Source organism: Rahnella sp. GSA61A (assembly GCF_019969905.1).
Taxonomy (GTDB): Bacteria; Pseudomonadota; Gammaproteobacteria; order Enterobacterales; family Enterobacteriaceae; genus Rahnella; species Rahnella aceris.
This window is the reverse complement of the sequence record NZ_JAHXYO010000010.1, coordinates 1-57,671: the sequence shown is the minus strand read 5'-3', so window position 1 is coordinate 57,671 and position 57,671 is coordinate 1. Positions and strand designations below refer to the sequence as shown.

Annotated in this window: 51 protein-coding genes and 5 pseudogenes (1 of these 56 running past the window's edge); 27 read left to right on the top strand and 29 right to left on the bottom strand. The window is 51.1% G+C overall.

From position 1 onward, the window contains the following. A protein-coding gene (locus tag LC431_RS14125) for a LysR family transcriptional regulator (protein WP_370633844.1) crosses the window boundary here: on the top strand, positions 1-366 show its end. 606 nt of this gene lie to the left of the window's left edge; 366 of the gene's 972 nt are visible here — the last part of the coding sequence; its start codon lies off the left edge, out of view; the stop codon is at positions 364-366. Positions 367-384: 18 nt separating this feature from the next. Here the strand turns inward: LC431_RS14125 and LC431_RS14120 are convergent, their stop codons facing one another. From LC431_RS14120 to LC431_RS26405, 11 genes and pseudogenes are all read right to left on the bottom strand, one after another. Then, on the bottom strand, positions 385-1,350 hold the full coding sequence (locus LC431_RS14120; protein WP_166860944.1) for an ABC transporter ATP-binding protein: 966 nt from the start codon (positions 1,348-1,350) through the stop codon (positions 385-387). After that, positions 1,347-2,351, bottom strand: coding sequence for an ABC transporter ATP-binding protein (locus LC431_RS14115; RefSeq protein WP_223510006.1), 1,005 nt, complete (start codon positions 2,349-2,351; stop codon positions 1,347-1,349). Before LC431_RS14115 ends, LC431_RS14120 begins: the two co-directional genes overlap by 4 nt. After that, positions 2,348-3,295, bottom strand: coding sequence for an oligopeptide ABC transporter permease (gene opp4C, locus LC431_RS14110; protein ID WP_013577989.1), 948 nt, complete (start codon positions 3,293-3,295; stop codon positions 2,348-2,350). The genes LC431_RS14115 and opp4C overlap by 4 nt, the downstream gene beginning before the upstream one ends. Continuing rightward, the gene (locus tag LC431_RS14105; RefSeq protein ID WP_014416615.1) at positions 3,295-4,254 is read right to left on the bottom strand and encodes an ABC transporter permease; all 960 of its coding nucleotides are present in this window, start codon (positions 4,252-4,254) and stop codon (positions 3,295-3,297) included. Before LC431_RS14105 ends, opp4C begins: the two co-directional genes overlap by 1 nt. A gap of 51 nt (positions 4,255-4,305) precedes the next feature. Continuing rightward, positions 4,306-5,925: an ABC transporter substrate-binding protein gene (locus LC431_RS14100; RefSeq protein WP_223510035.1), complete on the bottom strand. Its 1,620-nt coding sequence runs from the start codon at positions 5,923-5,925 to the stop codon at positions 4,306-4,308. A gap of 423 nt (positions 5,926-6,348) precedes the next feature. Then, positions 6,349-6,570, bottom strand: a complete 222-nt coding sequence (locus tag LC431_RS14095) for a DNA-binding transcriptional regulator (protein ID WP_014341711.1) — start codon at positions 6,568-6,570, stop codon at positions 6,349-6,351. 94 nt (positions 6,571-6,664) lie between these two features. Further along, positions 6,665-6,881 (bottom strand): annotated as a pseudogene (locus LC431_RS14090) (phage late control D family protein); the annotation flags it as partial. A 183-nt stretch (positions 6,882-7,064) separates the two neighbouring features. Beyond that, entirely contained in the window at positions 7,065-7,556 is a 492-nt protein-coding gene (locus LC431_RS14085; RefSeq protein WP_121019854.1) for a type VI secretion system tube protein TssD, read from the bottom strand. 248 nt (positions 7,557-7,804) lie between these two features. After that, positions 7,805-8,326, bottom strand: a complete 522-nt coding sequence (locus LC431_RS14080; RefSeq protein WP_153376840.1) for a DUF2778 domain-containing protein — start codon at positions 8,324-8,326, stop codon at positions 7,805-7,807. 171 nt (positions 8,327-8,497) lie between these two features. After that, positions 8,498-9,601: pseudogene (locus LC431_RS14075) on the bottom strand (IS3 family transposase). 389 nt (positions 9,602-9,990) lie between these two features. After that, complete coding sequence (locus tag LC431_RS26405) at positions 9,991-10,212, bottom strand: replication endonuclease (protein ID WP_309247398.1); 222 nt, start codon at positions 10,210-10,212, stop codon at positions 9,991-9,993. Between the two features lie 139 nt (positions 10,213-10,351). Between LC431_RS26405 and LC431_RS14065 the strand changes: the two are divergent. Further along, positions 10,352-10,614, top strand: a pseudogene (locus tag LC431_RS14065) (tyrosine-type recombinase/integrase); the annotation flags it as partial. 323 nt (positions 10,615-10,937) lie between these two features. Here LC431_RS14065 and LC431_RS14060 read toward each other — a convergent pair. From LC431_RS14060 to LC431_RS14035, 6 genes are all read right to left on the bottom strand, one after another. Next, the gene (locus tag LC431_RS14060) at positions 10,938-11,924 is read right to left on the bottom strand and encodes a replication initiation protein (protein ID WP_013577992.1); all 987 of its coding nucleotides are present in this window, start codon (positions 11,922-11,924) and stop codon (positions 10,938-10,940) included. A 565-nt stretch (positions 11,925-12,489) separates the two neighbouring features. Further along, positions 12,490-12,699 (bottom strand): hypothetical protein, encoded by a 210-nt coding sequence (locus LC431_RS14055; RefSeq protein ID WP_157962090.1) that lies wholly within the window; start codon positions 12,697-12,699, stop codon positions 12,490-12,492. A 600-nt stretch (positions 12,700-13,299) separates the two neighbouring features. Continuing rightward, positions 13,300-13,509 (bottom strand): plasmid partition protein ParG, encoded by a 210-nt coding sequence (locus tag LC431_RS14050; RefSeq protein ID WP_013577993.1) that lies wholly within the window; start codon positions 13,507-13,509, stop codon positions 13,300-13,302. Beyond that, on the bottom strand, positions 13,506-14,132 hold the full coding sequence (gene parA / locus LC431_RS14045) for a ParA family partition ATPase (protein WP_013577994.1): 627 nt from the start codon (positions 14,130-14,132) through the stop codon (positions 13,506-13,508). The genes LC431_RS14050 and parA overlap by 4 nt, the downstream gene beginning before the upstream one ends. A gap of 1,394 nt (positions 14,133-15,526) precedes the next feature. Next, positions 15,527-16,612 carry an ABC transporter ATP-binding protein gene (locus LC431_RS14040; protein WP_121019855.1) on the bottom strand — a complete coding sequence of 362 codons (1,086 nt, stop codon included), beginning with the start codon at positions 16,610-16,612 and terminating at the stop codon, positions 15,527-15,529. Between the two features lie 250 nt (positions 16,613-16,862). Next, positions 16,863-18,419, bottom strand: coding sequence for a PLP-dependent aminotransferase family protein (locus LC431_RS14035; protein ID WP_013577996.1), 1,557 nt, complete (start codon positions 18,417-18,419; stop codon positions 16,863-16,865). Positions 18,420-18,565: 146 nt separating this feature from the next. Between LC431_RS14035 and LC431_RS14030 the strand changes: the two genes are divergently transcribed. From LC431_RS14030 to LC431_RS13995, 8 genes are all read left to right on the top strand, one after another. Continuing rightward, the gene (locus LC431_RS14030; RefSeq protein WP_119262366.1) at positions 18,566-19,834 is read left to right on the top strand and encodes a 4-aminobutyrate--2-oxoglutarate transaminase; all 1,269 of its coding nucleotides are present in this window, start codon (positions 18,566-18,568) and stop codon (positions 19,832-19,834) included. Between the two features lie 277 nt (positions 19,835-20,111). Further along, complete coding sequence (locus tag LC431_RS14025) at positions 20,112-21,140, top strand: ABC transporter substrate-binding protein (protein WP_223510005.1); 1,029 nt, start codon at positions 20,112-20,114, stop codon at positions 21,138-21,140. A gap of 170 nt (positions 21,141-21,310) precedes the next feature. After that, positions 21,311-22,576, top strand: a complete 1,266-nt coding sequence (locus LC431_RS14020; protein ID WP_166860949.1) for an ABC transporter permease — start codon at positions 21,311-21,313, stop codon at positions 22,574-22,576. 23 nt (positions 22,577-22,599) lie between these two features. Next, the gene (locus LC431_RS14015) at positions 22,600-23,427 is read left to right on the top strand and encodes an ABC transporter permease (protein ID WP_131637575.1); all 828 of its coding nucleotides are present in this window, start codon (positions 22,600-22,602) and stop codon (positions 23,425-23,427) included. Positions 23,428-23,515: 88 nt separating this feature from the next. Further along, positions 23,516-24,259: an SDR family NAD(P)-dependent oxidoreductase gene (locus LC431_RS14010; protein ID WP_014416620.1), complete on the top strand. Its 744-nt coding sequence runs from the start codon at positions 23,516-23,518 to the stop codon at positions 24,257-24,259. Then, positions 24,252-25,301 (top strand): phosphotransferase, encoded by a 1,050-nt coding sequence (locus LC431_RS14005; RefSeq protein WP_119262365.1) that lies wholly within the window; start codon positions 24,252-24,254, stop codon positions 25,299-25,301. Before LC431_RS14010 ends, LC431_RS14005 begins: the two co-directional genes overlap by 8 nt. Before the next feature lie 11 nt (positions 25,302-25,312). Then, positions 25,313-26,572 (top strand): aspartate aminotransferase family protein, encoded by a 1,260-nt coding sequence (locus LC431_RS14000; protein WP_013578003.1) that lies wholly within the window; start codon positions 25,313-25,315, stop codon positions 26,570-26,572. Between the two features lie 272 nt (positions 26,573-26,844). Next, complete coding sequence (locus tag LC431_RS13995) at positions 26,845-27,969, top strand: GGDEF domain-containing protein (RefSeq protein ID WP_013578004.1); 1,125 nt, start codon at positions 26,845-26,847, stop codon at positions 27,967-27,969. A gap of 155 nt (positions 27,970-28,124) precedes the next feature. On the opposite strand, the gene LC431_RS13990 is transcribed toward LC431_RS13995, so the two are convergent. Next, on the bottom strand, positions 28,125-28,799 hold the full coding sequence (locus tag LC431_RS13990) for a GntR family transcriptional regulator (RefSeq protein ID WP_153375148.1): 675 nt from the start codon (positions 28,797-28,799) through the stop codon (positions 28,125-28,127). A gap of 175 nt (positions 28,800-28,974) precedes the next feature. Beyond that, a complete protein-coding gene (locus LC431_RS13985; RefSeq protein WP_037032721.1) occupies positions 28,975-30,432 on the bottom strand; it encodes a sugar porter family MFS transporter in 1,458 nt (485 codons plus the stop codon). Between the two features lie 348 nt (positions 30,433-30,780). On the opposite strand from LC431_RS13985, the gene LC431_RS13980 reads away from it, so the two are divergent. From LC431_RS13980 to fabV, 5 genes are all read left to right on the top strand, one after another. After that, the gene (locus LC431_RS13980; RefSeq protein ID WP_223510004.1) at positions 30,781-33,156 is read left to right on the top strand and encodes a DMSO/selenate family reductase complex A subunit; all 2,376 of its coding nucleotides are present in this window, start codon (positions 30,781-30,783) and stop codon (positions 33,154-33,156) included. Further along, positions 33,153-33,773 carry a DMSO/selenate family reductase complex B subunit gene (locus LC431_RS13975; RefSeq protein WP_223510003.1) on the top strand — a complete coding sequence of 207 codons (621 nt, stop codon included), beginning with the start codon at positions 33,153-33,155 and terminating at the stop codon, positions 33,771-33,773. Before LC431_RS13980 ends, LC431_RS13975 begins: the two co-directional genes overlap by 4 nt. 2 nt (positions 33,774-33,775) lie before the next feature. Next, on the top strand, positions 33,776-34,621 hold the full coding sequence (locus LC431_RS13970; RefSeq protein ID WP_014416627.1) for a DmsC/YnfH family molybdoenzyme membrane anchor subunit: 846 nt from the start codon (positions 33,776-33,778) through the stop codon (positions 34,619-34,621). After that, complete coding sequence (locus LC431_RS13965; protein ID WP_131637397.1) at positions 34,621-35,502, top strand: 4Fe-4S binding protein; 882 nt, start codon at positions 34,621-34,623, stop codon at positions 35,500-35,502. Before LC431_RS13970 ends, LC431_RS13965 begins: the two co-directional genes overlap by 1 nt. A 197-nt stretch (positions 35,503-35,699) precedes the next feature. Then, the gene (gene fabV, locus LC431_RS13960; RefSeq protein ID WP_013578012.1) at positions 35,700-36,896 is read left to right on the top strand and encodes an enoyl-ACP reductase FabV; all 1,197 of its coding nucleotides are present in this window, start codon (positions 35,700-35,702) and stop codon (positions 36,894-36,896) included. A 124-nt stretch (positions 36,897-37,020) separates the two neighbouring features. Here the strand turns inward: fabV and LC431_RS13955 are convergent, their stop codons facing one another. The 3 genes from LC431_RS13955 to LC431_RS13945 all read right to left on the bottom strand — a co-directional run bounded on the left by LC431_RS13955 (position 37,021) and on the right by LC431_RS13945 (position 38,207). Further along, the gene (locus LC431_RS13955; RefSeq protein WP_013578013.1) at positions 37,021-37,323 is read right to left on the bottom strand and encodes a TM2 domain-containing protein; all 303 of its coding nucleotides are present in this window, start codon (positions 37,321-37,323) and stop codon (positions 37,021-37,023) included. A gap of 213 nt (positions 37,324-37,536) precedes the next feature. Beyond that, complete coding sequence (locus tag LC431_RS13950) at positions 37,537-37,842, bottom strand: DUF1471 domain-containing protein (RefSeq protein ID WP_014416631.1); 306 nt, start codon at positions 37,840-37,842, stop codon at positions 37,537-37,539. A 143-nt stretch (positions 37,843-37,985) separates the two neighbouring features. Continuing rightward, complete coding sequence (locus LC431_RS13945; protein ID WP_121019859.1) at positions 37,986-38,207, bottom strand: helix-turn-helix domain-containing protein; 222 nt, start codon at positions 38,205-38,207, stop codon at positions 37,986-37,988. Between the two features lie 263 nt (positions 38,208-38,470). On the opposite strand from LC431_RS13945, the gene LC431_RS13940 reads away from it, so the two are divergent. Beyond that, a complete protein-coding gene (locus LC431_RS13940; protein WP_314521912.1) occupies positions 38,471-39,763 on the top strand; it encodes a PTS transporter subunit IIC in 1,293 nt (430 codons plus the stop codon). A 131-nt stretch (positions 39,764-39,894) separates the two neighbouring features. On the opposite strand, the gene LC431_RS13935 is transcribed toward LC431_RS13940, so the two are convergent. Then, the gene (locus tag LC431_RS13935; RefSeq protein WP_223510002.1) at positions 39,895-41,280 is read right to left on the bottom strand and encodes an aldehyde dehydrogenase family protein; all 1,386 of its coding nucleotides are present in this window, start codon (positions 41,278-41,280) and stop codon (positions 39,895-39,897) included. A gap of 100 nt (positions 41,281-41,380) precedes the next feature. Here LC431_RS13935 and LC431_RS13930 point away from each other — a divergent pair, with 100 nt between their 5' ends. The 5 genes from LC431_RS13930 to LC431_RS13910 all read left to right on the top strand — a co-directional run bounded on the left by LC431_RS13930 (position 41,381) and on the right by LC431_RS13910 (position 44,920). Continuing rightward, complete coding sequence (locus LC431_RS13930) at positions 41,381-42,265, top strand: LysR family transcriptional regulator (protein ID WP_013578018.1); 885 nt, start codon at positions 41,381-41,383, stop codon at positions 42,263-42,265. A gap of 545 nt (positions 42,266-42,810) precedes the next feature. Then, positions 42,811-43,218: an H-NS family nucleoid-associated regulatory protein gene (locus LC431_RS13925; protein WP_013578019.1), complete on the top strand. Its 408-nt coding sequence runs from the start codon at positions 42,811-42,813 to the stop codon at positions 43,216-43,218. A gap of 212 nt (positions 43,219-43,430) precedes the next feature. Continuing rightward, a complete protein-coding gene (locus LC431_RS13920; protein ID WP_013578020.1) occupies positions 43,431-43,964 on the top strand; it encodes a cytochrome b in 534 nt (177 codons plus the stop codon). A gap of 162 nt (positions 43,965-44,126) precedes the next feature. After that, positions 44,127-44,591 (top strand): STM2901 family protein, encoded by a 465-nt coding sequence (locus tag LC431_RS13915; protein ID WP_013578021.1) that lies wholly within the window; start codon positions 44,127-44,129, stop codon positions 44,589-44,591. After that, positions 44,576-44,920 (top strand): DUF1493 family protein, encoded by a 345-nt coding sequence (locus tag LC431_RS13910; protein ID WP_037032727.1) that lies wholly within the window; start codon positions 44,576-44,578, stop codon positions 44,918-44,920. Before LC431_RS13915 ends, LC431_RS13910 begins: the two co-directional genes overlap by 16 nt. 22 nt (positions 44,921-44,942) lie before the next feature. Here the strand turns inward: LC431_RS13910 and LC431_RS13905 are convergent, their stop codons facing one another. Together LC431_RS13905 and panE are read right to left on the bottom strand one after the other, a co-directional pair. After that, positions 44,943-45,425, bottom strand: a complete 483-nt coding sequence (locus LC431_RS13905) for an Hcp family type VI secretion system effector (protein WP_013578023.1) — start codon at positions 45,423-45,425, stop codon at positions 44,943-44,945. 181 nt (positions 45,426-45,606) lie between these two features. After that, positions 45,607-46,530, bottom strand: a complete 924-nt coding sequence (panE, locus tag LC431_RS13900) for a 2-dehydropantoate 2-reductase (protein ID WP_223510001.1) — start codon at positions 46,528-46,530, stop codon at positions 45,607-45,609. Between the two features lie 156 nt (positions 46,531-46,686). Here panE and LC431_RS13895 point away from each other — a divergent pair. After that, a pseudogene (locus LC431_RS13895) lies at positions 46,687-47,457 on the top strand (Fic family protein); the annotation flags it as partial. 55 nt (positions 47,458-47,512) lie between these two features. On the opposite strand, the gene LC431_RS13890 reads toward LC431_RS13895, so the two are convergent. The 4 genes from LC431_RS13890 to rhaS (LC431_RS13875) form a co-directional block, all read right to left on the bottom strand. Beyond that, a complete protein-coding gene (locus LC431_RS13890; RefSeq protein WP_099049221.1) occupies positions 47,513-48,475 on the bottom strand; it encodes an ABC transporter permease in 963 nt (320 codons plus the stop codon). 56 nt (positions 48,476-48,531) lie between these two features. Beyond that, a complete protein-coding gene (locus tag LC431_RS13885; protein WP_013578027.1) occupies positions 48,532-49,545 on the bottom strand; it encodes an ABC transporter permease in 1,014 nt (337 codons plus the stop codon). Next, positions 49,542-51,056, bottom strand: coding sequence for a sugar ABC transporter ATP-binding protein (locus LC431_RS13880; protein ID WP_134705309.1), 1,515 nt, complete (start codon positions 51,054-51,056; stop codon positions 49,542-49,544). Before LC431_RS13880 ends, LC431_RS13885 begins: the two co-directional genes overlap by 4 nt. 68 nt (positions 51,057-51,124) lie before the next feature. Further along, on the bottom strand, positions 51,125-52,117 hold the full coding sequence (gene rhaS, locus LC431_RS13875; RefSeq protein WP_112197654.1) for a rhamnose ABC transporter substrate-binding protein: 993 nt from the start codon (positions 52,115-52,117) through the stop codon (positions 51,125-51,127). A gap of 401 nt (positions 52,118-52,518) precedes the next feature. Between rhaS (LC431_RS13875) and rhaS (LC431_RS13870) the strand changes: the two genes are divergently transcribed. The 5 genes and pseudogenes from rhaS (LC431_RS13870) to LC431_RS13850 all read left to right on the top strand — a co-directional run. After that, the gene (rhaS, locus tag LC431_RS13870) at positions 52,519-53,343 is read left to right on the top strand and encodes an HTH-type transcriptional activator RhaS (RefSeq protein WP_013578030.1); all 825 of its coding nucleotides are present in this window, start codon (positions 52,519-52,521) and stop codon (positions 53,341-53,343) included. Between the two features lie 195 nt (positions 53,344-53,538). Beyond that, positions 53,539-54,978 (top strand): aldehyde dehydrogenase, encoded by a 1,440-nt coding sequence (aldA, locus tag LC431_RS13865; RefSeq protein WP_223510000.1) that lies wholly within the window; start codon positions 53,539-53,541, stop codon positions 54,976-54,978. A 71-nt stretch (positions 54,979-55,049) separates the two neighbouring features. After that, positions 55,050-55,631 carry an LUD domain-containing protein gene (locus LC431_RS13860; protein ID WP_013578032.1) on the top strand — a complete coding sequence of 194 codons (582 nt, stop codon included), beginning with the start codon at positions 55,050-55,052 and terminating at the stop codon, positions 55,629-55,631. 394 nt (positions 55,632-56,025) lie between these two features. Further along, on the top strand, positions 56,026-57,003 hold the full coding sequence (locus LC431_RS13855) for a hypothetical protein (protein WP_223509999.1): 978 nt from the start codon (positions 56,026-56,028) through the stop codon (positions 57,001-57,003). Positions 57,004-57,204: 201 nt separating this feature from the next. Continuing rightward, a pseudogene (locus LC431_RS13850) lies at positions 57,205-57,477 on the top strand (contractile injection system protein, VgrG/Pvc8 family); the annotation flags it as partial. Positions 57,478-57,671 lie beyond the last annotated feature (194 nt).

Below are 57,671 nucleotides of genomic sequence, written 5' to 3'. Positions count from 1 at the left end.
AGCCGTTATGGCTGGATTTTACCGGCGAAAACCGTGTCGATGCGCCAGTGGCTGGATAAAATGTTCTATGAAAATCATTGCTCACCGCCAGACGTGAAAGTGGAAATCAGCTCACTGGCGTCGGTGCCGGGGCTGATTGCGAAAAGCGGATTGCTGAGCTTTTTGTCGGAGAATATTCTGGTCGAAGAAGAATTCCTTTCGCGGCTGATCCGTATTGATAACGACCAGTTAGTGATGGAACGCCGGGTCGGGATCACCTGGCTGGAAGGTGCGTTTCTTTCACCGGCCACACAGAAAGTGATCGACGTGACCAAAAGCGTTGGGCAAAAAATGCAGATGGAGGCCCGCCGGATCATGGAAGACTGAAATCCGGCGGGCTTGTTTTTACACCAGATGGCAGGCCACGTAATGACCGCTTTCTACCTCACGCAGTAACGGAATTTCTTTATGACAACGGTCGGTTGCACACGGGCAGCGGGTATGGAAACGACAACCGGCAGGCGGTTTTGACGGATCCGGAATTTCACCACTGACCATCGCCACCGGCTCACTGTCCGGATCCAGCGTCGGCACCGCCGCCAGCAGCGCCTGCGTATACGGATGCAGGGGCTGACAGAACAACGCATCACGGCTGGCCGTTTCCACTAACTGGCCGAGATACATCACCGCCACGTCATCACACAGATGTTCCACCACGCCGAGATCGTGCGAGATAAACAGAAACGTCACGCCGTGATCGTCACGTAAATCCGCGAACAAATTAATGATCTGTGCCTGAATCGACACGTCCAGCGCCGAAATGGGTTCATCGGCAATAATGAAATCGGGTTGCAGGATCAGTGCGCGGGCGATGCCGATACGCTGGCGCTGACCGCCGGAAAACTCATGCGGGAAACGGTTGTAATGCAGCGGCGACAGCCCGCAGATCTTCATCACCTCCACCACTTTCCCGTGCAGTTGCGCCCGCGTACACAGCTTGTGTTCCAGCATCGCTTCACCGATAGCATCACCAATGCGGATGCGCGGGTTCAGCGAACTGTAAGGATCCTGAAAGACCAGCTGGATTTTCGGGCGTAACGCTTTCAGTTGCTTAGGTTTCAGTCCGTGCAGGTCTTCGCCACGAAATTTTACGCTGCCCGCCGTTTTGTCATACAGCCCCAGCAACGTGCGTCCGACGGTGGTTTTACCGCTGCCGGATTCACCGACCAGCCCAAAAATCGTGCCCTTGCGGATGTTAAAACTGACGCCATCCACGGCGCGCAACTGCCCGGTTTCCTGCCCGAATACGCCATCACGGATCGGGAAATACTTTTTCAGGCCATCCACTTCAATCAGATATTCAGCACTCATGGCTGTAACCCCCTGTTTTCCTTCTCACTGACCGCGTTCAGTCCGCTATAAAAACATGCGGCCTGCCGGAACTGACCTTCCAGCGGCGGAATGCCCTGGCGACATCTTTCCGTGGCGCGGGAACAGCGTTCGGTGAATGCGCAGTAAGGCGGCAGCGCGGCCAGATCCGGTACCTGACCGGGAATGGAATACAAGCGGCGGCGGCGTTCGCCCGGTGTCGGCCTCGAGGCAATAAGTCCCTGGGTATACGGATGTAGCGGATTGCGCAGCACATCGGCGGTCGCCCCCTGCTCGACAATTTTACCGGCGTACATCACGACCACGTGGTCGGCCATCTGCGCGATCACGCCCAAATCATGAGTGATCAGCATCAGTGCCATATGATTTTGCTGCGCCTGTTCACGTAATAAACGCAGGATCTGCGCCTGTACGGTGACGTCCAGTGCAGTGGTGGGCTCGTCAGCAATCAGCAACTGCGGCTTACAGCTCAGCGCCATCGCAATCATGATGCGCTGTAACATACCGCCCGAAAGCTGATGCGGATAACTGCTCATCAGGCTTTCCGCACGCGCCAGCCCGACGTTGGTGATCATCTCCGTCGCATGTGCCCACGCCAGTTTCGGCGATTCACGGCGGTGGCGGATCAGCGGCTCGACAAGTTGCTCACCGAGGGTCAGCACCGGATTCAGCGCGGTCATGGGTTCCTGAAAGATCATCGCCAGCTGGTTACCGCGCAAATCCGCCATTTGTGACGGCCGCAGTTTAAGCAGGTCACGCCCCTGAAACAGAATTTCACCGCCATCAATACGTGCGGCCTGTGGCGGTAACAGCCCCATCAGCGACATCGCCGTGACACTTTTCCCGCAGCCGGATTCCCCGACAATACCGACAGTTTGACCTGCCTGAACGTCAAAGGTGACATCCTGTACCGCGCGCACACGGCCCTGATCGCTGGAGAACGACAGCGAAAGCTGATTAAAACGGATCAACGGTTGTGTCATTTTTTGCTCCGTTTCAGTTTTGGATCGAGCGCGTCACGCAGGCCATCACCCAGCACGTTAATCGCAATCACCGTAATAAAGATCGCCACGCCAGGCGGCATCCACAACCACGGGCGACGCTGGAAGTCGATCAGACTGTTCGCCGCATCCATCATATTTCCCCAAGACGGCGTCGGCGGCACCACGCCTAATCCCAGATAGCTGAGTGCAGATTCGCTGAGAATGGCGTTCGCCACGGCCATCGTGGCCATCACCACCAGAATTGGCACCGTGTTTGGCAGTAAATGACCGAACAGCCGACGGCGTGAAGACAAGCCGAGCACCTGTGTCGCCAGCATGAAATCACGTTCACGCAGGGAGAGAATTTGCCCGCGCACCAGACGTGCCAGCTTCGGCCATTCCAGCAAACTGAGCATCACGATCACCATGTACACACGGGAATCCGGCGAAAAATCCAGTTCAGAAAGCATCGCGCCCATCACGATCAGCAGCGGCAGGCTCGGAATAGTCATCACCAGATCAGCAAAACGCATGATGATTTTATCAGTCACACCACCGAGATAGCCGGACACCGCGCCCATGAGATACCCGAGTGTCACAGACAGCAACATGGTCAGCATGCCGATAATCAGCGAGATGCGCCCCGCCAGCAGCAGCCGCGTATAGACATCACGCCCGAGAAAATCGGTACCCAGCCAGTGTTCTGCATTCGGCGCTTTGTTGATCATCAGCGCATCAGTGGCATCATCGCGCCAGGGAGAATAGTAAGGACCCGCTATGCACCAGACGGCCATAACCAGCAGCAGAACTAAGCAAAACATTGCCAGCCGGTTTTGGCGCAACGCCCGCCAGGCCTGTCGCCAGGGTGACGGTGTCACCTGAGCCAGCACCGGAATTTGCGCTTCGCGCAGACGGCGGTTGGTTGAAAATAAAGAGCCAAACATTACGACCTCACACGGATACGCGGATCAGCCCACGCATACAACACGTCGGCAATCAGATTGCCAAGAATGGTCAAAACCGCCAGAAACAGCGTGAACCCCATCAGTACCGGGTAATCACGCGCTGCCAGTGAATCAATATGAATGTGCCCTGCACCCGGCCAGTTGAAAACTTTTTCGGTGATCAGCGCCCCGGAAAACAGCCCCGGCAACTCAAATCCGAGCAGCGTAATAATTGGCAGCAGCGCGTTTCTCAACGCGTGTTTGAGGATAACCGTGCGTTCACGAAGCCCTTTGGCACGCGCGGTACGGATGAAATCCATCCGCACGACGTCCAGCATACTGGCGCGAAAATAACGCGTCAGGCTGCCCGCCTGCAGCATCACCAGCGCAACGACCGGCAACACCAGATGCGCGGCCACCTGCATCACCCACGCCCAGCCGGTCGCATCACTGCCGGTGTTAGTCATCCCACCCACCGGCAGCCAGTGCAAATCAACGGCAAACCATTTGATCAGCAGAAGACAGAGGAAAAACGTCGGGAAGGACATCGCGGCGAAAATGATCACACTCACCACATGATCGAACAGGGAATAAGGCTTCATCGCCGAGACAATGCCAACTGCCAGCGCGATCCCCCAGTACAACACCATCGCAATGGTCGCAAGCAGGAAGGAATTCCAGATGTACTGATTCAGCAACTGGCTGACCGGGATCTGATATTGCAACGAAAAACCCAGATCCCCCCGCAACAGATTCCCCAGCCAGTGCAGATAGCGGCTGAGCAGCGGTTGATCCAGGCCGTATAAGGCTTTCAGTTCAGCAGCGCGTTGTGCAGTCAGCGTAATATTACCATCGATAAAATCACCCGGCGTTTTGGCAAACAGCATGAAAATCAGCAGCGAAGCGAGGAACAACATCGGAATGGTTTGAAGTAAACGACGCAGAATGAAATTTCTCATGACTTTCTCATTGAAGCTGCCGGAAGATCCCGGCAGCGGCGTTATTTCTGATTATTTTACAATTTTGACATCCGGCAGACTGCCGGTCAGGCCGTTGTAGATGTCCGGTTTAAAACCGGTCACGCGGGCGCTGCTGGCTGAAAGAATTTTGCGGTTACCGAGCAGGATCGCCGGCGGATCGTTTGCCAGCACTTTGTACAGCTCGTGGTAAATCGGCTTACGCTTTTCGATATCCAGTGTCGCGTTCCCTTCGTTGATCAGCTTATCGACTTCAGGGTTGTTGTAGCCGGATTCGGTAGCCTCGGTGCTGTAATAATCCCACACGCCATCGTGCGGATCGTTAAGCGTGCTGGTGCTGAACGAGGCCAGATCGTAATTACCCGCTTTACGCTGTGACATCAGGGCGTTGAAGTCCACAACCTGCGGTTTCAGCAATACGCCAATTTTCTGATAGTCTTCTTTTGCGATCGGGATCAGCGCATCGTTCAGCACTTTTTTGCTGACCAGCAGCGTCAGTTCGAGACGTTTACCGTCTTTCACACGAATACCATCACCGCCAACTTTCCACCCTGCTTCATCCAGCAATTTATTGGCCTGCGCCGGATCGAATTTATAGGGATTCACGCCATCAGTGTTGTACGCCCAGGAGATAGGCGCGATCGGCTCAATCGCCACAGAGCCGTAACCCTGATAAACCACGTCGATCAGTTTCTGGCGATCCAGCCCGTAGATCAGCGCCTGACGCACTTTCACATCCTGCAACGCAGGGCGGTGAACGTTAAATTCAATTTTGCTGTAATCGCTGGATCCGTACAGGTTGATGTTGGCAAAGCCGAGCATTTTCAGCTGCTCGATGTCATCCGGTCGGGAAGTGAAGGCATCGTAATCAGTATCGCCGGTCTGGAATAACTGGAAGTTAGTCGACGGATTGGTCACGCGATAGATAAAGCGCGGAGTCGGCGGTACGCCGCGATAATAATTGGTGTTGGCGTGGAAACGGATCTCCTGCCCCGGGATGTACTTATCGTACACATACGGGCCATTACCCAACGGTTTGCCATGCAGCGTGCGCAGGTAATCGAGATTTCCTCGCTGATAGCCTTTGCCGTAATACGCTTTCGACAGCACCGGCCCGCCGATTTTTTGCAACGTGGTGGCTCCCGGCTGAGTGGTGGTGACCTGCAACGTCAACGGGTCAATCACTTTCAGACCATTGATGCTGTCCGCCTTGCCCTGCTTATATTCATCACCACCGGCAATGTGTGCCAGCGTGATATCGGTATCACCATCGTATTTCGGGTCATACAACACCGTCAGCGTGAACGCGACGTCTTCTGCAGTCAGTGGTGAACCGTCACTGAATTTCAGGTCAGGACGTAGTTTGATGGTATAGGTTTTGCCATCCGGGCTGACGGTCCAGCTTTGCGCCAAGCCGGGAACCAGCTTGCCCTGGCTGTCCCAGTCAATCAGACGGGCGAAAATCACGTTAGTGACATTTTCATCCCAGCCGTTGACGAAGAAATACGGGTTAAAAATCCCCTGAGGTTCGGAGATCCCGGCGATCACTGTATCAGTGCGCAGTTTTGCAGCCGCAGGAATCTGGCTGACATCTGTTGCCGGTGTGATGCCTTCCTTTAATACATCATCAGCGAATGCAAAAGAAGACAGCATCACGGCGCTGGCCAGTAATGCGATTTTGAAAGAAGCAGTACGGTGCGCGCGTTGTGCGGCTGGCGCGAATGCAGAGCGTAATAACGTAGCCAAAAGACATCCTCATCATAAGTGTGCAAACGGTTTACAAAACATGACAAAGAGTAAGGATGCCGTTTACCCTTGTCTAACAACGAAAAAATATGGCTTATAGCTATTTTTTATTTCTTAATGCCAAAAAATAACTTCAAATAATCAAGTTAAATTCAATAAATTCATAATGTTATTTTTTGATTAATTAAGTTGATTTTTAGCTATACGCTTTATGATGGCGATGAAATGGCGGTAGAGCTAACGCCCTCCTTAATGCGGCGAACAATCACAGCCTGTAATCATTGATAAGGCACAATAGACAAGAAACCCGCCATTGGCGGGTTTCTTGTTTTAGTGCATCTGTAGAGATTGCTGCTGATGTTTGTCCGGATGCAACTGCACGGCGTGAACCGTCCCAGGCTCAACAATGATGTCCGCAATCGACTCATGAGTTTTAAACGTGCAACTGCAATTAATATTCTGACACTGATGATAACGCTCTTTGGTGTTGAGGCTCAGGTAACGGCTGGAACGGGCGTGAGCGGCGTGCTGGCATTTCGGGCAGTGCATCATAATAATCACCATGTGATCATTTTAATCAGATACAATCATTGTATGTCATTCGCTAAAACATACATCTGACATTACAGTGATTTACATATTCAGCTTATTCAGCACCGTCGCTTTCCGTCGCCTCATAACTCACATCCGACAGCAATACTTCCAGATTCAACATCGTCACAAATCTGCTGCTGTCCAGGTTGTGTGTCACCTTGCTGATTAGCCAGGGCTGCGCGTCGATCACGGATTTAAAACCCGACACCGCGCTGGAGTTTGTCCCCTTTTGCCTGGGCTGCACGCATGGCGGCCTTTTGCGTGGCGTAGGCGCAGAAAGCGGCGCTGGCGGAATAATTTTTTAAGGCGACGGAGAAGTCGCTTTAAAAATAGCTTAAAAATATGAAATAAAAGGATTTATTTCTAGTAGCGTCACATCGTGACCATGTCGATACTAAAAGCCCCGTTCACATGTACGGGGCTTTTTTATGAATTAGCCACAGTACATATTTTTATGCGGTATGACGTTCGTTCCAAGAGTCTGCAAATTGAATGTTTCCATCAACAATGCGCCAAGTTATTTTTTCATACTGCAAACTGACACTCTCGACATGGTTCATTTTATCGTTGCCTGCTAATTTCACATTGGGCACTCCGCAGTTAACGCCAGTAATTTTTACATTTTCCATCAATACGGTGTAATAACAAACTTCTTGTCCTGCGTCGTTAATATGATAGAAACAAATTTCCGCGCTTTTTAGCGTCTGACCAGTGGCTGCCGCTTTATACAGATAAGGTGTTGAGCTATCAACGTCCTTTTCAATCATCATGGATGAATGCTGGCGCGTGCCTGTTATTTTGCCGTTTGCATTGTCCACTGGTAAGTTAATGCCATGACTTAATCCAATGATTTCAATACTTCCTTCGCGATCCTTAACGTCTACAGACCCTTTGATATCGGCACCGCCATCGTCTTTAAGCCACATGTATGGAGGAATTGGCATTTTATTTGTTCCTTATTTTTGTGATTAACTTCATTGTTAAAATGTAAATTAGAGTTGTGACAGAAAAAACCGTGATTACGGAGATGTAAAAGTACAGGTCATAAAAATTATCTGCCCCAATCTCACCAGCACCATAAATCATATGGCCTATGTAGCTTGCTAAACTATGATCAAACCATACTTCAGGATTTCCCAATGTACGACCAACAACCAGTGACAAAAGAATATAGAAAGTGATTTTTGAAACTCTACGGGCAAGTGTTGTTATAGTCACCGGCTATCACCTCAATCCAGCCACGAGCCATGAGAGATCTCATACAAGGAACCTGCATAGGTGTTGTTCTCAAAAGTGCATTTCTAATTAGAGCGTAATCTGAGTTATGCGCTATGGTTATACACCCTTCTGAAACATGGCCTGGGTGAAGCCTAAACAACCCACGGAAAACACCATTGACCCAAGTTCCATCATCAATGCCCCAGTCATCCTTGTACAATGCAAACCACTCATCACGCCCAAATTCAGCACCATAGTAAAATTTGTTGAACATATCTTGGGATTTAGCCTTAACCCACGAGCCTAAGCCACCGGCACCACGCTCCACTATCCAGTACTTACCTGGTGGTAACGGTCCATCACTGGGTATTGCACCGCACGCACCTTTATTTCGGTAAACACCTTTTCCCGAGAAGGCCATAAACACGCCAACGCCGTACAGATTGAAAGGTGCGTAATCAGCACCATTCAGAATCAACTTTCCATGCAATGCCATAGATCACCCTATAACCTTGTAATGTGTAGGCTTATAATAAAAGCGTTCAATCAGATCAGCCAAATTAAATTATGATTTCAAGGCCTGATTGAATCATTACGAAATCTAATCGGCTGACGATGCCGGTGATTTTCTCCATTAGCGCTCCGCCCACCTGTAAGTATCCCAGCTTTAGTTCCAGGCACTTTTTGAGATTTCCGGTTTCTCAGCCATCAGCCGGTACTCTTCCGGCGTCAGGTTATTCAGGGATTCATGAGGACGCTCACTGTTGTACTCATTCAGCCAGCGCTCTGTGATTTCTCGTACTTCATTCAGTGTTCTGAACAGGTAAAAATCCAGTATTTCTGTCCGATATGTTCGGTTAAACCGTTCTATAAACGCGTTCTGTGTTGGCTTACCCGGCTTGATAAATTCCAGCATCACTCCATGGTCTTCAGCCCATTGCGCCAGTGATATCAGTTCCGGCCCATTATCCATCCGCATCTTCAGCGGATATCCACGGTTTGCTACTATTCTGTCCAGCACCCGGACGACACGCTGCGCTGGGATATTCAGGTCAATTTCTATCGCCAGCGCTTCACGGTTAAAATCATCGACAACATTGAAAGTCCGAAAACGTCGGCCACATGTCAGCGCGTCGTGCATAAAATCAATTGACCAACTTTGGTTGAGTGCTTCCGGCGTTGCCAGCGGAGCCGGATTGCGCACCGGCAGGCGTTGTTTACCCTTACGACGAAAATTCAGTTTGAGAAGACAGTAAATCCGGTAGACACGTTTGTGGTTCCAGACGTGCCCCTGCCTGCGAAGTACCTGAAAAAGCTTCTTAAAACCGTAGCGGGGATAGCGCTCAGCGACCTCGGTCAGCCTCTGGATCACCGCTTCATCACGTCGCGTATCCGGTTGATAACGAAACACCGTCCTGCTTAGCGATAACGTCCTGCATGCCTGGCGTATGCTCATCGTAAATTGCGTGGTCAGATAGTTGACGAGCTCACGCTTTATCGCTGGTTTTAAAGCTTTTTTCGATGACGTCTTTCAGCGCCCGGCATTCCAAACTCAGATCGGCAAACATTTGCTTCAGACGACGATTCTCGTCCTCAAGGTCTTTGATTTTTTTGATATCAGCGGCTTCCATCCCGCCATATTTTGCTTTCCAGTTGTATAGCTGGCTTCAGAAATAGCAGCCTCGCGGCACACATCTTTGACGGTACTGCCAGCCTCGACTGATTTCAGGACGGCGATGATCTGGTGCTCAGTGAATCGGATCTTACGCATAGCGATCTCCTCAGGGGACATAATCAGTATGTCGGAAGATCTCTAAAAATGAATGGGCCGTTTTGGTGGGATACTTACACCTCCAACTCCCAGCGCGCAGCAATGATTTTGCTTTTCATCAATTCTCGCTCAATTTCAGGCAATCGCGCCCGTTCTTCAGGCGTTAATCTTGCTGATGGAGCAACATTGCGTCCCTTTGTTAGGTCAAAACTTCGCTGTCACCTACTCACCTTCGGTGTTTCTTCCCGTATACGCGCCACAAACGCCCTCACGGCGGCAGTGTCTGTCCAGTCAAAACTCGCAGGTTGTCAGAAGTGGACGCCGTAGCAGTGCTCCCAGCCTGCCTGTAATGCCAATTTGTAAGTTGTTTCTTTCCACCTAACCCACAGTTATTGACAGGACTCCGAGGCGCTAGCCTGCTTACTGGCATAAGGTGAAGCGTCGCGGTTCACTTTGCCGATGGCGATCCGTAAAGATTCACGCCAGCGTGTGCGCTGGCCTTTCAGTTGGCGTAACCACCAGTCCGGATTAACCGGGCGCGACATGGCAGCGATCGCGGAAACGGCATCCAGCTTGCCTTTGCAATATTGTCCAGTACATCTGCGTGACATTAAAAGCCTGTGCCATACCGGCGATTGCCAGGGAATTCGATGCAAAGATGTTTTCCCGGTATCGGGAAAAGAGACTTTTAGGGGATTTTTCACGCGGCAACAGAGTGAAGAAGATCACCCCACAAACGATCAATCTTGATTTCGCTCTGCCCTGCAACGCACCGATATACAGTTACCAGCCGGTCAATCATCGCATGTGCTCCGCCACACGTTCGCTTCTCACTTCATGATGAAGGGGAGGAACATTCTCGTTTTGCAGCGTGTTCTAGGCCACACCGATATCAAAATGACAATGCGTTATGCCCACTTTGCACCCGAGCATCTTGAGGAAGCAGTGAGGCTAAACCCTCTGGCTTAAATGGCGATAAAATGGCGGTGCAAATGGTGCATGGTGGCAATTAAAGGGCAAACGTGGCCGGTAATGTCAGTACCCACTTACACTTCAAGCCTGCATATACGTTAGAAACAGGCTTCCGCCCTGGGTTTTATGCCTCATATGCTACTTTTTTAGAACGTATGGCTTATAGCTTTTAAACAGTACGCAGAAAAAGTCGCCAAAACGGCTAATGTGGAAAGATTTCCTGATATCACCCAGTAAGCGCTTACTAACCCATTAAGCCTTATTCAGAAGGATATGTGCGGTGAATGCTTGCATTTTGGACAAAAGAAAAACGGCGTATCTCGTGAAAGATACGCCGTTTATTTTTATTTCTGCTTAAGGGGAATCAGGCAGCGACTTTTTTGCTACGCGAACTGACTTCTGCCAGGATCGCTTTATGCTTACTCTTCTCGCCGATCAGCTTATACCATCCAGAAAGCTTACGCAGGTCCGGCAAGGTGGCCTTCTCATCCACATCGTAAGCGCTTAGTTTGTCGAGATATTCTTCGAAGATCGTGATGCAACGGCGCGCCCACTCGCCTTCCAGCGCCGATCCGGCGACAGCTCGCGGACGTCGCGGTAAGCGCGGGCGCAGCGGTTTGCTGGCTTCCGGTGCAGATTCATCCACATAGGCAAACTTGATGGATACCACGGTTCTGCCCTGCTTTACTGGCTCCCAGACCACCGAAATATCGGTATTGGCGTTGATCCGGTTGATCGTCGGCTCAAGGAGTTTCTGACGGAAGTCACGATAGTCCTCGTATTTGCCCGCCAAACCGGCCTTCTCGCGCATCCAGTTGAGATCCAGCGTCACTTCTATGGCTTTACCGCTGCGACGTCCGTAGAGGTTCTTAGCTTTGATGAGCCAGCCATACAGCCTTACGGAGAACGGCGTATCAAGTTTTGCGATGTTGGCAAAATTCAATTTGGTAAAAGACTCTTTAAGTTCATAAAGATACGGGGCAACATCCTGTCCGAATCGCAGAACCACTGCGCTGTGATCGTCACTGCTCACATACTCAAGACGTGAAAACCAGGAGAGTTGTACAGTGCGAACCTTGCCGGTTTTTACGTCCGGTTTGTAGATGGTGACCGGCTTTTTCATCAGGCTTTCAGCGGCTTCGCGCAACTGGCGGTGGCTGCTGGTCGGGTTTACCCCGTAGATCCGCTGATAGTCCTGAGGGAAAAGTCGATAAAGCGTATCTGGCTGAGGTTTCCTGCTATCAATTTGTGCCAGCGCCAGATTTAGCAGGCGCATTTCATCCAGAGTGACGCTGTAAGCGCCTTCAAGAAGATCATTCCCCTGAACTACGGTGAGTTTATTCAGTTCCATGTAGCAGGATCCATAAGTGGAAAGTAGGTAAATTATTCCACATAAAAAATACCGACGTAAAGTAAAAACAAGGGTTATTTATCCCCTTAAAATCAGTACTTTAAATAAGGATCCGAAAAACCTGATCAGGAAAAATCTCCACATATTGTTTTCAGCGCTTCCAGGGATCCTTTTTCTAATACGTTGGATCGTCGGTTTTTTTACAGGAAATTATTCCACATATGCGGGTGATAACCTTCGCTGAATTTTATCAGCAATGCGCAACCAGACCCTAACCGCGATCAGAAAATCATTCCACATTTGAAGCGCCCATGCACATAAAACCATCAAATTTACCTTTGTGATCCCCTTCTCACTTCGTTCCGGTCCAGGGTTTCTCACCCTGAGCTGATGCACAGGAAAACTTTCCACGTATAGCCAGCATGGGGATCAGAAAATGTCTCCACATTAAGAGGCAATGATCGCGTCAGCAGGAAATTACTCCACATAAGAAGCCCGATGGCGCTCACAGAAAATGTTTCCACATACAGACCGGGACGGGATCAGGAAATTTCTCCACCTAAAGTCATGCAATGTGGTTTTTCGCCGGGTAAGCATCGTGAATATCATCATCTTTGATCAGGAAAACATTCCACATATAGAGACGTGACGTTGTCACATTTATTTTAATATCCTGATTTATAACAATTATTATGCAGTAGCGATGAGAAGATGCTTTCAAGGGATCAGATAATGTTTCCACATAGGGAGGTTCAGGATCAGGAAAAGCTTCCACATATCCCCTTCCCTGACCGCCTCAAAGAGAATGGGTCTGCCCTGTCTGCAGGTATTTGGGATCCGTTATCGGAGTACGTGACATAACGTGACGCTGTCACAGGAAATTGTTCCACATATTAATGTTAGCTATGGGATCAGGAAATCCTTCCACTTATGAGAAACGCCTGTTGTGACAGTCGGTTAGGCAGATGTTAAGCTTACTGTGGCTGTTGGCTGGCGGGTAACCGAGATATCCACAGAAAATCATTCCACATAGATAATAGATTGATCCGTAAAGAAATTATCCACAGAAAAAGACTCTACATTTGGCATGAAAAGGATCCACATCCAACAGGAAGGATCTCCACCTGAAGCAGGAAATACCTCCACAATACGTGTAGTAACCTATTGATAATGAATAGTAAAAACCGTCTCTAAAGAGAAAGATCTAAACTTAAAAAATAAACAAAACATTATTTGATCTTGGGATCTGATCACCCCGGAGTAGATAATTCAAGAAGGGATAAGTTAGCGTTGAAGGCAGACAGAGCAATGTTCTCAGGCAAGATGTCATCAGAAACGGGCCTTGGGAGACCCGATCCAGCCAGTAATCAGCACATTATGACCGTTCGTTGGTGATGAGCCAGGCTTCGATCAGCTCTGTCAGGACGTCTTTCATTTCGCGATCTTGCAGGAAGCAACTGGTTTTAAAGCGGCGATGTAGCTCTTCATCGATATTGGTCTGCAATTTCTTCACTGATGCGGGTGGTTTAGATACCGCTTCCAGTGCAGTCGTCAGTTGTCTGTGCTGGCCAAGTTTCATTTTCATTTCAGCAACTCCGTAATTTCTTTGGTCATAATTTCAATTTCACCTTTCGCGTTTCCGTCTGTCGTATCGAAAACGGTGCCGCCATCCATCATTGTGCGGATGTAAACCTGGCGCTGTGTCGTACCAGTACGCAATGCGGGAACGCCGGTATCGGCTATGGATTCTTTCAACACTTCAAGCATTTTAGCTGACGCGACTTTTTTGGTGATAAGAAAACGGGCAATCACCGGCTGCAAGTTTTCGCGAGCTTCCACGACGGCCAGAATAGCGCCACAGGCAGCAAAATCTAAAGGTGACGGTGTCACGGGGATGAGTACCAGGTCACTCACCATTACCGCCGCGGAAGAAATAGCTGATATTGCAGCCGCACCATCGATCACCACGTAATCGTATTCTTTCAGTTGCTTACGGACGGTATAGACTTCTTTTTCTGAAGCCGCTTCTGCAAGATCGAACAGGCATTTGCTTTCGTCATACCAGTTGCTGATACTCCCCTGCGGGTCGGTATCCACCATTACGACCTTGTGCCCTTGCCGGGCAAGACAGGTTGCTATGTTTATAGACGTCGTGGTTTTCCCTACTCCGCCCTTCCCGTTCAGGAAAGAAATAATTTTCGCTGCCATGACAACCTCTGATGAAGCGTTCAGTGAAGATAACATGATTCTAAAATCATAAGATTTCAGGATTCATAAACTTTGTAATCATAGGATTCTGAGATTTTTAAATCCATGAATCACAGGATTGTGCTGCTACTATAAAGTTTGCATCCGGGGATTTCAATATTTTAGGATTATCGAATTATAATATCTTGTGATTATGAAATCTCAAGATTATGAGATTATGATGCGTGGAGCCAATAAGTAGTAAATCTTGTGATTCCAGGATGATTAAAGCCTGTGATTATATGATTCAGTGATTCCGGTTGGAACGCAGTTGGGATGTCAAAGCAAGTCGGGCAAAAGCAGAGTCATCAATGTACATCTCCGGATTTTAGGATTTTTAAATCTTAGGATTTCAGGATGCAATGATTCCTTATGAGTTTTGCATGTCTTAAGTACATACAGTTTTACGCCAGACATATGAACATCCTGCTATAAAATCTCACCATCTCACCATCTCACCATCTCACCATCTTCGGATTGCGTGATTTCAGCAGTGGCAGGATTGTTTGATTACAGGATTTTTCCAGTCTCAGGATTTCATTCAATCGGACATAATCTCTTAATCCTGGAAGTATTGGAATCCTGTGATTATCATGAACCAGCTGCTAAATATCTTTGAATCCTGGAATCTCTAAATCCTGCAAGGCTGCTATCTTAGGATGAAAGACGGGCTCAGATTATCCTGTACCAGCCTCCGGGTATTCTATGATTACAGGATAATAGAATCCTCGTTAAGATTATAGGATTTCAGGATTACATTAATTAAACACACTGCTGCCTGGCTATCATAAGAGGCAATTGAGAGAATCCTGGAATGCCAGGATTCTTATGTGATTACAGGATTTCAGGATTAAAATCGCAGGTAGGATTACAGGATTTAATGATTAGTTGATGTTTTACATGAAGTTAAGTCAGTTGTAATGATTTTATTTAATGTTATGATTCTGTGATTACAGGATTATATTGAAGGATTACATAATCCTGAGATTCCCATTGAGGATTGTATGATTACAGGATTCTGTGGTGGATCTTCGATTGCAGGATACCATGTGGTTAGTGTCTCGATAGAATCCTGTGATTCTGGTTATTCTGAGATTATACAATCCTGAGATTATGATTGGTCATTCACCTGTACAAATGATTCAGAGATATTGGGATTAAAAGATAGTGGGAATAGCAAATCACCGGATTCGAAGATGCAGGGATTTCAGGATTCTGAGAGTGCAAGATGAGGAGATAGTAGAATATAGGTATAGTGAATCCTGACATCTGGTAATCATTGAATCCCAAGATAAAGAATCTTAGGATTCAACAATCATACAATCATACAATCATACAATCATACAATCAGGTGATTAATGCGTGACAACATCAAGTGCCCGGAGATGTTCAGGTTGCCAGGAAAGAAGCACTTCAGCGCCGGGTTGCCACTCCTGTTTCATTGCAGCCGCAGAAAGTTTAACCATAAAATTATCCTGACCGGCCACTTCCGTCATCATGCGTACGTGATCACCCAGATAAATGAATTGCTGAATTCTTGCCTTCACCTGTTCCATTCCGGGTTGCGGATTATTTACGTGAATACGCTCAGGGCGAATAGAGAGCAAAATCTTTTTGCCCGGCGAGCTTGGGCGAATTTTTACTGCACGCAGTTGAGTGCCGTCATCGAGTGATGCGCGGTAATAGTCGCCTTCGGCAGCATTGTTGGTGGCCAGCAGGCTGTTATTCTCGCCGATGAACTGAGCCACGAATGCATTATCCGGTTTTTCATAAATCACATTCGGGCTGTCCATCTGCTGGATCACACCATCATTGAACACCGCAACACGGTCAGACATCGTCATTGCTTCGCTCTGGTCATGCGTTACATAAACAATCGTCAGATCCAACATTTTATGAAGTTGCTTAATTTCCATCTGCATATGTTCGCGCAATTGTTTATCCAGCGCACCAAGGGGTTCGTCCATCAGCACCAGCTTAGGTTCAAACACCAGCGCGCGGGCTAGCGCAACACGTTGCTGCTGACCGCCCGACATTTGGGCAGGGTAGCGGTCAGCCAGAGATTTGAGTTTGACCATGTCCAGAATGCGGTCAACTTTCTCTTTGATATCAGATTTATTAAGCCGTCGAATGGTCAGTGGAAATGCCAGATTTTCCGCCACGGTCATGTGAGGGAAAAGCGCATAGTTCTGGAACACCATGCCGATATCTCGCTGATGTGGTGGCAAATTATGCAGAGGTTTATCGCGTAATAAGATTTCACCCTGGGTAGGCGTTTCAAAACCTGCAAGCATCATCAGACTGGTGGTTTTGCCGGAACCGGAAGGGCCCAACAGCGTCAGAAATTCTCCTTCGTGCACATCAAGATTGAGGTTTTTGACTACCAGCTTGTCCCCGTCGTAACTCTTTTTGATATTTTTGAAGCTGACATACGTTCTCATCACAGGCACTCCGCAAATAAAATTATCGAAAATGGGATGACGCGACACGGCACAATTTGTGCATAAAACATCCTCAGAAGGATTGTTTGTCTGGCGTTATTAAAAATCTTTACCATCCGCTTCTGACGCTAACAAGCATTTTTTGACAAAATAACACAAAAAATAAGCCTGAGAGAAATCTCGCAGGCTTATGAATCTTATTGTTATTTTTATTTTAAAAGAGTTTATTGCTAGCAGTAAGATCTGTGTTTTACGCAGGATCAGGCAAATCACCTTGCAGGGCCAGCACCCTATTGTCAGCCCCCGGGATTGCACCACCGGCTTGCAGCCTGTGTCGTAAACACTCCACGATGTGCCCGAAAGCCGTTTCAATTTCTTCTTCAGGAACGCAACCGTAACCGAGCAAAAGCCCGCGCCGCGGGGCAGGGCGCAGGTAATATGCCGACAGCGGCCGAGTGAGAATTTTTTTCTGCTCCAGCTCTGCGCTCAGCGCCACATCATCAATCGAATCAGGCAGTGACAAAATCAGATGCAAACCGGCATTGCTGTTTTCACACAGGAATTCCGGACCGAGTTCCTGTTCGATAAGCCGTATCAGGGCATTACGTCGTCTGCCGTAAAGCAATCGCATCCGGCGGATGTGGGCGGCGTAATGCCCTTCGCGAATAAATTCCGCAAGCGTAAGTTGCGTCAGTCCGTTACCGGCACGGTACAACTCGGAGTGCGCAATTTTGAGGCGCGAGGCCAGCGGGCGCGGCAGGACGACATAACTTATCCGCATTGCCGGATACAATGTTTTACTGAACGTACCGATGTAAATCACCGGCGCATCGCTGCTCAGTCCCTGCAACGCGGGGATCGGACTGCCCGAATAGCGAAATTCGCTGTCGTAATCATCTTCCACTACCCAGCTACCTTGCTGGCTGGCGATGGCAAGAATTTTTTGCCGTCGGGCCAGGCTCATCACTGAACCGAGCGGATAGTGATGTGACGGTGTCACGCATATCAGCTTAGGTGCGCGGTCCTGTGGCGGGCTGTCGGGCGGGTTCAGCCCGTTTTCATCCACCGGCACCGGCTGAATATCCACGCCGTTGATGGTCAGCACATTGCGTATTCCCCAGTAGCTCGGTTCCTCAATCCAGGCAACATCGCCCGGGTCACAGAGCATTTTCGCCAGCAAATCCAGCGCCTGGTGGGTGCCGGCGGTGATCAGGATCTGATCTGCCGTGCAGTCAACAGAACGCGCTATACGCAAATAATCTGCCAGCGCATGTTGCAGTTGCGGGCAGCCACCATGGCGGGAGTAGGTGAGGAATTCGGGCGGCAGACGACGGCTCAGACGGTTCTGCAACTTACGCCAGATGTCATGCGGAAATTTTGTGACGTCCGGAACCCCGGGCATAAACGCGCCCCACTGATGCGAGGCAACGCCGGTACGCGTCAGCAGTTGAGAACCGCGCTTGGAAAGTGACACGTGGCTGCGAACCGGTGCGCAGCGCAGAGGTGTTTTATCGGCGATCACGCCGTCTTTCGGTAAATCTGCGGGAACGAAGGTTCCGCTTCCGGTGCGGGTCTGAATGTAGCCTTCGGCCTGCAACTGCTCGTAGGCAGCCAGCACCGTGTTGCGCGAAATATCCAGCTCTTTGGCAAGGTCTCTTGAGGCGGGCAAGCGGCTGCCAGGCGCAATACTGCCATCAAATATAGCCTGTTGTAATGCCTGATAAACCCGCTTGTTCAGCGTGCCGGGCCGGGCATCTGAAAGCTCAGTGAGACGTTGCAAAATGAGGTCAGAAAGCAATGAGCGCAAAAGTGGATCCTCAAAATAAATGAAACTGGTTCTGGATTATAGAGCCGCTGGCGGGATAAAAAACAAGTACAGATTGCTAATTCGACAAATTGTTCATCTCGCAACCGGCAATCTATAAAACATCAACCTGAAGGCAGGAGCGAAAGATGAGTCACAGTGAACTGGAAAAACGCCGTAAAGAAGCGACGCCGCGTGGTGTAGGTGTCATGTGTGATTTCTATGCGGCAAAAGCAGAAAATGCCACGCTGTGGGATGAACACGGGCGGGAATACATCGATTTCACTGCCGGGATTGCGGTTCTGAACACCGGACATCGTCACCCGAAAATCGTTGAAGCCATCCGCAACCAGCTCGACCTGTTCACACACACTTCCTACCAGATTGTGCCTTATGCCAGCTTTGTGAATCTGGCTGAACGCATCAACGCGATTTCTCCGGTGAGCGGCAAAGCGAAAACCACTTTCTTCAGTACCGGCGCGGAAGCTGTCGAAAACGCGGTGAAAATTGCCCGCTCCGCCACCGGTCGCCCGGGCATCATCACTTTCTCCGGTGCATTTCATGGCCGCACGCTGCTGACCATGGCGTTGACCGGCAAAGTAGTGCCTTACAAAGTGGGCTTCGGGCCGTTCCCGGCCTCGGTCTTCCACGCCCAATATCCCAACGCCGTTCACGGTGTCACCACTGAAATGGCACTCGACAGTATTGAACGTATTTTTCGCAGCGATATCGCGCCGCAGCAGATTGCTGCGATCCTGTATGAGCCGGTACAAGGCGAGGGCGGTTTCAATATCGCGCCGGAAGATTTCGTGAAAGGGCTGCGCGAAATCTGTGACCGTCACGGCATCGTGATGATTGCCGACGAAGTACAGAGCGGCTTTGCGCGTACCGGTAAAATGTTCGCGTCAGAATACTATCCCGATGCCAAACCGGACATCGTCACGATGGCGAAAAGCCTCGGCGGCGGTTTGCCGATCTCGGGCGTAACCGGGCGCGCCGGGCTGATGGACGCACCGGAGCCGGGCGGCCTTGGCGGTACTTACGCGGGTAATCCGCTGGCCGTGGCCTCTGCGCTGGCAGTGCTGGATATCATCGAAGAAGAAAAATTGTGCGAGCGCGCAAATCGTCTCGGTGCAGAGCTGACTGAAGTACTCGGGAAAGCCAAAGCGAATTGTGCGGCACTGGTGGATGTCCGTGCGCGTGGTTCAATGGTGGCGGCCGAATTTAACGATCCCGTGACCGGAAAACCTTCTTCTGAACTGACCAAACAGTATCTGCGCAAAGCGCTGGACGCCGGATTGCTGATGCTCAGTTGCGGTGTGCATGGCAACGTGATCCGTTTCCTTTATCCGCTGACCATTCCTGATGTGCAGTTTAAAGAAGCCCTGGCAATTTTGTCCCGTGTGCTGACTGACTGAGGAAACCTGCGCATCGGGCTGAGTGATTAGCCGTTCAGACAGAGTGCACAGATGCACGAAAGCAGTGCCAATAATAAGAAACTGAGTGTCATGAGGCATAAAAAAATCACATAACGCCTCTTCAATCCCTGTCCGCCCGCCGTTCTGTGCGTGGCGGATGGACTCAACCGGAATGGCATGGTTTATGCTTCATTATAAAATATGATGCATCATATTTTTAACAGTGCCGTTCTCTTAGCGTTTTTCCTTACTTTTTCGTTAACCCAGGAGTCACAGCATGTTCAAGAAAATAGCCCTTACCACGCTTCTTGCAGGGTTGGTGTTTCAGTCTCAGGCGGAATCCCTGACCGTGATTTCTTTTGGTGGCCTGAATAAGGACGCCCAGGACAAAGCATTTTACAAACCTTTTGCGGCAGCAGGAAAAGGCACGATTGAGCCAGGAGAATACAATGGCGAAATGGCGCGCATCCGTGCCATGGTTGAAACCAAACAGGTTGGCTGGGACGTCGTGGAAGTGGAAAGCCCGGAGCTTATCCGCGGCTGTGATGAAGGGCTGTTCGAACCGCTGGACTGGAACAAGCTGGGCGACAAAACGCAGTACGTGCCGGGCGCGGTCACCGAATGTGGTGCGGGCATCTTCCTGTGGTCAACCGTGCTGACTTATGACGCCAGTAAACTGAAAAAAGCGCCAACCAGCTGGGCCGACTTCTGGGACGTGAAAGATTTTCCGGGCAAACGCGCACTGCGCAAGAGCGCCAAATTCACGCTGGAAATCGCCTTACTGGCAGACGGTGTGAAACGTGAAGATATTTACAAAGTCCTGGCAACCCCTGCGGGCGTTGAACGTGCTTTCAAAAAACTTGATCAGATCAAACCGAACATTCAGTGGTGGGAATCCGGTGCACAGCCGTTGCAATGGCTGGTGTCCGGCGATGTGGTCATGACCTCTGCGTATAATGGCCGCGTCAGCGCCGCGCAAGGTGAAGGCCACGATTTCAAAATGGTCTGGGACAACAGTCTCTACGACCTCGACAGCTGGGCCATTGTCAAAGGTTCCAAACACAAAGATCTGGCCGAACAGTTTATAGCCTTCGCCAACAAACCTGAAAACCAGAAAGTCTTTGCCGAAACCATCCCCTATGGCCCGACCGAGAAGTCGGTCACCGGCATGATAGACGCGAAATATGCTCAGAATCTGCCAACCGCTGAGAAAAACCTGGCAGGCGCTTTGCAGGTAGATACTCACTTCTGGATTGAGCATGGTGAAGATCTCGAGCAACGGTTCAACGCCTGGTCTTCTAAGTAGTCGGCCCTTCATCCTTCAAGCTGCACCTGCGCTGGCTTCACTCGTGAACCCCGGTCACATACTCAAGTATGCTCCCGGGGATCCGTCTCGTTCGCCGCCTTGCTGCAACTCGAATGATTTTGGGCTGTGAGCCCGATAAAAGCATAAAAACCTCGCAGCGGGAGAAAAACATGAGTCAAACCGAAATGTTGACCACACCGGTGACGGAGGAATCAGCAGAAGGGCCAACATTGCGTCAGCGTCTGCGTAAAGTGGAAGCGGCGTATACGCGTCGTTCTTTATTGCTGATCGCGCCGCTGTTGCTGTTTGTTATTGTCAGTTTTCTGTTCCCGATTGCGTCCATTCTGGGCAAGAGTGTGACTAATCCGGAACTGGGCGCAACCCTGCCGGAAACTGTGGCGCAGCTTGCACACTGGGACGGCAAAACCGTGCCGGATGAAGCGACGTTTACTGCACTGGTCACCGATTTGCGTCATGCCCGCAGCAGCGGTCAGATGGCAAGCATTGCCAAGCGTTTAAGCTACGAAGATAACCGTTACCGCAGCCTGATCACTGGCACATTACGTCACGTACCCGCGGGAGGGGGCGCGATCCGTGAACCGTTAATCCAGAGCATGCCGCTGTGGGGTGAACTCAGCACCTGGCAGACGCTGCAACGTGCTTCGGGTCCGGTGACTTCTCTCTATTTATTGTCGGCGTTCGACCGGAAGGTAGACGTGGATACTGGCAAAGTTGTCGCACTGCCACCGGATCAGGCGCTGTACGTCAACGTGCTGCTGCGCACATTGTGGATGGCGCTGGTGGTGACGATTTGCTGCGTCGTGCTGGGTTATCCGCTGGCGTACTGGCTGGCAAAACAACCTTCCGGACGCGCGAATTTGCTGATGATTCTGGTGTTACTGCCGTTCTGGACGTCGTTGATTGTCCGCACGGCCAGCTGGATTGTGCTGTTGCAATCGGGCGGCCTGATTAACCGGGCGTTACTTTCCACCGGCATTATCGATCACCCGCTGGTGATGGTGTTCAACCGCCTCGGCGTTTATATCTCGATGACGCACATCATGCTGCCGTTTATCGTCCTTCCTTTATATGCGGTGATGAAAAGCATTTCGCCTAATTATGTTCGCGCCGCGATTTCACTGGGTGCGCATCCTTTCTCCGCCTTCTGGCGGGTGTACGTGCCGCAAACCTACGCGGGTGTCACGGCCGGTGCATTGCTGGTGTTTATGATGGCGATTGGTTACTACATCACGCCTGCGTTGCTGGGCGGTCCGGGCGATCAGATGGTCAGTTACTTCGTGGCGTTCTTTACCAATACAACCATGAACTGGGGCATGGCCGCAGCGCTGGGCAGTCAGTTGCTGGTGATTGTGGTGCTGCTGTACATCGTTTACATCCGCGTTACGCGCACCAAAGCTGAAATTGCAGCGCATTAAGGAGCCCGAAGATGAAACACGCAATGAGACAAAAAGGGGCGTTAATCCTGCGGTTATGGCGCTGGTGTTTTAATTTCTACAGTGCGGCGGTCCTGCTGTTTCTGATTGTGCCGGTGCTGATCATCGTGCCGCTGTCATTTAACGCCGGTTCGTTTCTCAGCTATCCGCTGACAGGTTTTTCGCTGCGCTGGTATCAGACGTTTTTCCATTCCAATGAATGGCTGAGTTCACTGGGTAACAGCCTGCTGATTGCGCCACTGGCGACTTTGCTCGCCACTCTTCTCGGCGTTCTGGCTGCGGTCGGGCTGGTGCGCGGTGAATTTCGCGGTAAATCACTGGTGATGGCCATTCTGATTTCGCCGATGATCGCGCCGGTAGTGATTATCGCCGTTGGCATGTTCTTCTTCTTTGCCCGCGTATCCCTGCTCAACAGTTATCTCGGGCTGGTGCTGGCACATGCATTACTTGGCGTGCCGTTTGTGGTGATCACGGTAGTGGCGATACTCAAAAATTACGACCGCAATTTATCCCGCGCCGCCGCCAGCCTCGGCGCGTCGCCGTGGACCGTATTCCGTAAAGTTACGCTGCCGCTGATTGCGCCGGGTGTTTTCTCCGGGGCGCTGTTTGCGTTTGCGGCGTCATTCGACGAAGTGGTGGTGACGTTATTTCTTGCCAGCCCGCGTCAGCGCACGCTGCCTATCCAGATGTTTGCCGGTATTCGTGAAAACCTCGACCCGACCATTGCGGCGGCGGCGTCGCTGATGGTCGGTGCATCGCTGATTTTGCTGCTGGTGATGGAACTGCTGCGCCGCCGTGGCGAACGCCTGCGTCATTCGACGGCAACACACTGACGTTAAATTCATCAGAGGACTTTACAGGTCCTCTTTTTTTGATTATTCCTGATGCATCAAATATCAAAAATAACGGGAGCCATTTCTCATGACTGACACAACTCAGAAAAAAACGCTTTTGCTGACCGGCGCAAGCCGTGGCATTGGTCACGCGACGGTCAAACATTTCTATGCTGCGGGGTGGCGGATTTTCACCGCATCGCGGCAGAACTGGGTGGATGAATGTCCGTGGGCAGAGGGTTTTCTCAATCATATTCACCTGGATCTGGAAGACATCGACAGCGTGCAGAAAGCCCTGCCGATGATCAAAGAACGCCTCGGCGGACGGCTGGATGCGCTGGTCGATAACGCGGGTATTTCACCGAAAACCCCTACCGGTGGTCGTCTCGGTGTGCTCGACAGTGATTACGCCACCTGGTTGCAGGTGTTTAACGTCAACCTGTTTTCAACCGCCATTCTGGCAACCGGATTATTTGATGAACTGAAAACCGCACAGGGCAGCATTATCAACGTAACCTCGATTGCGGGCAGCAAAGTGCATCCGTTTGCCGGTGTGGCCTATGCCTGTTCTAAAGCGGCGCTCTCGACGCTGACCCGCGAAATGGCACACGAATTCGGCCCGCACGGCATACGGGTAAATGCCATTGCGCCGGGGGAAATTGATACCGCGATCCTCTCGCCGGGCACGCAGGAAATTGTCGAGCGCAGCGTGCCGTTGCAGCGACTGGGTAAGGCTGAAGAAGTCGCTTCACTGATCCATTTTCTGTGCACATCGGGCGCTTCTTACGTGAACGGCGCTGAAATACATGTGAACGGCGGTCAGCATGTCTGAAGCGCCGTCATTGCTCACCACGGAGGTACCGCGTGTCAGCAGGTCGCAGGCAGAAAATATTGCTGCGCAGGTTTACGGGCTGGAAGGCAAAGCGGAGGTGCTGGGCGGCGAACGCGACAGCAATTTTTGCCTGACCACGGGGCCTGGCCACGCTTACATGTTGCGGTTTGTTAATCCGGCGGAAGTGCCCGCAGAAGTGGCTTTCCAGACCGCCATTCTCAGCCATCTGGCGATACGCGACAGCCAGTTGCCGGTGCCACGGTTGCAGGAAAGTCGCCACGGTGAACTTACGCCGCAGGTGACGGTTGACGGACAAATGCTGACACTGCGTGCCGTCAGTTATCTGCCCGGTATCGCGCAATATCAGGTGTCGCGTTCAGCGGTGCTGATGCGGGAAATTGGCGACACGCTGGCACGGCTGGATATCGCGCTGAGCGATTTTAACCATCCCGGCGCACAGCGTGATCTGCTGTGGGACATCAGCGACATGTCACGCCTCGAGGGCTGGTTAACGCAACTCACTGACCCTGAGCAGCGCCGCACCATTACCCGCGTGCTGGAAACCCACCGGCAAAAAGTGGTTCCGGCCAGCCAGCGGTTGCGCAGACAAGTGATCCACAATGACCTGAATGCCCATAACGTTCTGGTAAACAGCGCTGATCCGCAGCGTCTCGCGGGCATTATTGATTTCGGTGACGCCCTTCACGCGCCCCTGATTAACGAACTGGCTACCGCCCTGGCTTATCAGCTAGATAGCGACGGCGACGATCTTTTCCTCTATTGCCGTCCGATGATTGCTGCGTATACCGCGCGTTTGCAACTCACCGGTGCCGAGCTGGATGTTTTACCGGAACTGGTGGCGTCACGACTGGCGCTGAGTCTGCTGATTGCCCAGCATCGTGCGGTGCTGTATCCGCAAAACCGTGATTATATTTTGCGTAATCAGGTGCATGCATGGGGAAGTTTATCGCGTCTGATGGCGCTGCCGTTTTCGCAGACTGACCTGATATTTCGTCAGTCATGCGCGTTTGAACAGAAATAAGAGGCCGTTATATGCTCACTCCGAAACAGGTTTTAGAAGGTCGTCAGCAATTTCTTGGCGGCGGTTACCGGCTGTTTTATCAGGAACCGCTGCATGTGGTGCGCGGCGAAGGCGTCTGGTTATATGACAGCGAAGGGCGGCGCTATCTGGATGCTTACAATAATGTTGCGTCTGTCGGTCATTGCCATCCGGCGGTGGTTGAAGCCATCACCACGCAGGCCGCGCAACTCAATACACACACGCGTTATCTGAATGATGCGATTGTCGAATTTGCTGAAGATTTCCTGACCGAGTTTCCTCCTGAGCTGCGCAACCTGACCATGACCTGCACCGGCAGCGAAGCCAACGATCTGGCGCTGCGTGTCGCACGACAAATTACCGGCGGGCAGGGCGTTATTGTGACGAGCTGGGCGTATCACGGTGTGACCAGCGCGCTGGCAGAACTTTCCCCCTCGCTTGGTGACGGGTTTGAGCAAGGCAAAAATGTCTGGCTGACTGATGCGCCGGACACGTTCCGCCATCCCGGCGTATTCTCTGCGGGCGTGGAGCGCGCGCTGGAAGAAATGAAACACGCGGGCGTGAAACCGGCGGCGCTGTTAGTGGACACGATTTTCTCCAGTGATGGTGTATTCAGCCCGGACCCGCTGGACATGCAGCGCGCCGTCGGGCTGGTGCGTGCGGCGGGTGGATTATTTATCGCAGACGAAGTGCAGCCCGGTTTTGGCCGTACCGGCAGCCAGCGCTGGGGATTCGCCCGCTACGGCGTGACGCCTGACCTGGTCAGTCTGGGCAAACCGATGGGTAACGGTCATCCGGTCGCCGGGCTGGTCGGCAGACCGGAACTGTTCGCGGAATTTGGCCGCCGTCAGCGCTATTTCAATACTTTCGGCGGTAACCCGGTTTCCTGCCGCGCCGCGCATGCCGTTTTACAGATTTTGCGTCGTGAAGAGTTGCAGCAGAACGCGCAGATGACCGGCGCAATCTTGCGTGAAGGGCTACAAAAACTGGCGCAACGTTATCCGGTCATCGGCGATGTACGCGGCGACGGTTTGTTTATCGGTGTGGAACTGGTGAGCGATCAGCGCAATACGCCTGCGCCGGAACTGGCGGCATTTATCGTCAATGAAATGCGCCAGAAACAGGTTTTGATTAGTGCTACGGGACCGGCGGCGAACGTCCTGAAAATTCGCCCGCCGCTGGTCTTCCAGCCGGAACACGCGACGCTGTTGCTGCAAACACTGGCAAGCGTGCTGGCGGAGATGCCGGGATAAGGAACGCACATTTGCGAAACCGAATGTGCTATAGAATTCAGGAACATCGGCTATCCGCGTAATGTATGCGCCTTTAGCTGATGAGGTACTGAATGTCGGGTCTTGAATGTAGCGATTTAAAAATCTTAGTCAATTCATAACAAAAACAGAGTTAACTCTTTATCAAAAAGATCTTTGTTGAAGACCTGGTGAGTGGTATTTTAAAATCACATGAGGGAATTATAAATTACTTGAATGTATTAAGAATGTGATGGTTACTCAGGGAGTAAAGAATGATTTATTCAAGTTGGAAGTGGGTAGTATTACTCCCGTTACTTACAAAACCTGTTTCATTTGTTTTATTTGGTGGTGTGGTCTCTTCACTTATTATTTTCCCTTTATTGTACAGCCAGGATGTTCAGGAGTGGAAAGGCAATATTAATAACATTCAAAATATGGGCAGCTTTTATGATTCAGATAATTTGCAAGGAGATATCTCAGCAGGAAACTATATCAGGAATCCTTCACAATACACTGAGGTGCAAGTTAAGACTTTACTGTTCTCTAAGTCAGGAAATCCGCAAGAATGTAACGCCAAAATCCGAGAGTTTTTAACTTCAGTCAAAGAAATACAGCCTCATAATATTCCCGTTGTATTAAATAAAGTGTGTGCTAATCGTGGATTTGCTATCGGAAGGTTTGCTGATGAGAATACCATCATTTCTATTTTACCCTTGCATGATAAAGGCTACAGTTTAGTCGGGGTTAAAATACGTAAATACTCCATTCTGGGAAAACCCGCTTTCTCGAAATCTATAATGAATTTTTCGAACGTCTGGCCTGCATTAATTATTATCATTTTATCGATGGTTATTAGCTATTTACTGTCATTAATAGCAGGAGGATATCTCCGGGTCCTCAATGAATATGCATCTAAAGATGGATTAACAGGATGTTTACGAAGGGAGGCATTTTACGCGAAAGCAAGTTACGAATTAGAAAAATCCAAGAAAAATAATGTGCCTTTTAGTGTTTTAGTGATCGACCTTGATCATTTAAGAGACGTGAATAACACCTATGGCCATGCCAAAGGTGATACGGCTATTTCTCTGATTGCTGAAACAATACTTAAGAGCTTACGTGGAACTGACTTTGTTGGCAGGGTGGGAGGCGATGAATTTATCGTTATACTTAAAGATACCACACCTGCAGATGCATTATTAATCGCAAACAGGATCCGTCATTCAGTGAAGAGTTTAAAACTTGATGATTTATCTTTATCAGTAAGTATCGGTATCTCTCAGTGTGAGAAACAGAATGCAACATTACAAGAAATAATTTCTAAAGCCGATACGAATCTCTATCTGGCAAAGCGTCAGAGAAATGAAGTTGTTTTTGAAAATGATATCCTCAGGTAATTTCTGTTGTTACATAATGCCAGTTACTACTGGCTGATGTTTTCTTCTATGTGTCAAATAAATGCGATTTCACTTAATACATTAAAAAGAGTCCGCGAGATAATCTCAGACCCCCTGAATACCCTTTTTTCTCAGCGCATACGTTAGCACGCACGCTACAGGACTTCGCGACTTACGCTCAGAAACTCGACCATCTTCTGGCTGCCGTCGAGAATGTCTTCCTGAATGGCACGCCTGGCGGTTGCGCCGTCGCCTTTACGCAGTGCAATCAAAATCTCTTCGTGATGTTCAATGGCCATACGTTGTGAGAAATGAGCATAAGCCTGTGCAATCAGCGGGCCGGTGCGCATCCATAAACTGTCGATGAAATTGCTTAAAAGGGGCATCCGCGCACTTTGTGAGAGCATCAGATGGAACTCGCTGTTGAGGCGCAGTGCTTCGGGCAAATCTTCGCTGCTGATGGCTTTGCGGTTATCTTTAATATTCTGCGTAATCCGTTGCAACTCATATTCCGTTACCGATTGCGCTGCTTTCTCCGCCCCGAGACCTTCCAGTTCCAGCCGTAAGGTGCGAATTTCCTGATATTGCTGTTCATCGAGCTGCGGTACGCGGATGTCTTTCGGGGTACGCATTTCCAGCGCCTGTTCTTTGGCCAGCTGTAAAATCGCATCCCGCACCGGCGTGACACTGGTACCCACCTGTTCGGCCAGTTCGCGGATACGTAAACGATCATTAGGTTTCAGGCGGCCGGTAATCAGTGCCTCGCGCAAGGTGGCGTAAACGCTGCTGCCCAGATAGGCGTGATTAATTGAGTTGATGGGATAATTCAAAAGTTCACCGTAGCAATGAGAGTGCGCATACCCGGAGTTGGGAAGAGGCCGTGGAAAACGATTATACAACATGATGCATCAAATGTGAGGATGGCGGGGGCAGCCTTTTCTTTCTTTTGAAGCGACTGCCTGGCCAGATATCATGCTGACCAGGCAGGGTTATTACATGACCAGCTTAACTTCCTGCTTCCTGCGGAGCAGGGTCATCCTGCAAGTGCTTTTTAAAGTGTTTCTCAATCTGTTCTAACGTTTTACCCTGCGTTTCAGGCGCAAAGATAATGGCAAATATTCCGCCTGCGACACCGATGGCGGCAAAGCAGAAGAATGACATCGTCAGCCCGATAGACTCCAGCATGATCGGGAACATAAAGGCGATGGAGAAGTTGGTCATCTGCATGGCAAATACCGATACGCCGTTAGCCATGCCGCGGATGCGCATTGGGAACATTTCCGACAGCAGCAGCCAGGTAACAGGCGACAACGCGCCCTGCTGGAAGCACAGGAAAATCAGCATACCGCCAAGTACCAGATAGCTGCGAACCGCATCGGGATGACCGTTGACAGTTTCCGGCATCAGCCAGGTGACTAATCCGATGGCAAGCAGCGTCAGGGTACAGCCGATCTGACCGGTCAGCAGCAGCGGACGGCGCCCGAAACGGCTGAGCAGCATGATGCCCACAAACGTCATGATCACTGAGATGACCCCGTTGGCGATAGTCGCCATCAGAGACGCATTAGTGCTTAACCCCGTGGCCTGCAACATGGTCGGTGCGTAGAACATAATGGTATTCACGCCGGAGAGTTGTTGCAGCATGGCGATACCAATCCCCAGAAACACCAGACGTTTCATCCACACGGAGATAGTCTTCTGGCGGCGGGAATGCTTCTCGCTTTTGGAACTCATGGAACTGCGGATCTCGCTCAGCTCTTTCTCTACTCTGCCTGCCTTACGGGTACGCTCCAGCACGTCACGCGCTTCGCGATAGCGGCCGTGCATGGCATACCAGCGCGGAGTATCAGGCAGGAAAAGCATCCCGACCCACAGCACCACGGCCGGAACGCAGGCGACACCCAGCATCCAGCGCCAGGTGGTTTCGCCACCCCACACTTCGTTGATGGCCGCATTACTGGTATACGCAATCAGCTGGCCGGAGACGATCATCAGTTCCTGTAATGTAACGAACTGCCAGCGGCGATGAGAGGGGACGATTTCCGCGATATAGATGGGCACAATCGCTGCCGCGCCACCGACTGCCAGCCCCAGAATAAACCGGCAGATGATCATTATCACGACGTTGGGCGCCATGGCACAACCGAGCGAACCGGCCATAAAGATCAGTGCCATCACCAGAATGACTTTCTTACGTCCGAAACGATCAGCCACGCGACCAGCACAGACTGCACCCACAGCCGAACCCAGTATCAGGAAGCTGGTGACCATCCCGGTTGTTAACGATGTCAGATGCAGATCGTGCTTCATGAACAGCAAAGCACCGGCAATCACCCCGGTATCGTAGCCAAAAAGTAAGCCACCCAGGGTGGCAATAAAGGCAATTACTTTCACCAGCGGTTCGGTCGGTTGCGAGGCTTTCGCCGCATCATCCCGACCGCCACTGTTTATTTTCTCACTCACAGATGCTCCCTAATCATTACTTTTCTTATGGTTTTTGTGTGACTTATGTCACACATTATAAATCTAACGCATAATCCGGATATTGAAAGGAAACGGGAAAAATGAAGGGAAACGAAGGCTGGTGGCGCTGAATTTAACGGGGGAAATATTACTTTTTTGTGACGAGATATTCGTAAAAGTGATTAGTAATGCTTAACAAATAAACATCAAAAATGTCAGGCTCCATCAAACGATGATGAGGCCTCTATTCTTACCTAAAAGTGAGTCACAGCGCGCATTGGTTTGATATCCCACAAGGAATAATTTGAGTTAAGCGTGGGAAGATCTTTTCCTTTTTGAGCCAATGTTATGAAAAATAAATGTGACATAATTTCAAATATTACCCGGCGTGATTTCGTCAAGGTCAGCAGCATGGTGGCTGCGCTTCCTCTGGCCGGATTCAAATTCAGTCATGCCGTCGATAAATCTTCTGTTACCCCTTCAGGATTAGCGCCATCTCCGGTCAACGTGGTGGCGACATGTAGTACGTTTGACTGCGGTGGAAAATGTGATATCCGGGCGCATGTTCAGGACGGCGCAGTTATTCAAATTACCACGCGGCCTGATGCAGAACTTGACCCTGCCATGCCGGTGATGCGTGCCTGTGTCCGTGGACGGAGTTACCGGAAGTTTGTCTATCATCCTGATCGTCTGAAATATCCGATGAAGCGCGTTGGCAAACGCGGTGAAGGCAAATTTGTCCGGATAAGCTGGGATGAGGCGACGACGCTTATTGCTGAAAATCTGCAACGTATTACTGCAAAATACGGCCCGTCATCGCGCTACGTGCATGTCGGGACCGCAGTCAGCGGCGGCGCATTCTCCGGCGATACTATGGCCCGCCGGTTATTGAATCTGACCGGCGGTCATCTCAGTTCCTACCATTCTGTCAGTATGGGAAATACGGCGGCGGCGACGCCCTACACCTACGGCACGGCGGCGAGCGGTAACACGCTGGATACGCTGGCAGATACGCCGCTGGTGATCCTGTGGGGGCATAATCCGACTGAAACCATTTTTGGTCACACCAATCACTATTTTCAGCAGATGAAGCAAAACGGCACGCGCTTCATTGTGGTAGATCCGCGCTATTCAGATACCGCTTCTTCGCTGGCGGATGAATGGATCCCGCTGCGTCCTTCAACAGATAACGCGCTTATGGATGCGATGATGTACGTCATCGTCAGCGAAAATCTGCACGATAAAGCCTTCATTGAGCGCTATACGCTCGGATTTGATGAAAGCTCAATGCCGGAAGGCGTGCCGCCGAACGAATCGCTGATGGCGTATCTGACAGGTGCTAAAGATGGCGTGAAAAAAACGCCAGAATGGGCGGAAGTGATCACCCATGTTCCGGCTCAGACCATCCGCCGGCTGGCCAGAGAGTATGCAACAACCAAACCTGCTGCACTGATCCAGGGCTGGGGGCCACAGCGGCATAATTGTGGCGAACGTACCGCGCGCGGCTCGACGCTGCTGGCCACCCTTACCGGCAATGTCGGGGTCAAAGGTGGCTGGGCGGGCGGTTACGGCGGCATTGGCAACCGTAAATTCACCACGGGGCCGGAGATGCCGGACAATCCGGTGAAACAAAAAATCTCGGTGATGAACTGGGTACAGGCAGCCGATGACGCGAGCCTTGTCACACCAAAGGACGGGCTGACCGGCGGGGAAAAACTCGACAGCAATATCCGCATTCTTTTCTCTCTCGCGGGTAATTATCTGGCTAACCAGAACCCGGATATCCATCAGGCCGTAAAGGTGCTCGAAGATGAATCGAAAATTGAATTCATTGTTGCCAGCGATCTTTACCTCACGCCAAGCGCTAAATATGTCGATCTGCTGCTGCCGGAAACCAGCTTTATGGAACGCTGGAATATCGGTGAAACCTGGGGCACCGGCAATTATCTGATGTTGTCTGAAAAACTGATTGAACCCCCATTTGAAAGCCGGTCGGATTACGACTGGTTACGCGAGGTGGCAGCAAAACTGGGCGTCGAACAGGAATTCAGTCAGGGGCGTACGGAGAAAGAATGGATTGTCCACATCTGGGAGAAAACCCGTCAGGCGATGCCGCAGGAGGAACTGCCGACCTTTGAACAATTGCAGGTCACCCGCCGACATCTTTTCAAAAGCGCGCCGCATGTGGCGTTTGAAGAGAATATCCGCGACCCGAAAAACCATCCTTTCCAGACACCTTCCGGCAAAATCGAGATTTTCTCGCGCAGGCTTTATGACATGAATCACCCGGAAATCCCGGCGTTATCGCACTATGTGCCCGCTCACGAAGGGCCGGAGGATGCACTTTCGGCGCGATTCCCGTTGCAGCTGATTACCTGGAAAGGCAAAAACCGGGCGAACTCGACGCAGTATGCCAACCCGTGGTTGCAGGAAGTGCAGACACAAAAACTGTGGATCAATCCGCTGGATGCCCAACGGCGCGGTATCGCGCAGGGCGACAGCGTACGTATTCACAATGACCGTGGTGTGACGCAAATTCCGGCGGAAGTGACTCAGCGGATTATGCCCGGTGTGGTGGCGATGCAGGCTGGTGCCTGGTGGCAGCCGGATGCCAGCGGTGTCGATCACGGCGGTTGCGCCAACGTACTCAGTTCGGCGCGTATTACCGCGCTGGCGAAAGGGAATTCCCATCAAACCATGCTTGTGGAGGTTGTTAAGGCATGAGCCAGTTTATTGATTATCCACCGGTCAGCGGCCGCCAGCTCGGCTTCTTTATCGATTCCTCACGTTGTTCCGGCTGTAAAGCCTGTCAGGTCGCCTGCAAAGATAAAAACAATCTTGAAGTGGGCAGGCGTTTTCGCCGTATCTATGAAATCAAAGGGGGCGGTTTCATCCCCACAGGCATGGGCGGAATGATCAACAACGTGTACGCCTATACGCTGTCTATTTCCTGCAATCACTGCAAAGACCCGGTTTGTACTAAAAATTGCCCGACCACGGCCATGCATAAACGTCCTGGTGACGGCATTGTGCGGGTGAATATCGATAAATGCGTCGGTTGCGGATACTGTGCGTGGTCTTGCCCGTACGGTGCTCCTCAGCTGAATACGCAGACCGGTCAGATGTCGAAATGTGATTTCTGTGTCGATTTGCAGGCAAGCGGTCAGCAGCCGGTATGCGTCTCAACCTGTCCGTTAGGTGCGATCAAATTTGGTCCGATCGATGAATTACGGACGAAATACGGCAGCCTCTGTGATGTTCAGGGATTGCCAGATTCAGCGCTCACTCACCCCAATCTGGTCATCAAACCGCACCAGGGTGCAGAAAAAGGGAGTCAATAATCATGCAGGAATGGCCACTGATCGTCTTTACGTTGCTGATCCAGCTTTCCGTAGGCAGCACGCTTTTCACCACATTTATCCTGATGTATGCCGCTGACAGCCTGAATACGCAGGAAAAATGGCGCGTTGCAGTACCTGCCATGTTGCTGGCTTTTGTCGCCGGTGCGCTGGGCCTTGTCGCTTCAACCGCGCATCTGGGCTATCCGCTGAATGCCTTTCATGCGCTGAGTCATATCAGCAGTTCCTGGCTGAGCCGGGAAATCGTTTTCGCCAGTCTTTATCTCGGTATTCTGGGGTTGACCACGCTGATTGGGCTGGTAGCAAAACGCGTCGCGACTTCTCTTATGCTGCTCGCTTCTCTTTTGGGCCTGATTGATCTCTTCTGCATGAGCGCGATTTACGTCCATGCGTCTGTCGCGACCTGGATGCACATCAATACTTACGTGATGTTTTACGCAACCGCGCTGAGTCTGGGGGCCATCACCGCGCTGTGGCGGCTTTCCCGCTGCCCGTGGCTGCCCTGGAAACAGGCGAGGAGGATCTCGGTTATCTGCGGTGGCGCGCTGATCGTCGTTACGCTGGCGCGCCTGCTGGAACAGCCGGTGTATCTTGAGTATCTGAACGGTGTGAGCCGCGATGCGGTGACGTTCCCGCATCAGCCGCTGGTGGCTTTCGCTCAGTCCGGCACGTTGCGGTTGATGGCGTGGGTGATACTGACTGTAGGCACGATTATCACGGCGTGCAGCCTGCAAACGCACCGTATTGGCCGCTTACTGCTGGTGACGGGCGGGACGGCGGTGTTACTGGCAGAAATCATGCTGCGTTTTAACTTCTTCAGCATTCACTGATGCGTGTGTTTTCGCTTCATGCCAGTCCGCGCATGATGTGCGCCGGACGGGCATGCGTGCGCAATACGGTGAAAAATAGCCGCTGCGTGGCCTGTGCAGATGTTTGCCCGACAGGGGCCGTTACGCTCAATGAAGAAGGCATGATTGAGATGGATCCGCAGACCTGTATCGGCTGCGGTTATTGTCTTTTTAACTGCCCGACCGGTGCGCCGGAGGGCATTGCACCGCCGCAAAGACATTATCGCGCTGACCGGCTGGTGATGCCGCTCAGCACCCTTGCGCCCTGTACTGAAGAATTGCTGATGTGGCACAGCGAATACGGCATCCGTTTTGTTGAGATGAAAGCGGAAAGCGCGGCTGGCTGGTTTAAGGCCATCGCCACGCTGAATGTTCGCCTGAAACGAATGCAGGAACCGCTGTGGAATATTGTGCCACCGTCCCGGCAAACGATGAACGGTTCACGCCGCCGGTGGTTGCATCTTAAAAACGAAGGCGCTTCTGCCGGTAACGTACCTGTCGGGCGTCGGTTCAGGCGCGCCCGTTTTACACAGATCAGTGAATATCACGTTGATCTCGATAAACACCGTTGCGTACTCTGCGGCGCCTGTAGCCGTGTCTGTCCCGAACAAGCCATCCGCCTGGATAATCTGGCATTAACGCTGGATCCTGTGAAATGTACCGGTTGTGGCAACTGCGAGGCGGTGTGCTTTGATGGCGCTATCTCCGTATCCGCGCGTGAAAACAGTGAAAGTACGTTAACCGTTTCCAGGCTTGAACAAGCACAATGCCGGGTGTGTGGCTGCATATTTCCCGCCTGGTCTGCGCAGGATAATGAATGTGCGGTATGCCGCCGCCATGCTTTTGGAATGCGTGAGGCCTGAAATGAACATCCCGGCGGGACTGCGTTACACTACAGAGATAATTTTTGGCTCAAATTTTATGCTTTCTGCCGAAAACGAGCCTGTTTTCGGGTCAGAGAACTCTGTTTACACGGCGAAGAAGCGTCAGGTTTTGCCTGAAACGGCGCAAACCTATATTCTATCGGCCAATTTACTGAGACAGTTGCAATGAGGTCTATATGATTATCAAACCACGCATCCGTGGCTTTATCTGTGTTACTGCCCATCCGGAAGGTTGCAAGGCGAACGTTAAAGAACAAATCGACTACGTTACCGCGCAAGGCAAAATCGCAGGCGGTCCTAAAAAAGTCCTGGTGATCGGCGCTTCTACCGGTTACGGCCTCGCTGCCCGCATCTCTGCTGCTTTCGGTTCCGACGCTGCCACGCTGGGTATCTTCTTCGAACGTCCGGGCGATGAATCCAAAACCGCCACTGCGGGCTGGTACAACTCAGCCGCATTCGAAGAATTTGCCGATGCCAAAGGTCTGTACGCAAAAAGCATCAACGGCGACGCGTTCTCTGACGAAGTGAAGCAAAAGACCATTGAGCTGATCAAACAAGATTTGGGTCAGGTTGATCTGGTGGTTTACAGCCTGGCTGCGCCACGTCGCACCCATCCTAAAACCGGTGAAGTGTTCAACTCCACCCTGAAACCAATCGGTAAGCAAGTCACTATTCGCGGCATCAACACCGACAAAGAAACCATCAACGAAACCACGCTGGAACCGGCAACGCCTGAAGAAATCGCGGGCACCGTGGCAGTGATGGGTGGCGAAGACTGGCAGATGTGGATCGACGATCTGAAGGCTGCCGGTGTGCTGGCTGAAGGCGCGAAAACTACCGCGTTCACCTATCTGGGTGAAGAAGTGACGCAGGACATTTACTGGAACGGTTCTATCGGTGAAGCCAAGAAGGATCTGGACAAACGTGTTCTGGATATCCGTAGCACACTGGCAGAGCAGGGCGGCGACGCACGCGTTTCCGTACTGAAAGCCGTTGTGACGCAGGCGAGTTCTGCTATTCCTGTGATGCCACTGTACCTGTCACTGCTGTTCAAAGTGATGAAAGAGAAGGGCACGCACGAAGGTTGTATCGAGCAGGTTTACGGTCTGTACAAAGACAGCCTGTATGGCGCTGAGCCGCTGGTCGACAACGAAGGCCGTCTGCGCGCTGACCTGAAAGAGATCGCGCCAGAAGTGCAGGCTGAAGTGGGTAAACTGTGGAATGAAGTCACCAACGATAACATCGCGGAACTGACTGATTTTGCAGGCTACAAAAGCGAATTTATGCGTCTGTTCGGCTTTGGCCTGAACGGTGTTGATTATGCTGCCGACACCAATCCTGACGTGAAAATCAAACATCTGATCCAGATGTAATCTGATTTAGCGTACAGAGATTATGCGAACCCGCATCTGCCGAAAGGTGGGTGTGGGTTTTTTAATGTTTGGTAGATTTCAAAAAGCCACTTTGAAAGCGGCTTTTATAATCAGATAGCTAAACTCAACCGTATTTTTTGGCGAAGTTTTCATCTGAATCGCACAGATAAATAATGAATTCAATGAATGCAATTATTGAAGGAATAAACGTCCAGCAGAAGATGAGGTATAAGAACCCTTGCCCGATTTTACCCAGATAGAACTTATGAACACCAAAACCACCCAGGAAGAAAGCTAACAATGCTGCAGCAACCCTGCTTTTAGTCCCCTGAGGATTAATACTTTGAGTGGCGCCACAATGAGGGCATGATTTAGCCGACTCGTGGATCTCCTTTCCGCATCCTCTACAAAAAACCATAGATCCCATTTCTATTTCCTTACATGTTATTATTCGGACTAATCTTACCCGTAATTATCATTAAGAAAAAGAGAATGATGATGCTCCAGGCTGATGGGGCGGCGCTCCACCCGTGTACCGCGCGGCTAATGAATGGTCTTCAATATGCTTTCTCATCAATAAATAACGCCGCAAACCCTAAAGCCTGCGGCGTTCTTATTTCATGACACTCTGCTCTGCACATCAGCCATAGGCCACTTTGTGATTGATATGGTAAAAGGTCGCGGTGGCAGCCATAACGTGTTGCTGCTCTTTACCCGGTTTGTGCGATTCCACATTGGTAATGTGGTAGCCGACAGCGCCTGCATCCAGTGCTTTTTTAACAAATGCATTGTTGAGTTCTTCCATGGAGGTAGCCCAGGACACCGTGCTCACGCCGACAGCTTGCAGCGAGGCGATCTCGCGATGTGATAACCCTGAGCGGACCAAAACAGGCTTAACCGCTTTGGGTGAGAATATGGATAAGACATCATTCACTAAGCCTTTCATGGATTTACTCCTCATCAGGTCATTTTTCTAAATCGGATATTAAGCCGCACCGTTAATCGATCGTTGTGATGACGCATCTGAGATATTTAACGGGCGTGAGGTTAATAAATACCTTTTCATGTAATGACCTTTAGCTTTAATTGCTAATTCTTTGTTAAGCAACCTCCCGCCACAATTAACACGAAAGTAACAGAGGATATTTTCACCTGGTTACAGGTCATGTATTTTTGAAATGAGTGCAAGAAGGGGCACATTTCACGCCCTGTCTGCAGTTTGCGCATTTCACCTTTCGTCCACGGTCCGGAGAGTGCGCTGGATAGCGTCGAAGGATTCAGACCCACGGCGCGGGAAGCGGCGGCCAGCATTGCGCTTCGCCAGACCGGTGTTCTCTTGTTATGTCTATTCCAAAACACATTAAAAAATGCCTTCTGCTCCACTAATTGCGAGTCACTTCACATCATCCCTTTCACGAACTCTATATAAAACACCGTGCCAAATAAAAAGAAACATTGTTTCATAAAAACAAATTTCGAATGACGTCTGAGCAAGGATGAATGAGGAATGTTGAAAAAATGTAACGATAAAGTTTCTTATAAAAAGGCCGCAACTTTCAATCAATATAAATTCAATGAAAGAGGGGAAGATGGAAATATTTCTGAGTTTGGTTAAAACACCGGCTGTTATCATTGCGATTATCGCATTTCTGGGATTGGTTTTTCAAAAAGCATCGGTATCAAGAATCATCACCGGAACGGCACTTTCTTTTATCGGATTTACCATGATAAAGGTCGGTGGTTCAATCTTAATGAAAGTGTTAACGGCTTTTAGCACCTTGTTTTCTAACGCCTTTAACATTGTTGGTGTGGTGCCGAGTAATGAAGCCATCATGGCAGCAACCATCGATCAGATTGGTTCAACGGCAGCGATAATTCTGTTGTTCTCTATGGTGATTAATATTCTTCTGGCCCGCTTTACGCGTCTGAAATTTATCTATCTCTCGCTGCATCTTGTCCTGTTTATGTCCTTTGCATTAACAGCAGTGCTGATGCAACTGGGTTATAGCTATTATCCCATTATTATCATCTCGTCGATTTTCATCGGTCTTTATATGGCCGCTTCTCCGTTTTTCCTGAACAGATTTAGCCGTGAAATCATCGGTTCTGACGAATATGCCATTTCTCACGCAGCCATTTCTTCATATATCATCGGTTCATATATGGGAAAATGGTTCGGTAATAAAAAGACCGATACAGAACATCTCAAAATCAGTAACAAGTTTGATTTCCTGCGTGAACCCAATATCGCCACGCTTTTAACGATGCTGGTTCTTCTGCTGATATCCTGTGTATTCGCTACGCAACCGCAGATCAAAACGGCGATGACGCTTGTGTATGGCGCCGGTGCGGCAGATAAAAATACGATTATTTTTATTCTTGAGCAGTCGGCTGTATTTGCTTGCGGTCTGTATCTCGCCAAAGCAGGCGTCAATTTATTTACGGCGGAAATCGTACCGGCGTTTAAAGGATTCTCACGAGTTTTCGCACCTGGCGCGGTCCCGGCGGTGGATGTCATGGTGCTTTTCACTAAAGCGCCAAATGCCACGTTGATTGGTTTTCTGGTGAGCTTCTCTGTGGAACTGGCCTGTATTCTCATTTTCCCGTTTGTCGGATTGCCCATTATTGTTCCGGGCATTATGGCGAGCTTTATTACGGGAGGCGCGGCGGCCATCTTCGGTAACGCCACCGGCGGTTTCCGTGGCGCGATTATTGCCAGTGGTATCAACGGACTGCTGTTATGTGTGTTACCTGCACTGACGTTGCCATTATTCTCACATCTTGGTGCGCAGGGTGTCACATTTGCTGACCCTGATTTCACCCTCTCTTCGCTGATTCTGGACCATCTGATGGGGCTGTTTAAGTAACCACAAAGGCGTCTCGTTATCAGCAGGCCGTCACGGCGATTGATGCCCGGCCTCACTCACAGGCTGGCAAAAAATAATAATCACAGGATTATAAAATCCTGTGATTAGTTTAAACCTCCACCGGTTAACGGTTATTTACGGTTGCTCCACACGGTCTGCACGTTACAGAACTCGCGTAAACCGAAGTGTGAAAGCTCACGACCATAGCCGCTTTTTTTCACGCCACCGAACGCTACGCGCGGGTCTGACGCACTGTAGCCGTTAATAAATACGCCGCCGGTTTCCAGCTCGCCAGTCATCTGTTCTGCCCGTGCCAGGTCGGCGGTATAAATCGTCGCGCTCAGACCAAAATCACTGTCATTCGCCAGTTCGACCGCATGCTCAGCATCGCGTGCAACCGTAATCGCTGCGACCGGGCCAAATAACTCCTGACGGAATGCGGTCATTTGTGGCGTCACGTTGCTCAGAATAGTGGGGGCATAGAAGTTACCTTCGCCAGCAATTTTCTCACCACCGAGCAACAGCGTTGCGCCTTCTGACAGCGTTTCCTGAACCTGCCTGTCCAGCTCATCGCGCAGGTCGTAGCGTGCCATCGGGCCGATGTAGGTGTCGTCGTCCTGCGGGTCGCCGATGACCAGTGCCCGCGTGGCGGCCACAAATTTCTCGGTAAAGGCTTCCAGCACACCTTCTTCAACAATCATACGTTTCGCGGCGGCGCAAACCTGTCCGGTATTCTGATAGCGGCCCGCGACAGCCGCCTTCACCGCTTCATCGAGGTTGGCGTCATTGAGCACGATAAATGGATCAGAGCCGCCCAGCTCCAGCACACATTTCTTCAGTGATTTACCTGCCAGCTCCGCAATAGCACCACCGGCACGCACGCTGCCGGTTACCGTGACGGCAACAATACGCGGATCAGCAATCAACCCGGCAACATCTGCATTCCCGACATTAATTACGCCAAAGGCCCCTGCCGGAAAACCGGCTTTCAGCGCAGCCTGTTTCACCAGACGGGTCGTGCCCATCACGTTAGGGGCAGGTTTAAGCAGGAACGTATTTCCCGCCAGTAACGCAGGTACCGCGCCGCGCAGGATCTGCCAGACCGGGAAATTCCACGGCATAACCGCCAGGATCATGCCGGAAGGGCGGTAATGAATATGCGCTACGCCGTTATCGACCATGGTGGGTTCAGGTGCGAGCATCGCCGGGCCCTGCAGGGCATACCATTCGCACAGGCTTGCGGATTTCTCCACTTCAGCGCGCGCCTGTTTAATAGGTTTACCCATTTCGCGGCTGATCACGCGGGAGATGTCTTCACTGGCTTTGCGAAGTTCAGTCGCCAGATTATGCAGATGGGATGCGCGCTGAGCGATATCCGTTTTGCGCCACTGCTTATAGGCCGCGCTGCCTTGTGTGACTGCCATCTCAAGAGTCAGTGCGGTGTCGAAAGGATACTCTGCGATACGCTGACCGTTGAACGGGTTGAGCGAAATTGCGTGCGTGTCGGGCGTTGTCATTATGTGATCCTCATTTATCCAGTCCGTTCAGCATAGAGACTTGCGAAGATGAATAAAAATGAATAAAAATAAGTAAACCGTTCACTTTTTGAGAAAGACTATGAATCTGTCACAGCTCGAGATGTTTCGCGCCGTTGCTGAAACCGGCAGTATCAGCGCCGCTGCCCAGCGGGTGCATCGTGTCCCGTCGAATCTGACAACACGCATTAAACAGCTTGAGGCGGAACTGGGCGTCGAATTATTCATCCGCGAGAATCAGCGTCTGCGCCTTTCGCCAGCAGGGCGAAACTTTCTCAGTTACAACAACCGTATTCTCGATTTAGTCGAAGAAGCGCGGGTGTCCGTGGCGGGCACAGAACCGCAGGGGATATTTGCGTTGGGCGCGCTGGAAAGCACTGCAGCGGTGCGGATCCCCACTTTACTGGCGCGCTATCACCAGCAATTCAGCAAGGTTGAACTGGCGCTGAGCACTGGCCCTTCAGGGGAATTGCTGGATAAATTGCTGGAAGGGGCGCTGGAAGCGACGTTTGTCGACGGCCCTGTGCTGCATCCGGTTCTGGATGGCGTGCCAGTGTATAAAGAAGAAATGGTGATTGTCGCCCCCTTACATCACGCGCCTGTGACTCGTGGGCAGGAGGTTAACGGGGAGATTCTGTATGCGTTCCGGTCGAACTGCTCTTATCGTCGCCATTTCGAAAGCTGGTTTGCGGATGATGGCGCTGCGCCGGGGAAAATCTACGAAATGGAGTCTTATCACGGCATGCTGGCTTGTGTGATAGCCGGCGGCGGGCTGGCGCTGATGCCGCGCAGTATGCTGGAAAGTATGCCGGGCAGCAGCACGGTGAGCATCTGGCCGCTGGCCGACAATTATCGTTTTTTGACAACGTGGCTGATATGGCGGCGCGGCGCATTAACCCGCAATCTGACAGAATTTGCGGCTCTGGCCTCTCAGTTAACGGTTAACCTTCCGCCACCTGCAAAATAATCTGCCAGTCCAGTGCGAGCTTCAGCGCCACACACGCGGCGCAAACAATAAAAATGGTCTTAAACATAGGGTAAATAAACATCATGTGTGACGTGAGTCACATTTTAAAGCGATGCTGCGTAAACCGCTTTAAATTTTTTGTGCAGAAGATGCTTTTCGTCGATTTCCGGCAGGAAAATTTTTAGCGAAATGAATAAGAGTAAGCGTGAGATCCGCATCAAAAGAAAAGAACTGGCCCGATTTGTACATAATAGCAACATATGTTATTCACGCACTGATACTCTTATAAAGAGAGGTAAATTTAGCTTAATAATGTTTTCCTGCTTATTTTGAAGTTCTGCAGGTGATTTGTGCGCTGAAAATTTATTAACCCAGAGTCAATAATTACTTATAAAACTAACGCATTAAAACGCAATAAACCAAAGAGGCTCACGCAGGAATTGTGTAATAGGTTGTAATATTATCCTGACGCAATTGATATCAATATTGGTTTGTGTAGAATCAGAGTCACTAATTTAATGGCACATATCTAAAGTGAGCACATCATGGACAACGCATTAAACGTTTTGAATAATATCCGTACACTTCGGGCTCAGGCTCGCGAAATGCCTTTGAGTACTCTGGAAGAAATTCTTGAGAAACTGACTGCCATTGTTGAAGAAACTCGCGAAAATGCCAAAGCGCGCAGTGCGCAGCAACAAGAGCGCGACGAAAAATTACTGAAATACCGCGAAATGTTGGCAAACGATGGCATCGCGATTGATGACCTGTTGGGCCACCAGAGCGCGAAAGAAACCACTAAAGCCAAACGTAAGCCACGTCCGGCCATTTATGAGTACACAGACACTGACGGTTCTAAAAAAACCTGGACGGGTCAGGGTCGCACGCCTTCTGCCATTAAAGCAGCGCTGGATGGCGGCGCGACACTTGAAAGCTTCCTGATCGCGCGCTGACCTCACGGCTGATGTGCTGCGCTTTTCTGCCCCGCTTTTTAGCCGGGCAGAAAAACGTACTTCACCGCCAGTTTTTATTCTGCTGTTCCCCCTTTTAAAAATTCTCGCGTTTCTGGGGATTTTTTCCTTTTCATTACTCTCCGTCATTGTTCTTAAGGTAAGCTTAAGTCTGCATAAGTAAGGTTAACGTCTCTTCGTTTACCGGAACTTCTATGCGTACCCGATATTCTTTCGTTCAAATTATGCTCCACTGGCTGGTGTTTGTGTTAGTCGTACTGACCTATGCCACGATGGATATAAAAGGGTGGTTTGCAAAAGGCACGCCAGCGAGGGAGTTATTAGCCCTTACGCATTACAGCCTGGGATTTTGCGTATTATTCCTGATGTGTATGCGTCTGTTTGTTCGCGCAATGTATGTCACTCCGCCGGTTAAACCCGCGTTGCCGCGCTGGCAGCATTATTTGTCAGGTTCGGCTCATGTACTTATATATCTGATGTTTTTAAGCTTGCCGGTGCTGGGCATCTTGTCACGTTATTATGGCGGCCATGACTGGACGATGTTTAACATCCTTATGCCTAAAAGTGTTTTTCCGGATCTCCCTTTACAGAAACAGTTTAAAACGCTGCATGAATGGCTCGCGAACGCCGGGTATTATCTTATCGGATTACATGCTCTGGCTGCCCTCTGGCATCACTATCGCCGGCGCGATAACACGCTAATCCGGATGTTACCTTCGCGAAAATAGCCCGCGGGTGCGTGGGTCTGAGAAACCGTTGCCAGTTTCTGGTATCAACGGAGCGATTAACGTGACGGAAGGAACAATGATGATATCCAGTGCGAGGGGGCATATTGCCTGCTAATAAATGCGGCAGTATCCTAAAGCCCTTCTAATCAAAAGGATATTGAAATGGATACTATTGAAGAGCTAAACGGAACGTACTTTTATCACGGCCACGCCAATCTGAGTAATCAAGAGTTATTTGGTCTAATTTTTATTGAAAGCTTATCAAATCACCTCGGGTTAGATACTACGGCTACAGTTCTCATTATTACAGGGCAGCCTTACATTCCGGTTCCGGGCAAGATGGTAACTGCAATACCGGGAACAAGCGTGGCGTCAAAGCTATCGAGGGCCCTTTTAAAGCAAGCGAAACTGCCCTTTGGCCTTAAAGCGTGGACGCCGGTTGGTAAGTCGTTCAATACCTTGACTATGCGAAAAACCACAAAATGGGCTGCACTGATAGATAGATATGTCCCCTTTGTTGGATATGCAATGGCGGTCATATTAATCCAGCAGGTGGCCGCCGAAACCAGATCAAAATATAATTTAATAGCCCGTCCAGAAGATCGTATTGCATGGACATACTTTTAATGGAAGAAAAAGTCTTATCAATGTTCCGCGAGGAAATACCTGGCTACTACGATTTCGATTTGAAAAGAGAGGTTCCGCTTGAGTTTGATACCGAGCTACAAGATTTTGCTCCAGGTGATGATTTCGTATATGCCCTCGAAGCTTATGAAAAAACCTTTAAAGTGGACCTGTCAGTCGTAAATTGGTCCTTCTACTTTCCCTGGGAAAACCTTCCGTTTTTCACTCGCTGGTTTAAGGTTAAGCGTAAGGACATAGAAAAGACCAGAAAGCCCTTAACTGTAAGAATGTTCGCAGAATCGGCTAAGGCGGGTAAATGGCTTTATGATTAAGGGGCTTTAGCCCCTTTTTTAATCATGCGGTTTGGCGATCATTCCACGAGTCAGCAAAGATAATGTTCCCATCATTATGCTTCCAGGTGATTTTCTCGTAACGCAACTCAACAGTTTCCATATGATTTTCATTCGGATTGCTGGCTGCGGCCATTGCTGGTGTAATCGAAACGATACGCACCTTTTCCAACAGCATGTTGAAATACTCCACTTCCTGACCAGCATCATTTATCCGATACCATTTGATTTCAGCTGAAGCAAGGCATTGACCCGTTGCCACTGCCTTGTAGATGTATGGGCTGGACGAATCGAACTCTTTAACCACAAGCAATGGTGAGTGCATACGTGTACCCGTCACTTTGCCCGTAGCGTTATCAGTGGGAATCATTAAGTTGTGGTGAAAACCTCGAACCTCGATACTGTATTCCCGATGTTTGACATCCACACCGCCTTTAATCAGTGCACCGCCGTCGTCTTTAAGCCATAAATATGCCGGGATTGCCATTTCCGAAAATTCCTTTTTAAAAGTGAGGCTTCAAATTATTCCTTTGTTCAGCCAGGCACAATTAGCGACTGTTGTAATAGACTGATTTTCAGATGTTTATTATTCATGGCGGGTTATCATTGGGATGAATGTTGAATGCGCCCGTTCAGCATTTTAATTTGCATAAACAGGCGCAAAAACTTTACTGTTTTACGCCGTTCTTCTGATAAACACACAAATGCGTATACGCCGCCTGCAACAATGGAATAGTAATCCCCACACGCGTTGCGCGCTCAACCAGATCGCCAATAATCTGCTCTGCTTCGATGGGGTAACCCTGCATCATATCGCGGTACATGGAGGAGGTCTGCGGCGAGCTTTTATCGGTTACCGCTTCCCTGACTTTTGCCACGGCAGCGGCGCGTTCCGCGTAGCCAAAGGCTTTCATGGTGGTCAGCGCTTCGGTGACGATGGCATTCGCAAACTCCGTCCCGCCCGGCGCAGAAGCCACCTGACCGATATTGCCGCGCATGGTGCAGGTGATGGCGCCGAAGCTTGAAAGCAGCAGCCATTTCTCCCACAAATCACTGATAATGGTTTCAGAAAGCACCGCCTCGATATCGGCACTCTGGAATGCCTGATCGACTTTCAGGATGCGTTCAGTTTTTTCGCCGGAGAGTTCACCGTAAATAATCTGATGCATTGGCGTCATCTGGTGAATATGTCCGTCAGTATCCAGCGTCGCGTTGATTTTGCACAAACCACCGATTAACGCATGCTCACCAAAACGCAGGCTCAGCGTCTCCATATGTTTCATCCCGTTAAGTACCGGCATCACCATGGTGTTTTCACCGACAACCGGTGCGATATCTTTCATTGCCGCTTCCAGCCCGAAACTTTTTACAGTCAGTAAAATCAGATCATAAGGCCCGGTCAGCTGCGATGCCTGTAAGACATTGGGCTGGAAATGGAAATCACCGTGCGGACTGTGAATGGTTAGCCCGTCCTGCTCAACCACAAGCGCGCGCTTTTCACGTAAAAGAAACGTCACATCCTGCCCGGCCTGCGCCAGCCGCGCACCAAAATATCCGCCGGTCGCGCCAGCTCCCACCACTAAAATTCTCATGCGTTATCCTTTTTTATCAAGACATTCAGAAACCCTGTGTTTGTTTAAACTACGGGAGGAGGGCGGCAGGGATCAAGAGCCATGATGAATGAGGGATTTTTGAAGATTTTGCCGCGTGATACTATGCCCCATCACTATTTCAACAAGGAGCACTGAATGGCAGGTTATCAGCCTCCGTACAGTATCACACCGCAGATCCTCAACCGGGTTGTGGACGTCGGGGAATTGCTGGGGCGTTGGGCTGCGCATGCTGAACAGTCATCTGTGCTGCTGCGAAAAGAAAACCGTATCCGCACGATTCAGGCTTCACTCGCTATCGAACACAACAGCCTGTCGACACCGCAGGTGACCGCCATTATGGAAGGCAAACGCGTGCTGGCGCCGCAAAAAGATATTCAGGAAGTGCGTAACGCCATTCTGACGTACGAACAGTTACCGGCATTGAAAAGTCATCGTCTTGAGGATGTTCTGAAAGCTCACCAGACGCTGATGCTCGGACTGGTGGATGCGCCCGGCCACCTGCGCAGCGGCAATGTGGGTGTGTATCGTGACAATCGGCTGATTCATATGGCACCACCGGCCGGGCAACTCCCGCGTCTGATATCAGATTTGCTGAACTGGCTGAAGGAAACGGATATCCACCCGCTCATCGCCAGTTCGATTTTCCATTATGAGTTTGAATTTATTCACCCGTTTGCCGACGGTAACGGCAGGATGGGGCGCTTATGGCAGACGCTGATCCTCAGCCAGTGGCGTTCAGAGCTCGCCTGGCTGCCGGTAGAAACGCTGATCCATAATCAGCAGCAGGATTACTACCGCATTCTTGGCGAATGCGATCGTGCCAGTGACTGCACGGCATTTATCAGTTTTATGCTCGATAAACTGGCGGAAGCATTACGTGAAGGCATTGAAACGCAATCCTCACACTGAACGTCAATGACTCATTCGACACCCCCCGCCCGAAGACGGGGGAGTTACACCGCTATTTCCCCCGCGCCAGAACCTTGCGGTACAACACCGGCAGTGAAATCACCACGATCAACATCGCACCGACAATCACCGACATCACGATGCCCGGCACATTCAGCAGACTGAGGCCGAAAGTCAGCAGCCCCATCAGAAACGCGGCAATAATTACGCCGGTCATGCTGCCGGAACCACCGAGCACGCTGACACCGCCGAGCACGGCCATGGTAATCACGCTCAGTTCCCATCCGAGAGCCAGTGTTGGCCGCGTACTGCCGAGGCGCGAGGTCAGCAAAACGGCCGCCAGTCCGGACATTACGCCGACCAGCACGAACAGCGTCAGATTATGGCGTTTCACGTTAATCCCGGAGTACCACGCGGCGACCGGATTGTTGCCGATGGCATAGGTGCGGCGTCCAAAGTTAGTTTTGTGCAGCAGGAAATAAAACACCGCGCCCAGCACCAGGAACAGCGCGAATTCAAACGACAATGGCCCCCAGACATAGCCCTGACCAAACCACGCGAAACTGGCGGGATATTTATTCAGCGACTGATCGCCGAGCAGCACGTAGGTGATGCCACGGAACAAGCTCATGGTGCCGATGGTAATCACGATAGACGACAAATTCAGCCGGGTGACCAGCAGGCCGTTAATCAGCCCGCACAACAGGCCGACGCTCAATCCGACACCGACCAGCGCCGGTGTTGGCAAACCGGCCTGCGCGCAGAATCCCATAATGGTGGAACTCAGCGCCATGGTTGAAGCGACCGACAAATCGATTTCCCGGGCGATAATCAGCATCGCCATCGGCAGCACAATGATGGCTTTTTCGGTGAAGTTAAACGTTGCGTCCGACAGGTTCCATATATTGAGGAAATACGGCGAGGCGAACGCATTCACCACAAATACCAGCAGCGTCACCAGCAGTAAAAATCCTTCCCAGCACATCAGGCGGCGGAAAAACGGCGTGACAGCCATGGTGGTGTTTTCTCCGGCAGCGGAATGCGGCGTGTTGCGCGACGTTAAGGTCTTGTTCATGATCTTACCCCGGTTTCAGTTCGCACAGGCTGGACGGCGGGAGAGTGGCGCAGAATCAGCCGTCCTTTACGTTTGTTGGCGCGTTCGTTGAGGATGACGGCAATCACAATCACGCCGCCAGAAATCGCCATCTGCCAGAACGGCGACACTTCAATCACCGGCAGGGCATTGTTGATGACGCCGAGGAACAGCGCGCCCAGCAGGCAACCGACCACTGAGCCGATGCCGCCCATGGTGCTGATCCCGCCAATGACGCAGGCTGCAACAATTTGTAATTCAAAGCCGTTGGCGACGTCCACGTAAGCCACGGCGAAGCGTGAGATCCACAGATAGCCGCAGAAACCCGCCAGCGCGCCGGAAAGGCAGAAGCTGACGAACTGCATTTTGCCTGCGTTGATGCCGGTGTAATACGCCGCCGTGGCGTTGCCGCCAGCCGTGTAAAGTGCCCGTCCGGTCCGGCTGTAACGCAGGAAATACGCCACCAGAATCAGCGCGGCAATCGCACACCAGCCGAGCAGCGGCAGACCAATAAAGGTGGCGCGTGGCAGACTGAGGAATTCCGGGCTCATCTGATGGGCATTGATCCAGCCGCCGTTTGAGAGCAGGAAGATAATGCCGCGATAAATGCTCATGGTGCCGAGCGTCACCACAATCGGCGGAATACCGACTTTCCATACCAGGAGGCCATTAATTGCGCCCATCACCAGCCCGAGTACGGTTGCCAGTAACACCAGTGACCACACCGGAATATCCGGATGATGGAAGTTAATCAGCGCGACGATCATGCCGGTCAGCGCCAGATTGGCGGCCATCGACAAATCGATACCTTTGGTCAGCAAAACCATCATCTGCCCGAGCGCCAGGATGATCAGAATCGAGGTATCGTTAAACATCTCCAGCAGGTTTCCGGCACCGATAAACTCCGGCGAGCGCACGCCGACGCCCAGCACCATCAGCACTATCACCACCGCCAGCAGCAGCTCGCGGTATTTCAGCAGGTTTCTGATCATGCTGCCTCCTCGCCCGCGCCGCTGGCGGCACTGACAATCATTTCTGCGCTGGCTTCACCGGCGTTGAATTCGGCGACCATCAGTCCTTCATGCATCACAATGATGCGATCGGCCATGCCCATGACTTCCGGTAATTCGGAAGACACCATAATCACCGCCAGCCCGCGCCCGACCAGTTCAGACATAAACTGATGCACTGCCGCTTTCGAGCCGATATCAATGCCTTTGGTCGGTTCATCGAGAATGATGATGTCCGGTTTGGTCGCCAGCCATTTGGCGATCACCACTTTCTGCTGATTTCCGCCCGACAGCGTGCCGACGGCCTGTTTCCAGCTTGACGCTTTCACCTGCAACCGTCTGGCGTAATCATCGGCCAGCGCCCACTCTTTTTTGTCGTTGAGCACGCCGCGCGGATTAAGCTGGCTGAGCTGTGGCAGGCTGATGTTCTGGCTGATGGGCAAATCAATAATCGCGCCTTGTTTCTGGCGCTCTTCCGGCACATACACAATCCCCGCGCGGATGGCCTGAGAAGGACGGGAAAAATGGTGTTCTTTGCCGTTGATCAGAATTTTGCCGCCGTTCGGTTGCGTGACGCCAAATAACGCCTGCATCAGTTCGGTTCTTCCCGCACCGACCAGCCCGTAAAAACCGAGGATTTCGCCTTTGCGCAGTGAGAAGTTAATGCCTGCGAATTCGGTCGGATGGCTGAGGTTTTGCACTTCCAGTACCGTGTCGCCCGGTTTGCAGTTCACTTTCGGGTAAGCCTGACTGACTTCACGTCCTACCATCATGGTCACCATCTGCTGTTCACTGATGTCGCTGATTTTGCCGGAGCCGACATAGCTGCCGTCGCGCAAAACGGTGTAGTAATCGGAAATGGAGAAGATCTCGTCGAATTTGTGCGAGATAAACAGAATCGCTTTACCCTCCTGTTTCAGGCGTTCGACAATCTGATAAAACTCAACGATTTCATGCTGAGACAGGGCGGCGGTGGGTTCGTCGAGAATGACCACCTGCGCATCAAACGACAGCGCACGGGCGATGGCCACCATATGGCGCTGCGCGATGCTTAACTCTTTCAGAATGGCATGCGGATCAATGTTTACCTCCAGACGCGTCAGAATATCGCGTGCCTGCTGATGCATCGCCGGCCAGTTCAGACGTTTAAAAATGCCGCGGTAAAGATAGTGACCGACGAAGATATTCTCGGTCACGGAAAGCTCGTCAAACAGCACGGTTTCCTGATGAATGGCGGTGATGCCGATTTTGTGTGCGGATTCCGGATTCGGCAGTTTTATCGGAATGGCTTTATAGTGCAACTCGCCTTCTTCCGGCTGATAAATGCCGGTCATGACTTTCACCAGCGTCGATTTCCCCGCGCCGTTTTCGCCAATCAGGGCGGTTACTTTTCCCGGATACAAATCCACATGAACGTTATTTAACGCCCTGACACCCGGAAAGACTTTGCTGATGCCCTTCAATGACAACAACGGTGTCGCTGAATCACTCATGGAGTTTCCCCTGTCTGGCTAAGTACAACAAAACGGCTGAACGGTAACCCGGTCAGCCGCATTCAGGATCAGAAGATTTTAGAGAATTTATCGATGTTGCTGGCGTCGTAGACAAACGGTTCAGCCATTGCGCCGCTGCCGTCTGCATCGAGTTTCACTTTGCCTAAACGGCCCATGCTGGCTTCGGTTTTAGTGGCGGTGCCTTTCACCAAATCATCAGCCAGATAAGTGGCGGCGTAACCCAGATCAATCGGGTTCCAGATAGCAAAACTTTTGGTTGCGCCCGATTTTATTGCGCCCGCCATTTCAGACGGCAGCCCCAGTCCCGTTACATACACCTTGCCGATTTTGCCCTGATCTTTCACTGCCTGTGCGGCCGCCACGATACCCACGGAAGAAGGGGAAATAATCACTTTCAGGTCCGGATAGGATTTCAGCAGGCCAATGGTTTCGCGGTAGCTTTTATCTGACAGATCATCGCCATAAGCGACCGTCACCAGATTCACCGAAGGGTATTTCGGCAGCACTTTTTTCATTTCCGCAATCCACAGATTCTGGTTGGTGGAGGTTGGCGTGGCGCTCAGGATGGCTACATCGCCTTTTTCTACGTTCAGGGCTTTCAGCGCATCGGCGGCCAGTTTGACGTTGGTTTCGCCAATCAGCGCGTTGTTAGACGGATTAAGGTGGATCTGGCGGCCCTCTTTGGCGACACCGGAATCCCACGACACGACTTTAATGCCGCGTTGCATGGCTTTTTTCAGCACCGGCACCAGCGCATCCGGGTCATTGGCGGAGACAGCAATGGCATCGACGCCCTGGGCGATCAGGCCATTGAGCACTTCTATTTGCGCCTCGGCGGTGGTGGTGGTCGGGCCGGTATAAATCACTTTCACATCGCCCAGTTCTTTAGCTGCCTGCTGTGCGCCAACGTTTGCTGCTTCAAAAAAACCATTACCCAACGATTTTGCTACCAGGGCGATCTTCACTTCTGCCGATGCCGCGCCTGCCAGCAGGATGCTGCTCGCCATCAGGGTAAGGCTCAGTACGTGTTTTAATTTCATTTTTTGTACTCCGCATAAGTCCGCATAAAGTTTAACGACCAAAAAGTTGCCGACGCGCCAGGCGCATGATCACGACTCTAGGAGGTTGCTGACAGCCTCACCTTTCCGCGAGTGCCAGTTCAGTGCGAACTATGGCAAAGACGCAAAGGTTTGAGCGAACAACCTCACAATTTGATAACAATCTTATTTCAGGCAGGCTAAACGGTCAGAAAAACACACATTACCGGTTTCAGAAAACCGCACTGAAATAAGGCATAAAGCTACGCAGAACGCCGGATTGCACCGGATTTCATCAGGCGGGAAATGTTTTGTTCAAAAGCGGCTGGCGGATCACAGTTTCAGCCCGATGGCTGCCCCGGCGACGACTAAGATATTACGATAGTGTTAATAAGGAGTCGGAAATGACCGTGTTACGCAGTAGTGAGTATTTCCCCTCAGGAGATTTCCCGGTCGCCATTGAACCCCGTTATCCGCAGGAAACTTTTCCTGAACATCATCATCAGGATTTCAATGAAATTGTCCTGGTCGAGCAAGGTACCGGCACGCACGTTTTTAATGACCAGCCGCTGATCCTCAGCGCGGGGAGCGTCTGTTTTGTGCGTCACAGCGACCATCATCTTTATGAAGATACCGAAAACCTGCATCTGACCAACGTGCTGTATCGCAGCCCGAACGCGTTTCGTTTCCTTAATGGCGTCGGTGATTTATTGCCGCAGGAAGTGGACGGGGTGTATCCGGCGCACTGGCGCATCAGCCCGACTCAGATTGTGCAGGCCAAAACGCTGATTAATTTGCTGGCGCGACAACCCGCCACGCAATCGCCGGAATCTCAGGCTCAGCAGGAATTATATTTTATGCAGCTCTTATTATTGCTGCGCAAAGGCAGCCGTGATGTCGGATATCGCGGGCAGGGCGGTGACCTGAACAATGTGCTGGACTGGATGAATGAGCATTATGATGAGGAAATCGACTGGCCGGCATTGGCCGCGCAGTTCTCAATGTCGCTGCGTACCTTGCATCGTCAGATGAAACAACAAACCGGCTGCACACCGCTCAATTACCTCAACCGCCTGCGTCTGCTCAATGCGCGCAACATGCTGCGTTTCAGCGACAGCCCGATCACCGAGATTGCCCACAACTGTGGTTTCTGCGACAGCAATTACTTCTCCACATTGTTTAAACGTGAATTTGGCTATGCACCCAGAAGTGTTCGTCAGTATCAGTAAGCGGAACCCTGTATTTTGCAAAATTGTTATGTCGGGCAGTCCGACCATGACATTTTTGCCATTTCTTAAAATTAAGTGGCAATCACGGAAAGGTAAAAACCAGACGGATAGAACAGGCTGTTAAAACTTCACAAAAAAGAACTTTTTTATTAACAACTCGTTCATCAACTCTATCCGTATTTTGGAGACCCTTACATGAGCACAGTTCAGAAACGTATGTACATCAACGGCGAGTTCGTTGAAAACACCGGCGGTAAGTGGATCGACGTTATGAACCCGGCGACAGAACAGGTGATTTCGCAGATCCCTGAAGGCTCAGCAGAAGACGCCAGAAAAGCCATTGATGCAGCAGAAGCGGCGCAGCCGGGCTGGGAAGCGTTACCTGCGGTAGAGCGCGGCGTGTGGCTGCATAAAATTGCCGACGGTATTCGTGAGCGCGAAGCCGAACTGACGGAAACCATTATTGCGGAAGGCGGCAAAACCTACGGCCTGGCGCAAACCGAAGTACTGTTCACCGCCGACTACCTTGATTACATGGCGGAATGGGCACGCCGTTACGAAGGCGAAATCATTCAGAGTGACCGGCCAAATGAAAACATCTTTGTGTTCCGCAAAGCCATCGGCGTGACCACCGGTATTCTGCCGTGGAACTTCCCGTTCTTCCTGATCGCCCGTAAAGCCGCCCCGGCGCTGATCACCGGCAATACCATCGTCATCAAACCGAGTGAAATCACGCCAAACAACGCGGTGATTTTCGCGGAAATTATTCACAAAATTGGCCTGCCAAAAGGTGTGCTGAATATTGTCACCGGCTACGGCCCGACCGTCGGGCAGGAACTGGCGGCGAATCCTAAAGTCGGCATGGTCAGTCTGACCGGGAGCGTGGCTGCAGGTATCGCCACCATGACTGCGGCGGCACAGAACGTCACTAAAGTCTCACTGGAACTGGGCGGTAAAGCACCAGCCATCGTGATGAATGACGCCGATTTGGATCTGGCGGTGAAAGCCATCGTGAGCTCGCGCGTCATCAATACCGGGCAGGTGTGTAACTGCGCGGAGCGTGTTTACGTGCAGGAAGGCGTATACGACGAATTCATTTCGCGCATCAGCGAAGCGATGAAAAAAGTAACGTTCGGCAATACCGCCGAGCAAAAAGAGCTGGATATGGGACCGCTGATCAGCGCGGCGGCATTGCAGCGTGTGGAAGATAAAGTGGCGAAAGCCGTGTCACAGGGCGCAAAAGTGCTGCTGGGCGGCAAACGTCATGGCGACAAAGGTTTCTTCTATCAGCCGACGGTGCTGGTGGATGTGAAGCAGGACATGCCGATCATGCATGAAGAAGTGTTTGGTCCGGTGCTGCCGGTCGCCACGTTCAAAACGCTGGATGAGGCGATTGCCATGGCAAACGACAGCGAATATGGCCTGACGTCATCGATTTACACCAGCAATATAAATACGGCGATGAAAGCGCTGAAACAACTGAAATTCGGCGAGACCTACATCAACCGTGAAAACTTCGAAGCCATGCAGGGCTTCCATGCGGGCTGGCGTAAGTCGGGCGTCGGTGGTGCCGACGGTAAACATGGCTTGCAGGAATATCTGCAAACGCATGTCGCGTACCTGCAGTTCCATTAATTAACACACTGTGGCCGGAGCAGGGGAACCTGACTCCGGTTTTGCTGACTTTCACCTGACAAGGAAACCCCATGAGCCGCAACGATTTCCTGACCGGCATTCGTCAGCATAAATTCATGCAAACGCTGTTCCCGCCACCGGCTGAAAAATCCCATCCGCAGCAAGAATTTGGCCGTGCGCTGACCCTGATGGGCGGTATCTGGGATGACCGGTTCCTGCGGGCACCGCAAAATGGCTACACCACGCTGAATGCCTATCTGCGCGGGTTATATCCGGCAGACTCGCTGTTTTGCTCCGCCACGCCGGAGATTATCGCAGAGAGGAGTCTCGACGCCCGTACTCAGGCGGCATCGCTGAAAGATGTTGATGTCGGCGTGGTCCGTGCCTGTTTTGGTGTCGCAGAAACCGGCGCAGTCTTTCTCAGTGATCCGCAACTTTGTGTGAACACCCTCAGCGCGATGGCTAAAAACCTGGTCGTGCTGCTCGACGTTAACCACATCATCGAACATCTGCATCTCGCCCACCGTCAGCCGCAGCCTTTTAATGCCCGTTACGCGATTATGGTCACCGGCCCGGCGGCGATCGCTGACAGCGAAAGTGCGCTGATGCTGGGTGCCAAAGGCGTCCAAAGCCTGCGGGTGATCGCGCTTTAAGTCCGAAAACCCACGGATCCTGCTGTACTCATCCCGCTTAAAATAACTCCTGTAAATAAAATAAATCCTATCTGATACAATCAGTAAACGGGTGCACAACGGGCGTGCCCTTAATGCCGATCAGTTAAGCATTTTTATGAATACAAATTCATTTTTGTGCTTCAAAGGATAATGAAGGAATCAGGCTTATAGCGCTATTTTTCTTCATCGAAGGCCCAAATTCACGGACCTCATTTCCTTAAGTGACCAGCATTAGGCGTGCCCTGACTTTTTACGGCAAGTGAGTGCGGCAACCATGAGCGTGATACAGAGCCTTATCAAACAAGCATTTGGAACCGGTAACAGCAACGAAGCAGCCACTTTCCTGGCCAGTGCGTGCAACCGGATGAAAGCCATGGATAAAACAACCATCGCCCGCGAAGTGGAAAGCGCGCTCAGAGGCATCAGTTTCAGCCGCGCCGAGACAGATAAGGCAAAAGTAAAAACTGTTTATAAAGACACCGCCGTCACGCTCGAAAAGCTCGCCTCACTGGAAAAACAGGTGTGCAGCCTGAAGAATGAACTGGCCGTTGCGCGTAACCAAACAGGCAAAGGCAATACAGAAGACGCTGAGCGGATGAAAGGGGAGTTGTCGCGTCTTAACACCCGCATCAGCGAACTGCTTCGACAATCTGACATACAGAAAAAGCAGCACGCCGATGAACTGGCATTGTTGCGTTCGCGCCAGCGTGCAGACGGCCATTCAAACTCCGCAGAACTCGATGCCGCCAACAGCCTGATTGCGTATACCGGCAGTCAGATGACCGCGATGGCGGCGGCGCGTGATGCGCTGCAACAGCGTTTAACCCGGCTGGAAACCGAGTCGGAACGCCGGGTGCGTGAGGAAGAAGATAAACGCCATGCCGCCAACCGCCGTGCTGACGGGAATTACGCCCTGCTCGGACAGCAGAAAGAACTGACGGCTGAGGCGAACCGTAAAATCACGCAGCTTCGTGCCAGCCTGAAACTCGAAGAGTATGAAGGGCAGAACGCGAAGACCGAAAAGGCAAAACTGAAGAAGCAGATGGCCGAGCTGGAAGATGAAAACAGCCGCCTGGCCGAACGCTTGTGTGATAACGAAGAAGACTGCGAACGGCTCAGTAATGCGCTGGAAAGAACAAATCAGGAATTTGCTGCCTACAAAAAGCAAAAAGAACGCGTGGCCCGCTGGATCCACATACCCGGCGCCATGATGGGGATTTCCGTCGTTGTGCTGGTATTGTACTCAGATGCCCAACCCGGACATCTGTTTGACAGTCTCGCCCCCGCTGTATTTCTGGGCAGCGTCGTCTATGCCCTTTCCCTGATGATTGCGTTTACCCGCAGGGCGTAACCGGGGGGCGGGTCTAAAGAGCCTCTGTTGTGGTCAGATAACAGAAGGGCTTCACTAGCTTTTGTCTGGTACCTCTTATTATTAACACTTCCCGAATTCCCAATTCTGAGTAAACTCTATTCCCACAATTTCACCATGTGAATACAGTTTCCTCACACCCCGAAAAGCAGGATGCTTTTCACATGTCAGCCAGGGACCGGAATGAACACACTTTCCCGCTATTCTCTCGATATCTGGAACAGCCCGTACCATCTGGACGTGCTGAGCTTTCGCGGCGAGGAACATCTCAGCGAGACTTTTTCCTACACCGTTGACGTCACCTGCCCCGAACCGGATATCGGTGCCGCGCAGATGCTGCGCCAGTTCACCTGCTTTACCCTGGGCACGCCTTTCCAGCCTGAACGCGTCGTGTACGGCGTTATCCGTGACTTTCAGCGCCTGTCCACCTCCGCCGACGAAACCCTGTACCGGATCCGGACTGGGAACGCTACACCTCACTTGATGCGGCAACGGACAGCCTTTTAACGAAATAACAGGGACAATCACCAATGGATGACAATTTCGAAAAGGCGCTGGCATTTTTCACCCCGCCACCTGACAGCTGGGTCTGCAGCGGACAAAGAAAAATTGAGGCCGCAGGCCAATGGATTTGGGAAACCCTGCAGGGA

Excerpts from the sequence above, each read along its gene's own strand:
- LC431_RS14080 (WP_153376840.1), bottom strand. The coding sequence starts at position 8,326 with ATGGCATTGCATGGAAAGTTGATTCTGAATGGTGCTGATTACGCACCT.
- LC431_RS13925 (WP_013578019.1), top strand. The coding sequence starts at position 42,811 with ATGGACAACGCATTAAACGTTTTGAATAATATCCGTACACTTCGGGCT.
- opp4C (WP_013577989.1), bottom strand. The coding sequence starts at position 3,295 with ATGTTTGGCTCTTTATTTTCAACCAACCGCCGTCTGCGCGAAGCGCAA.
- LC431_RS13935 (WP_223510002.1), bottom strand. The coding sequence starts at position 41,280 with ATGACAACGCCCGACACGCACGCAATTTCGCTCAACCCGTTCAACGGT.
- LC431_RS13965 (WP_131637397.1), top strand. The coding sequence starts at position 34,621 with ATGCGTGTGTTTTCGCTTCATGCCAGTCCGCGCATGATGTGCGCCGGA.
- LC431_RS13890 (WP_099049221.1), bottom strand. The coding sequence starts at position 48,475 with ATGGCTGTCACGCCGTTTTTCCGCCGCCTGATGTGCTGGGAAGGATTT.
- LC431_RS13975 (WP_223510003.1), top strand. The coding sequence starts at position 33,153 with ATGAGCCAGTTTATTGATTATCCACCGGTCAGCGGCCGCCAGCTCGGC.
- fabV (WP_013578012.1), top strand. The coding sequence starts at position 35,700 with ATGATTATCAAACCACGCATCCGTGGCTTTATCTGTGTTACTGCCCAT.
- LC431_RS13885 (WP_013578027.1), bottom strand. The coding sequence starts at position 49,545 with ATGATCAGAAACCTGCTGAAATACCGCGAGCTGCTGCTGGCGGTGGTG.
- LC431_RS14030 (WP_119262366.1), top strand. The coding sequence starts at position 18,566 with ATGAGTCACAGTGAACTGGAAAAACGCCGTAAAGAAGCGACGCCGCGT.
- LC431_RS14095 (WP_014341711.1), bottom strand. The coding sequence starts at position 6,570 with ATGATGCACTGCCCGAAATGCCAGCACGCCGCTCACGCCCGTTCCAGC.
- LC431_RS26405 (WP_309247398.1), bottom strand. The coding sequence starts at position 10,212 with ATGTCACGCAGATGTACTGGACAATATTGCAAAGGCAAGCTGGATGCC.
- LC431_RS13910 (WP_037032727.1), top strand. The coding sequence starts at position 44,576 with ATGGACATACTTTTAATGGAAGAAAAAGTCTTATCAATGTTCCGCGAG.
- LC431_RS14120 (WP_166860944.1), bottom strand. The coding sequence starts at position 1,350 with ATGAGTGCTGAATATCTGATTGAAGTGGATGGCCTGAAAAAGTATTTC.
- panE (WP_223510001.1), bottom strand. The coding sequence starts at position 46,530 with ATGAGAATTTTAGTGGTGGGAGCTGGCGCGACCGGCGGATATTTTGGT.
- rhaS (WP_013578030.1), top strand. The coding sequence starts at position 52,519 with ATGACCGTGTTACGCAGTAGTGAGTATTTCCCCTCAGGAGATTTCCCG.
- LC431_RS13930 (WP_013578018.1), top strand. The coding sequence starts at position 41,381 with ATGAATCTGTCACAGCTCGAGATGTTTCGCGCCGTTGCTGAAACCGGC.
- LC431_RS13880 (WP_134705309.1), bottom strand. The coding sequence starts at position 51,056 with ATGAGTGATTCAGCGACACCGTTGTTGTCATTGAAGGGCATCAGCAAA.
- rhaS (WP_112197654.1), bottom strand. The coding sequence starts at position 52,117 with ATGAAATTAAAACACGTACTGAGCCTTACCCTGATGGCGAGCAGCATC.
- LC431_RS13955 (WP_013578013.1), bottom strand. The coding sequence starts at position 37,323 with ATGGGATCTATGGTTTTTTGTAGAGGATGCGGAAAGGAGATCCACGAG.
- LC431_RS14010 (WP_014416620.1), top strand. The coding sequence starts at position 23,516 with ATGACTGACACAACTCAGAAAAAAACGCTTTTGCTGACCGGCGCAAGC.
- LC431_RS13940 (WP_314521912.1), top strand. The coding sequence starts at position 38,471 with ATGAAAGAGGGGAAGATGGAAATATTTCTGAGTTTGGTTAAAACACCG.
- LC431_RS14040 (WP_121019855.1), bottom strand. The coding sequence starts at position 16,612 with ATGAGAACGTATGTCAGCTTCAAAAATATCAAAAAGAGTTACGACGGG.
- LC431_RS13860 (WP_013578032.1), top strand. The coding sequence starts at position 55,050 with ATGAGCCGCAACGATTTCCTGACCGGCATTCGTCAGCATAAATTCATG.
- LC431_RS14050 (WP_013577993.1), bottom strand. The coding sequence starts at position 13,509 with ATGAAAATGAAACTTGGCCAGCACAGACAACTGACGACTGCACTGGAA.
- LC431_RS13970 (WP_014416627.1), top strand. The coding sequence starts at position 33,776 with ATGCAGGAATGGCCACTGATCGTCTTTACGTTGCTGATCCAGCTTTCC.
- LC431_RS13950 (WP_014416631.1), bottom strand. The coding sequence starts at position 37,842 with ATGAAAGGCTTAGTGAATGATGTCTTATCCATATTCTCACCCAAAGCG.
- LC431_RS13905 (WP_013578023.1), bottom strand. The coding sequence starts at position 45,425 with ATGGCAATCCCGGCATATTTATGGCTTAAAGACGACGGCGGTGCACTG.
- LC431_RS14020 (WP_166860949.1), top strand. The coding sequence starts at position 21,311 with ATGAGTCAAACCGAAATGTTGACCACACCGGTGACGGAGGAATCAGCA.
- LC431_RS14085 (WP_121019854.1), bottom strand. The coding sequence starts at position 7,556 with ATGCCAATTCCTCCATACATGTGGCTTAAAGACGATGGCGGTGCCGAT.
- LC431_RS13855 (WP_223509999.1), top strand. The coding sequence starts at position 56,026 with ATGGATAAAACAACCATCGCCCGCGAAGTGGAAAGCGCGCTCAGAGGC.
- LC431_RS13980 (WP_223510004.1), top strand. The coding sequence starts at position 30,781 with ATGAAAAATAAATGTGACATAATTTCAAATATTACCCGGCGTGATTTC.
- LC431_RS14025 (WP_223510005.1), top strand. The coding sequence starts at position 20,112 with ATGTTCAAGAAAATAGCCCTTACCACGCTTCTTGCAGGGTTGGTGTTT.
- LC431_RS14000 (WP_013578003.1), top strand. The coding sequence starts at position 25,313 with ATGCTCACTCCGAAACAGGTTTTAGAAGGTCGTCAGCAATTTCTTGGC.
- LC431_RS14005 (WP_119262365.1), top strand. The coding sequence starts at position 24,252 with ATGTCTGAAGCGCCGTCATTGCTCACCACGGAGGTACCGCGTGTCAGC.
- LC431_RS13915 (WP_013578021.1), top strand. The coding sequence starts at position 44,127 with ATGGATACTATTGAAGAGCTAAACGGAACGTACTTTTATCACGGCCAC.
- LC431_RS13945 (WP_121019859.1), bottom strand. The coding sequence starts at position 38,207 with ATGCTGGCCGCCGCTTCCCGCGCCGTGGGTCTGAATCCTTCGACGCTA.
- LC431_RS14115 (WP_223510006.1), bottom strand. The coding sequence starts at position 2,351 with ATGACACAACCGTTGATCCGTTTTAATCAGCTTTCGCTGTCGTTCTCC.
- LC431_RS13995 (WP_013578004.1), top strand. The coding sequence starts at position 26,845 with ATGATTTATTCAAGTTGGAAGTGGGTAGTATTACTCCCGTTACTTACA.
- LC431_RS14060 (WP_013577992.1), bottom strand. The coding sequence starts at position 11,924 with ATGGAACTGAATAAACTCACCGTAGTTCAGGGGAATGATCTTCTTGAA.
- parA (WP_013577994.1), bottom strand. The coding sequence starts at position 14,132 with ATGGCAGCGAAAATTATTTCTTTCCTGAACGGGAAGGGCGGAGTAGGG.
- LC431_RS14105 (WP_014416615.1), bottom strand. The coding sequence starts at position 4,254 with ATGAGAAATTTCATTCTGCGTCGTTTACTTCAAACCATTCCGATGTTG.
- LC431_RS13920 (WP_013578020.1), top strand. The coding sequence starts at position 43,431 with ATGCGTACCCGATATTCTTTCGTTCAAATTATGCTCCACTGGCTGGTG.
- LC431_RS14100 (WP_223510035.1), bottom strand. The coding sequence starts at position 5,925 with ATGCTGTCTTCTTTTGCATTCGCTGATGATGTATTAAAGGAAGGCATC.
- LC431_RS14015 (WP_131637575.1), top strand. The coding sequence starts at position 22,600 with ATGAGACAAAAAGGGGCGTTAATCCTGCGGTTATGGCGCTGGTGTTTT.
- aldA (WP_223510000.1), top strand. The coding sequence starts at position 53,539 with ATGAGCACAGTTCAGAAACGTATGTACATCAACGGCGAGTTCGTTGAA.